The organism is Bradyrhizobium sp. ORS 86, assembly GCF_045571475.1.
GTDB lineage: Bacteria > Pseudomonadota > Alphaproteobacteria > Rhizobiales > Xanthobacteraceae > Bradyrhizobium.
Map to the genome: position 1 here is coordinate 1 of NZ_CP120700.1, position 57,671 is coordinate 57,671.

Sequence of the window (57,671 nt, forward strand, 5' to 3'; positions counted from 1 at the left end):
TTGGATTTTGGGCAATCAAATTTCGATCATTCGGGGCTTCGTCCACTAACGCAAGGCCAGCACAGCATTTGGCTTGCCCAAGCGCTCGATCCAAGCGATCCCGCATTCAATATTGGTGAATGCGTTGAGATCCATGGAGCAGTCGACAGCACCGTGTTCGAGCGTGCGTTGCGGCAGGCGGTAAAGGAAGCAGCCGGCCTTCATCTCCGAATAAGTGAGACGCTGGATGGTCCAAGACAGTACCTCGTCCAAGATGACAATTGGGAGTTGCCGTTCGTTGACTTTGGTCAAAGGAACGAGCCGCGCTCAGCAGCCGAGGCCTGGATGCGCGCGGATATGAACCGTGCGTTCGACCTTACTCGCGAGTCCCTGTTTCGGTTCGCGCTGCTCCGCATCGCTTCCGATCGCTACTGTTGGTATGCAGTTAACCACCACTTGGTTAACGACGGTTACGGATGGGTGCTGCTGCTTCGCCGGGTAGCGGAGCTTTACGGCGAGTTGGCTGCCGGTATTTCAAGCGAACCGCGATCCTTTGGCTCGCTGAATGATCTGATTGAAGCAGAGGAAGCTTATCGACAATCTCAGCAATACGTCCGGGATCAGAGCTACTGGTCCGACATTCTCAAGGATCGTCCGGAACCGGTAAGCCTGTCCACGTACACCGTTCCGCCAAATCCGGGCGTGCTGCAGATCCAGGGCTTCGTTCCAAGCCATGCTGATCTCGAGGCACTTGGCCGCACACACGGCGCGAGCGCGGCCGCCGTGGTTATGGCTGCGGTAGCTCTCTATTTCTATCGCATGACTGGGGCGCGCGACCTCGTAATGGGCATGCAGGTTGCTGCCCGGCTTGGGCACCATTCGAAACGCGCGGTCGGCATGGCCGCCAACGTGATCCCTCTGCGGCTGTCGGTCCACCCAGACGAAGACTTCAATGCTCATCTTCACCGGACGGCACGTGCGATACGAGAAGCCTTTCGTCATCAGCTTTACCGCATCGAAGATTTACGGCGGGATTTCGGGTTATCGCCGCGTGGCGCCGACATCTTCTCTGTCTTCGCAAACTATATGCCGCTCGACGAGAGCATCACGTTTGCCGGATTTGCCATTCGTCGATTGCCGCTGGGCAATTGGCGTGTCGACGATATCCAGTTCGTCTACTATGGCAGCTCGCCCAATACAGGACATCGAATAGATGTTGTCGGTAACTCTGCCAGATATACCCTCGGGCAACTGGACGAACACTTACAAAGGCTGTGTGCGCTGATTGATCAGTGTACAGTCAGACCTGATACGATTGGTAGCCAGGCTGACCTCATTTCTGACGCGGAACGTGCGCGAATATTGATTGGGTTTAATGACCCTGGACAGGCTCTTCCGCTCAACAAGTTCGTCCATGAGCTGTTCGAAGAGCGCGTCAGCGCTACGCCGGAGGCGCCCGCTGTCTTGGGTGAGAATGCCTCCCTGACCTATTCGGAGCTCAATATTCAGGCCAACAGGTTGGCTCATTACCTAAGAGCCGAAGGCGCAGGTCCCGAGGTCCTCGTTGCCATTTGCTCGGATCAGCCTGTTCAAATGGTCGTAGCGCTGCTCGGTACTTTGAAGGCGGGAGCGGCCTGCGTCCCAATAGATCCCGCGCTGGGAAAGGACCAATTGGAGCGTGTGCTCCAAGATATAAGCCCGTCGATTGTTTTAGCTGGCGAACGAGCGCTCCTTCCGAAGTCGACGACTAGAGCTATCGTAATCGAGGAGATCAGTCACGCTCTAGCTCAACTGCCAGAGACGAATATTGACGTGGAGGCCGTTGGTCTGTCGCAGGGATGTCTCGCCTACGTTACCGTTGCGCCGGACCAAACAGGAATAACGAAAGCACTGATGGAAGAGCACATCGGCGTGCTCGGTCGATTGCTAGGGATGCAAAGGGAATATCCCTTAATGAGCAGCGACTGTGTTGTGCGGGACGGCTCGCTGGGATCTCCTCGCTCGATCTGGCAGCTTTTGTGGCCGCTGACGACCGGCGCAAAATTGGTCGTCACTGGGCAGCAAGGGGACATTGAACCGGAATATCTGAAACGCGTGATTGACGGGTTCGAAGTCACCACGACACTTCTATGCCCATCAGCGCTGCCCTCGCTTCTGAACTGCGGGGGCATTGAGGCGTGTGGCTCCTTGCGCCGCATTTTTTGCAGCGGTGAGCCGATATCATCCCCGTTGGCCGCGCGGTGCCTTCAGCTCCTCCCGGAAGCGCAACTTCACAGTTTGTACGCTCCAACGGAGTCGGATCTCGAAGTTGCCCACTGGCCGTACGACGCTACGGCCCTCCCCGGCAAGGTTCCAATCGGGCGCCCACTTGCAAACGCACATATTTACGTGCTCGACCGATCCATGCGGCCGGTACCGGTTGGTGGCGCTGGTGAGATTTATATCGGCGGCCCTGGCGTTCCACGCGGATATCTCGGTCAACCCGAGCTCACGGCGCAACGGTTTGTCGAATGTCCGTTCGACCTACCCAATCAGGGGAAGCGTCTCTACAAGACCGGTGACTACGGGCGGTGGGGACCAGACGGCGTGGCTGAATTTCTCGGTCGCAGTGATCTGCAGATAAGGCATCAGGGCGTTCTCATAGACTTGCACCGTATTGAGACATGCCTGAGCCAGATCGCGGGGGTGAAGGAAGCAGCAGTGATAGTCTGCGAGAATTCGTCTTCCGAGCCCGGGCTTCTGGCCTACTTCACCGAGCGACAGCCATCCTCCAGCGCGTCTGCTCTGCGCGCGCAGATTCAAGCTATTCAATCAGAGTTGGAACGAGCATTGCCCCCTCAATGGTGGCCGTCGTCATACGTCGCGATCGCCGCTTTGCCCCTGAGCGCAGGCGGTAAGCCGGATCGAGGGGCCCTTGCCGCGCGAGGCTGGCCGAAAGATAGCGCCGACATCGCGCCACAAGGACCCACGGAAGTGGCACTGCATGCGATTTGGCAGGAAGTGCTCCGGATCGAGCACTTTGGCAGACGTGATAGTTTCTTCGACCTCGGCGGACACTCCCTACTCGCGACCCAAGTCGCGTCGCGGGTGTCCCGCGTGTTTAATGTAGAACTGCCGCTGCATACGATCTTCGAAACTCAAACACTTGAGAACTTGGCTCGCCGGATCGAGCAAGCTCGGGACGAGAACAGGCAGATCCCCATTTCGCCCATTGTCGCCGCCGGCCGAGCTTCGGAACATTTTTCGAGCAATATTGGCGAAGGGCCTACGAGGATCACGCCGGCAACAACCCAGTCCATCGAGGAACATCCGACCGCTCTCTCGTATTCGCAGCAACGGATGTGGCTGATCCAGTCGCTCGATCCGCAAAACTCCGCATACAATCTGAGTGGTGCCGTACGTCTTATCGGTCCTCTGCACCGAGAGGCTCTTTCGGGAGCGCTCAATGAGGTGTGTCGACGGCACGAGAATCTGCGCAGTACATTTCGTGAAGTGGACGGCGAGGTGCAGCAGCAGGTCGAGCCGTGGCGCCCCCAAGAGTTGCTTGTGACTGACTTGCGCTCGCTCGGTGATGCAGCTCCTGCAGAAGCTATTGCGAGGGCTCAACGTGATGCCCGCACGCCGATTGACTTGACGTGCGGGCCGGTTCTGCGAGCGTCTCTGTTTCGGATCGCGGACGACGAGCACCTGCTCCACCTGACGCTTCATCACATCTCAGGTGACCAGTGGTCGGTTGGTATTGTCGCTCGCGAACTGGCGTCTGCGTACAACGACCTGCGTGCTGGACGCCCGGTCAATCTGGAGCCCGTTAGGCTCCGGTACCAGGACTACGCAAAATGGCAACGTGCGCACGAAAACCATAGCGACGACCAGCTATCTTACTGGAAGCGGCAACTGGACCAATTGCCGTCGATCGAGTTGCCGACGGATTTCTCTCGGCCCCAGGTGCGCGGGTTGAATGGTGCCAGCCACCGGGCATCGGTTGATGCGGCATTGCTCTCTAAGCTCGATCGTATGAGTAAGCGTGAGGGATGCACCCTCTTCATGACGATGCTGGCTGCATTCGCAGTTCAGCTCTACCGTTTGACTGGACAGGAAGATTTCGCAATCGGCGTGCCGATTGCTAATCGGACCCAGAGCGATTTGGAGAATCTGGTCGGTACCTTCGTAAACACTTTGGCGCTGCGTGTGGATCTATCCGAACGACCAAGCTTTCTCGCTTTTCTAAAGCGGGTTCGCGGCGCCGCGCTGGATGCCTATGCGCGTCAGGATGTTCCGTTTGACAGGTTGGTGCAGGAGATCGCGCAATCGCGCGACAACAGCCGAGCGCCGCTCGTGCAAGTCATGTTCAACATGCTAAACACTCCGTTCTACGGCGTGTCGTTCGACGGGCTGAAATGGGAGCCTGCGGTTATCGACCGAGGGGGTGCGCAGTTTGAATTGAGTCTGTCGGTGGATGCCCAGCTCTCGAACACGGTAACATTCGAGTACAATACGGATCTGTTCGAACGTCGAACAGTTGAGCGCTTCTCTGCTCAATACCTCCAGCTTCTCGAAAGCATTGCGAACGATCCTGATCAGGGCATCGGATCGATGCCGATGCTGCCGGCCAGCGAGCGCCGATTGCTGCTTGATTGTTGGAATGCCACCCTTGTCCCGGCGGACAGGCCGCGTTTCATTGCAATGTTTGAGGAGCAGGTAGCTAGACGACCGAACGCATCGGCGGTCACCTTTGACGGGAAGACGATCAGCTATGCTGATCTCGACGCAAGCGCGAGCCTTGTTGCGAAAAATCTGCATACACTGGGTGTTCGCCCCAATGCGGGTGTCGCCCTTTGCCTGAAGCGGTCAATCGACTTGATCGTGATGCTGCTCGGTGTTCAGAAAGCAGGTGGCTACTACGTTCCTCTGGACCCGTCCTTTCCTGCCAAGCGGCTGGCTTACATGTTGGCCGATAGCGGTGTAACCGCGCTGGTTACTGATCCCGAATCCAAGGAACGGCTGACGGTGCCTGATGGTCTGCGGGTGTACGATAGCGCTACGCTTATGCGCGATGGAGGCGAAATGATCGCCGCCCACCCGGTGACCGGCTCGTCCGATGGGAAGATCGCCTACATCATCTACACGTCGGGATCGACAGGTCAGCCAAAAGGTGTCGTGATTTCGCATGACTCCCTTTCGAATTTCCTTCTGTCGATGTCGCGGGTGCCGGGATTGACTCGTGATGATGTGATGATCGCCGTAACGACGGTTTCGTTCGATATTGCCGGGCTTGAGCTCTATCTGCCGTTGAGTGTCGGCGCCTCCATAGAATTGGTTTCGAGGGAATCGGCTTCGAATGCAGCCACCCTGTCCAGTCTGCTACAAAAAAGCCGGGCAACGGTTATGCAGGCGACCCCAGCCACTTGGCGAATGCTGATTGATGGGGGCTGGAAGGGAGATGGTAACCTGCGCGCATTGTGCGGTGGAGAAGCGCTCTCTCGCGACCTTGCTGATGCGTTGCTCGCCCGGGTCGGAGAACTCTGGAATTTGTACGGCCCAACTGAAACGACGATTTGGTCGACGGTGGCGCGTATCGAGCGCGGCGATGCACCAATTTCGATCGGGCGTCCTATCGACAACACGCGGGTTTACATTGTCGATCATGACGGCGAGCTAGCGCCAATTGGTGTTTCGGGTGAGATCTTGATCGCTGGCGCGGGGGTTGCGGTCGGTTATCAAGATCGGCCGGAAGCGACAGCCGAACGGTTTCTCCCCGATCGTTTCAACGTTCAGCGGAATGAGAGGGTCTATCGGACTGGTGATCTCGGAAAATGGAACGCTGACGGTCTGCTCCATCACCTTGGTCGAATCGATAGCCAGATTAAAGTTCGTGGCTTTCGGATTGAAACCGGCGAGATTGAGACCGTTCTTCGGCAGCAGGCTTCTGTGACAGAAGCGGTCGTCGTTGCTCGCGAACTGACCCCGGGGGATAGTCGTCTGGTCGCCTACGTTATTCATAAGGCCGAGGTTGCCACTGTAAGCGAGCTGCGAGCTCAGCTACGGGATCATTTGCCGGATTATATGATCCCCTCGCTCATCGTGCCCGTCGATGCGATCCCTCTTACGCCGAACGGGAAAGTAGATCGGAAGGCTCTGCCCGATCCGTTCACCAGTCAGATGCACGCTTCGACGGACTACGTTGAGCCGGCTGCAGGAACGGAGCAGTTGATTGCGAACGTCTGGCGGGATTTGCTCAGGGTGGAACGCATCAGCGCTGACGACAATTTCTTCGAGCTCGGTGGCCATTCGCTCTTGGCCGTCAGAATGGTGGGCATCGTCCGGCAGAAGATGGGGCGAACACTTGACCCGCGTACGCTCTATTTTAAGAACCTGCGACAAATCGCCGAATTTGTCGCCGAAGGAACAGCATAGCAATCTAGAACATGTTGCCTCTCTTCTTCGGATCAAAGCAGCGCCGTCTCTTTGGAGCCTACGAGCCCGCCGCGGTGCGAAGCGCGGATGTGCGCGCGGCATTGCTCTGCGGCTCATGGGGTGTCGAGTATACCAATGCTCATCGAACGATGCGTCTGCTGTCGAAACGGCTAGCTGCCGCCGGTTTTGACACGCTGCGCTTTGATTATTTCGGCGCGGGAGATTCCGGAGGAGAAACCACCGAGGCAGACCTCGACGGCTGGAAGGACGACATCCAAACGGCTTTGCGTGAACTAAAGGATATGAGTGGCGCCACTCATGTTGCAGCGATCGGTTTGCGGCTTGGCGCCACTCTCCTGGCCGAGACAGTCCCTCGGCTGTCCGCCGAGATTCAGAGCGCTGTGCTCTGGGATCCCATCCTGTCCGGAGCAGACTACTTGCAGGCGCTATTGTGTCCTATTGACAACCATTACGGAAAGACATCCGATTCCGCAGCATATGCCGAATCAAAAGCTGGTCTCGCTTCCGAACTCGGAGGACTCCTCGTTTCATCTGCATTCGTCCGGGGATTGGCGGATATCGATTTAAGCACCTATCAGGCGCCAGCTTCCATGAGGATGCTGGCCGTCTTCACGGAGACGGGGCTTCCGGATGGCGCTTTCAGCGGCTTCTTCGATTCCGGAGGTGAAGTCGCCAGGCTCCAGGCCCCGCCACCTTGGAAGGATGCTGCTGAACGGGACGAGGGCTTGCCGGTGGAAGTCTGCGAACGGATTCTCAAGTGGCTGGGATAGAGCACGATTTCGTCGAGCGGGTCGCTCATTTTGGACCGGACAAGGCGCTGATAGGAATTGTTGCTCAGCCTGCCCGCCCCTTCCCCGCTGATCGGCTATCAGTCGTTATCCTAAATACGGGAACCATCCACCGCGTTGGCCATCATCGGATGTATGTGGCGATGTCGCGCAGGCTTGCCCGGGCGGGCTTTACGGTTCTGAGATTTGACTTTTCAGGCCTTGGCGACAGTGCGACGCATAGGTCAAAGCAGCCACTGCTCCAGTCCAATTTTGCTGACATCGGGTCAGCGTTAAGTTGGCTGGAGAAGACGCAGGGAATCTCCCGGTTCATCCTGGTCGGTCTGTGTTCAGGAGCTGATCACGCAATCCTTTACGGCTTCTCGGATTCCCGCGTGATCGGTTCGGTGCTGATTGACCCCTACATTCCGCCAACTGCGCGCTACTTCGTCGATTATGCGTCCCGTCGCTTGCGTGATGTCCGAAGTTGGAGAAACTTCAGACTTCACAAAAGCAAGCTTATGCGACGGCTGGTCGAGCGCTTTTCGTATGGTTTGTATCGGGAAAATGCACCACAGCACCTCGCCTACCAGGGCTTGGACGCCCGGGCGTCGCTGGAGGAAGTTTACGACGCGGCGGTGAAGGCGAGCATAAAGCTTTTGGTCATCTGCACCGGCCGGCATCATGCCCCGCGCCAGACGTATCGTGAACAATTCATCAACGCCTTTTCCAACGTGAGTTTCGGTGGCTCGTTGCGGTTGGAGTTCTTTCAGGATGCGGATCACACCTTTAGTTCCGCCCAGTCCAGGAAGGACCTCGAGGATCTGGTGGTCAAATGGTGCGAGACCACCAAGTTCGAACGCACTCGATCGGAATCGACTTCCACGGTCGATGTCACGGATCGTTGGATAGCCTGAGCGGTTGGCGTGATTGGCCAACAGCCACCGAAGCGGTGCCGAGCGGCGGCCTAGGCTAGGTCACGGCCCACGCTCGGAAGCGATCTCGGCCGGTTATTTCGCGGACCCCGAGTTGTGCAACAAGGCTTAGTGCCGCCCGTTGGCTGACTCGCAACTCTTTTGAGATCATTGCTGCAGAAACCAAAGGATTGTCGATCAGGAGGTCGATCAAGGCCGGCAAATGTGACGTGGAACGACGTCCCCTTGCCTTGCGGGCCAGCAACCGCTTGGCCGTGAGCCAGGTCTCATGACGGCGCATCCCCTCCTCCGCCGCCGCGACGAGAGAGCTCAGGCCAGCCGCATAGCGGAGATCAGTTTGTCGACCGCGGCGGTGCTCTAGCGGGACGGTTCGTTCGCCGACACTCCAAAGGGTCATATGGGAGACGGTCTTCCTTCGAAGACTAAGAAGCGAGGCCGCCAGCAGCCGGCCTTCTCCCCGATCGAAGCCGAGCGGAGCAATCTCGGTCCACGCGTCCTGGGCGATCACCGCAGCAATCGTCGGCGGAAGCGCGGCGGTTTGCCGGACGATCTGGAGCCATTCCTCGATCCGCTCTGCCCGCCGTGCCTTCTCGACGCCGACTTGCTCGACCGGGTAGTCCATTCGCTCAAGCAGGCTTTCGCTGCGCAGCATAGCTCGGTCGATGGCGGTAAGGGCGACTTCGAGTTCGTCGCTCGGATCGAACTGGTCACTCTCTTCATTAGGGTTGGAGACGGTTACAGCCGACGTGTTGCGACCCAGAATGTCCATGACAGAGGTTGCCGAAGTTCTCCAGTCAACGACGGAGGTGGCAATGCGGCGGCGCAAACGAAGAACGGAATGCGCCCTGGTCAGTTCGGCGGTTGGAGCGCCGTTGTCCATCATGGCGTCATGTAGAACCAGATCGTCCAGATGAACAGCTTCGCCGTCCAACCACACGCTCGAGATCACTTCGAGAAAATCTGTTCTGCGCCGCCAGCCCTCGCGTATTTCGCTCTTCAACAGCCGCTCATCCAAACGAGCCAGCTTATCTTCGGCTTCCGCGACTCGAACCGCCATCTTTGACCAGGACAGATCGGGAATCTGATAGGTCGCCCAAGGCATTGAAAACACGTGCGTGTTTGAATTGGACGGAAGCTAATTTGGTTCTAGCTTCTGGTACTGGTCGCGGACTTCGCGGATCTGGTCTGGCCGCGCTTGGTAGGGCAATCCGACCATACTGTATCAAACGGCAATAGCAAGCCTGCCCGCGTGGTGGTGTCCTTGCGCCTTGCCGTCGGGGAGACGTCCCTGGCTGCAGGTCATTGTCGATCGGGATACGGCCATTCCAATTTTGGCTTGCGTGGCCGTGTGGAGGTGAGATGCAAAGCGGGCCGAATTTGCCTGGTTGAGCGGCCGGACGTCCCTACCCTCCGGATCAATGCCATCAGATCTGCTGCTCACGGCAGCGGCGTTGCTTGTTTTCTCCTGCCGGCGGCGTCAAACGCTGAGAGGCTGTCCGCTGTTAGGGCTTTGGTCCTTTCAGTTGACCGCGGTCAACCCCTCAGCGGCTTAATTGTATGTTAACCATAATGACGCCCAGCAGATCGTTACCCTCTTATCTTCGCCGGCGGGCTTGATCGCTAGCTGTGGTCCACCAAACCAGAGAGCAAAGTTGACCGCGGTCAACTTTGCTCTGCGGCGATGTCGGCCGGCCTAAAGGCCCGGCGAAAGCGATGATTTCACCGGCATCCCAGCTCCGGCAAGCTCCGCTCCGATTAGGCTGTGCGTCCGCCGTTCATGTTGTGGCGATGCTGCTTCGACCGAATCTCCAACAGGCCCATCGCGGGCCGAGCCGGGCACGGGCGCGTCTCATCCGAAGTCTTCCGCACTTCAGAGCGCAATCGCCGACCGCGCGCGTTCTATAGATGACGCATCACGAAGGACTGAAGTTGACCGCGGTCAACTTCAGCGTCGGAGCCTTCCGGCCGCGAGACAATATCAGCGGTAGCCTTGCCGCCGCCATCTGAGCCGCTCACGATCCCCTTTCCATCGTCCATTTGCAGCAGACTTTCGGGGCAAGAGACCTCGAGCAAATTCTTTGACGGAGCCGGCGGTCGTTGGACGAAGCTAGCGGAAGTCGCGTCGACGGAAGATCACCGCCTGAGCGCATCCAAAGTTGTCGAACAGAGATCTGTTTACTCAGGCGGATAGGTCGGCTCTGGTGTTGACCGCGGTCAACTTTGCAAGTCCTTCGTTCGGCTGGTGGCGCGCCGACGGTAGTGACCGCGACAAGCCAGGCAAGGCGCCTCCTCCGCATCGAACCGAGCCGCGCCGTGCTTGTGCCATCCGACGCCGGAAAACAACGAATCCCATCGAAACTGTCCCGCAAATCCCGTCCATGGCGCGCCTGGACCAAGCCGGGGAGCCCGCTGGACTGGTAGGTTGTCCGCGGCCTTCTTTCGTCCGGCAAGCATTCGCCCAGCAAGCATCCGAACGCAATGACGGGGCGGATCGATCTTGAGGTGGTCAATATGCGAGCACGATGCATTTTGCATCGTGCCTTCACAAACTGGAGTTAGTGAAGCAGCAAGGTCTCTGGACGGCATGTGGGTCGAAGGCTCAGGTATGGCTCATCCAACAGGGCCTTCTCGGAGGCAAGCTCGACCGTTGAGGCTCGAGCGATCAGGAGTGGGCAGGACGTTGATCGTTAAACTCACCTCGGATTCCTTAATCCGTCGTTAACCCTTTCTTTATTGCCGGCCGCTAGAGAATCTGTCGTACTAACGCCAAGTCACCGTTTTTCGAACGATCAGCGTAAAAACGAGAGCGAGCCGTGTCTTTAGCAGACGAAAGACGAAGAATAGATACGGTGGCCGACCATCCGCCGACGGCCATTCATGAGCTCATCGCGGCTGACGCCCGTGAGCTGTCAGCCAAGCTCGTTGCGCATCGGCTGAAGCTCTTTCCGCCGAAAGCCGCCAAAACTCTGCGTCGTTTTTCCTCGGGCGAAGCCGCCAAGCTGATCGGGGTTAACGATTCCTATCTCCGACAACTTACCCTGGAAGGGAAGGGTCCGCAGCCAGAAATCGCGGCTGGAGGCCGTCGGCTGTATTCGCTCCAGGATATCCAGGCCCTGCGTACATATCTCGACGAGACCGGCAAAGCGTCACGGAGGTACCTGCCGAACCGAAGGGAAGGGGACCACCTCCAGGTCATCGGAGTCGTCAACTTTAAGGGAGGGTCGGGCAAGACGACGAGCGCGGCCCACCTTGCCCAGCATCTTGCGCTGCAGGGGTTCAGGGTTCTGGCGGTTGACCTTGACCCTCAGGCGTCGCTGTCCGCACTCCACGGCTATCAGCCGGAATTTGACGTCGAAGAGAACGGCACGCTGTACGGTGCGATCCGATATGGCGACGGACGTCGTGATCTGGCCGAGATCATTCGTCCAACCTACTTCCCGTATCTCGATATCGTCCCGGCGAACATTGAGCTGATGGAATTTGAGCACGAGACGCCAAAGGCGCTGGCTCAACGCCAATCCGGTGATCCGCTGTTCTTTGCTCGCGTTGCTCGCGTGTTGGCGACGGTCGAACACCGTTACGACGTCGTCGTCATTGATTGCCCGCCTCAGCTTGGGTTCCTGACCCTTTCAGCTCTTTGTGCAGCCACAGCCGTTCTGATTCCTGTCCACCCGCAAATGCTCGACGTCATGTCGATGTCGCAGTTCCTGCTGATGACGGCCGACTTGCTCGAGGTGGTGGCGAAGGCTGGCGGGAATATGAACTACGACTGGATGCGATACCTCGTGACGCGATACGAGCCCGGCGACGGTCCGCAGGCGCAAATGGTGGGTTTCATGAGAGCCCTCTTTGGCGATCGCATGATTACAAACATGATGCTGAAGAGCACAGCGATCAGCGATGCCGGCATCACTAAGCAAACCCTCTACGAAGTCCCTCGCGAGCAGTTCACGCGTTCAACCTACGATCGCGCGATGGAGTCGCTGGATGGTGTGAACGGGGAAATCCAGAATCTCATGCTCTCCGCCTGGGGGAGGACGTAATGGGGCGCAAGAATCTCCTAAGTGGCTTGATGGACGACCTTGGACCCCCCGGTCAAAGCGTCCAATCCACCGAGCCAGAACGCACGTCGCCGACTTTCGGGATCAGAGGTGCCGTCGGAGCGATGAGCCGATCGCTAGAGAAGCTTTCGGCGGAGAACCATGCGGCCAAGGCGCTTGCCGAACGTTTCGCAAGTGGCGAGACCGTGGTTGAAATCGATCCCTCGCTGATCGACGCTTCGATCGTTCCGGACCGGATGCCGGATACGGAAGCCGATCATACGGCGCTTGTGCGCTCAATCGAGGAGAGCGGGCAACTTGTCCCCGTTTTGTTGCGGCCACACCCACACGATCCGTCGCGGTTTCAAACGGCCTACGGGCATCGCCGGGTGCGAGCTCTTAGTGAGCTGAAGCGACCCGTGCGGGCCATCGTCAGGAAGCTGACGGACGACGAGTTGGTCGTCGCACAAGGGAAGGAGAATGGCGAGCGACGTGATCTGTCGTTCATCGAACGGGCAAGTTATGCCGTCGCACTTGAGGACAGCGGCTTCAAGCGGGACACGATCGGACTGGCCCTGAGTGTCGACAAGACGGAGCTTTCCCGTCTTATCGGTGTTGCGCGCGCCATTCCGAGGTCGCTTGTCAATGCCATAGGTCCGGCACCCAAGGTGGGACGCCGAAGGTGGATGGAGTTGGAAATGCTTCTGCAGGGCAGGGATGCAGCAGCAGGGCTCGCCGAGCTTCTCATGAGCCATCCATTCCTAGCATCCGATTCCGATGCACGCTTCGCCTCGGTCTGCGCAGCACTCTCTCCCCGCAGAGAAAAAGGGCGGGCAACCATCTGGACCGCGGAGGATGGGAGGAGAGTGGCTTCAATAGACCGGCGCCCAGAACGGACAATGCTCGCACTGGATGAAAAGGCGGCGCCTGGCTTTGGCGAATATGTTGTCGAACGTCTGGCGGAACTCTATTCGGATTATCAGAGGACGCGTGGATGACATGAGCTCGATTAGGCCGTCTAAACGGCATTGCGGCTATGGGAGCATCCACAAGCGGATTCAGTAAGGCGTAAGCACCCCAACAAAGGAGCAAAAAGCAAAGAAAAAGGCCCCCGAAACGTTTCCGCCCCGGAAGCCTTCTCTAACGTGTAAGCAGCCTTAGAGAATCACGGTCGCGAATCCTAGTCAAGCCTATTTGCAGCGGTAACGATTCGCCGAGCGCTTTTTCTTTGCCTAAAGAAGGCAAGGAAAATGAACAACAGCTACCCGACGGCTCCCTTTGGGAGCCGAGCGCTGACGCTTGCCATGGTTGCAAGCCAGGCGAACGCCTCTCTATGTCCAGATGACAGGGTAATTCATAAATGGAAAATCTTTCGCGCAATTACCGATGCGAAAGATCGCCTTGTCATTTCCGACCGAGCATTGACTGTTCTGAATGCTCTGCTCACTTGCCTGCCGGAGACAGTTCTTACGCCGGGTAAAGATCTCGTCGTCTTTCCATCGAATGCCTCGCTCAGCGAGCGGACACACGGCATGGCAGGGACGACCTTGCGGCGTCACCTGAGTGCCTTGGTAAGTCGGGGCATGATCATTCGCCGGGACAGTCCGAACGGAAAGCGCTACGTTCGCAGAGCCGGCGACGGCTCTATTGAGCAGGCGTTTGGATTCGACCTCACACCGATAATCGCCCGCGCCGAAGAATTTGAACGACTGGCCGACGAGGTTCGGCAACAACGGCGCCTGGCTGCGTTGGCGAGGGAGCGCGTCACCATCTTGCGTCGTGACATCGCAAAGATGATTGCGATCGCCATTGAGGACGGAGCTCCCGGTGATTGGTCCGCACTGCAGAAACAGTTTGCCGGACTGAGCCAGCGGTTGCCTCGAATGGCCTCCATAACGCTATTGGAGCCATTGGCAGCGAGGTTGAATGAGCTCGCCGTCGAGACGGGCAAGCTGCTGAATTCTCATATCTCTGCACAGAAAACGGACGGCAATGCCAGCCATTCCGGCGTGCAATATCAGAATACAAATACAGACCCCCTTACTGAACTTGAACCAGCTTCGCAACGAAGCGGGGCGGCGGTAGCCGGGACCGATCAAACCATCGAGAAACCTGACAGAGCCCAATCCGTCGGCTTCCCTCTCGGACTCATTCTGAAGGCGTGCCCGGATATCGCAATGTACGCCCGCCACGGGATTTCGAGCTGGAATGACCTGTTGGCGACCGCTCGCGTGGTGCGATCAACACTAGGCATTAGCCCGAGTGCTTGGGATGAGGCCGTTCAGGAGATGGGGGAGGCGGACGCTGCGGTTACAATCGCCGCAATTCTGCAGCGCTCATCGGAAATCAAGAGTCCAGGGGGCTATCTGCGCGGCCTCACGGCGAGAGCGAAAGCCGGTACTTACTCGATCGGCCCTCAGATCATGGCGCTCTGGCGCAAGCAAAAGACAGGCGGAGAGGGAGGGCTATACGCATGATGCCGCTCGACCGCGCGCTGCGCAGGCGTCCGTAGTCCAAGCGGCTCTCTTTGCGCGAGTCATGTGAACGTTGAACGACGAGGCGCTCAAGCGTCATTTTTACAGAGCCACAGGACAAGGCTGGAGAGCCAGCCGACCAAGATAAACGAGCTGCTGAGCATCTGGTGGGGAGGCGATCAGTACTTCGTGGAGATTGATACAAACCGCGTTACCGGATCTGCTCGAGCCCGATTTCTTTGGAGCGCCAGGTTCGGAACGGGCCGCGAGGGCTCGCTCTCAGCTTGTTCTTAAGCTGCAGGACCGGTTTCTCAATGCAATTCCAGGAAAGCATGGCAAATCCAAGTGTGAGCGGAAGTCCCAGCATCAACACGAGCCACCCAGTTCTGTAGTCTGAAGGCAGGAAATGGACCAGGGTCTGCTGGATCGGGAAACCAAATAGATAGATTCCGTAAGAGTAGTCTCCGTTCGTCAGAAATCTTGGAAGATGAACTTTCCGAGTACCGATGTAGACGACGATATAGGTGAGTGCGAGCACGCCGGGCACCGCCAACGGCGGGTAAACAACAGCGATGGAGGCGACAATTGAGGCAATCGCGGCGTAGCTGCCCGAGACGACGATGCGGTCATTCCACTGGAAGGACAAACACCCGACGATGAAGGCGACGACCAAGATCTTCCAATCCGCAACGCCCAAGAAATTGTACGCTTGGCCACCCCCGACGATGTAGGCCGTCGTTGAGAGCAACACCAACAGACCGATCAGTCCGAAGTATGTCCTGCTGAAGATCACCTTTGAAAGGATCATTGCCGACATGAATACGTAACAGAAGAACTCCGGCTTCAATGTCCATAGATTGAGATTGACGGCGCCAGGTACCGGATTCTGGGCAAACAGACCGGGCAGGAAGAATTGTACGTTGCCCACAATATTCAGGAAGTATCTGAAAAACAGAGGATCGGAGAAATACTCCAGCAGACCCTTGTCGGTGAGCCATGGTCCCAGGATCAACGCGCTTAGAGTAACCTCGACGATGAGTGCAGGTGCGATTCGAAATACCCGGAACAGCAGAAAGGTCGTTGTGCTCCTAATGCGAAGGGCGCTACCGGTGACAAGATATCCGCTGACCGCAAAAAACATGGGCAGCACCGGGCTGGCAATAATCCTGTGCAACGGATCGCTCGCAAACTGCTCCGCTGCGTACGCTCCCTTACAGATGAACATGGCGTGTATGGTGAAGACCCAAACCGCTAGCACAAGGCGCAGCGCATCAAAGCCGGGACCAACACCACCATGGGCGTCGAGGATGTCCGCCGCCGTCGAGCCGACCTTCGCTCTTTGGGAATTCATGCCGCTTCGTGACTTTCGATCAGACCTGACGGGTGCTTGCGGCCTTCGGGATCTCGACCCAGCTTCCACTAGCGGGGCCCTAACACAGATGCCGCTGCGAAGCGGTGCATACCGTTCTTCAGGAAGGACCGTTCGCTGTAAGGCTGGATCGGAAGAAACCTGCGGCCGCGCATCTCCCTTGCTTACCTTATAGCCGGCGATCTCTTACTCTTCTGGATCGTTCGGTGGCATGCTTGAACCAATCGACTCGGCAGCCTTGGCCTGATCTTCGCCGTTCGGGGGCGGTCGGCTCGCCAAAAGCCTATTCTCAAGGTCCGCCACTATCCTCCGCAATCTCTTCAATTCCAGATATTGGCGGCGCAATTCTCCAGACATGAAACACCGACGGTTCAAATATATAAAAAACTGTATCCAAATACCAAGGTCGGCGATACTTCTCGAGCTTCGCCGATCGAGGTCGCACTCTACGCAGGGGCAAATTCTTGGCAATAAACTTCAACAATTAAGCTTTATAATACGAGATTTTAAACGCAATTCAATTTGTCATTGCTCTGCGATGCTTTAAATGTCGCTTGTTGTGCGCGAGGGCCTGGAAAGGCGCGGTCGAGGTGCGTCGATCAGCCTGATAGGATCCGAAGGTGCGCCCTGCGCGCCATCTACCCGTGAGAAGGCTTGGCCCTGAAGCCGCCATTGGCGAGTTGCATCATCCTCTGCAGGACTGGCAGCTTTCGTCAGAAATATTCCGATACAAATCGCTGCAAGCTTCTTGTCAGGTTGGTCTGCTAGGATGGGTGCAGTCAGGCATTTATTGCATTGAAATTTATTGCATCCGAAATCGTTAATAGGCCCGCGGAAGAGGGCGATATTTCTCCCTGATTCTCCTCGGGTCGACGTTAATTTGATCACGATGAGGAGGCCATTTCGATGGTTGTTCCTGGGCGTCGCGTTGAGCGTATGGATAGACGCTCGCCTGTTCTCTCCGCCGAGACCGTAGAATTCCAGCAGCACTTTGGCATCTCGGCATTCTCGTTGAGGCACTATCTCGCGGACAGTGATCTCTTCTCGCTCGCCGCGCTGGAAGACGCTGCAGCGTTCTGGATAGCGCACGATCGACCCGATCGGTTCGTGGTGTCGGGTGGGCAGGGAAAGACCAACGCAAAATTCTCGGAAATGGCGGATAGAACTCGCATTGCAAGCGCTATTGGCGGGCTGACTCACTCTCATAGCTACGTCAAGATCAGCAATATCAATGCTGTCAGCTCCGACTATCAAAAGCTGCTGCAGCAGGCATTACTGGATGTGGAGGATCTCCTCGGTCAAAAGGTCCTGTCGAACGTCACTTGGGCGCAGATGACGGTGTTCATATCGTCACCCAACATCGTTACGCCCTATCATATTGACCATGAGGCCAATTTCCTGTGCCAGATTGCGGGCGAAAAGGACGTTTGGCTTTTCGATCCGAACGATCGCGAGCTCCTCCCCGATCCGGAGATTGAGAAATTCTATCTCGGTGATCTAAATGGCGCGCAGTATCGAGAACAGTTAGGCGATCGCGGCAAGCGTTTCCAATTGGCTCCGGGAGTGGCCGTCCACCATCCTCCTTTGGCCCCTCACTGGGTTAGAAATGGAAGCAGCGTCTCGATCAGTGTCAGCATAAACTTCTGCATGACGGAGCTCGACAGAAAAGCTCACATCTATCAGGTCAACTCGATCATGAGGAGACTAGGTCTCCGGCCACGGCCACCAGGCCAGTCGGTCATGAGTGATACTTTGAAAGCCGGCGGAATGAGGCTTCTCTGTGCTTCTGAACCCAGAAGTTATCGAGATGTTGTGTTCTCTGGTCTCGACAGGTTGCGGGCGCCGTACCGGCTGGCTAGCCGAGTTCTCAGGAAGCCTCGAAGTAATCAAATGGGGCCATCAAGCGGAACACGACCGACCAAAGGTGTGTGATCGGTCGGGATGAAGGGTGCCGGCTGAATGCGCGAGAAGCTGTGGCGAGGCGCGCCAGAGCGCCTGGCAACAGCGATGGCTAGCGAATTGCCTTGATGTCCCCCCGCGGACCGGATTCGTGCGGATGGACGCACAAGGCTGTAGGCGAGCCAGGCTTCGCTCTGCTTCCAGCATCATTCTCTGCAGCGATGAGCGATCTGGGTTGGTGACGCCACGGTGCTGAACAACCGACCTGAGAGATTAGTTCGAGATTGTGCAGAGGGACCCGTTCGCGGTCGGCGGTCACGACCTTTAGCAGTTGCCGCAGTCGTCCTGCTTCTCCTCTTTGGATGATCTCGAGGAGTCCCACTCCGGTCGCGAACTCGGAATGCTGCTGGCTTGCGCGCCAAGCTGTGAAGGGCATCGTTGCACCAATTATCGGTCGATAGGCTAAGGGTGGATGCGATTCGTTCTTTAGCGAACTGAGTGACGCACCAGCCGCGGTTTGCTCTGGGAGGACGGCCGCGAGCGCTCTACGGTCTTGCATACTCTCGAAGTGAACATTGGCCGTGGTTTTCAGCCGGGCAATCTCGGCCTCAGCCCGGCTCAATGCCGCCCTGGCGTCTTCGAGAGATTGACGAACTGCGGCCAGTTCAGTTTCGAGCGCGGCTGACCGCTTGCGGTCACGCGGGTCTGCGGAAAACTTGTCCGCAACGCCCATAAGTTCGGCATCATTGGCCCGAGCCGCGCTCGGCATCTTGATATCGGGTTGGCTGGATGGTTCCGGCGGCACCCGGTCTTGCCGCCCGGCAATGCCGGGAACTCCTGTTGCCGACCGTTTCGGGGCCGAATCTATTTGCGCTGAAAGCTGCTCCATGGCGATTTGGAAGATGTGCCGTACGTCGATGTAGCCTTGAGGAGCCAACGCCTCCCGATAGTAAGAGTCCGGCAAAAGCGATGCGAGCACCACCGCTATGACGATAGCAACGATCTTGTAAAATGATCGGGCCTGCTTGGCAGAGCTGAGAGCCGCGGACTGCGTTCCTCTTTTCGCGGTCTGTGCGATTAGGAATTCAAGATGTTCACGGTCTTGATCCGTGATCCCGTCCGATACGGTAGTATGGGGATCGGTCGGTATTGGGCTCCAATGCGTTGGAGTGATGCTGATAGGATCACCGTTTTCCTTGATCCAACGACCCGTCTGCGGCGACCATCGAACTCGATCAGAGGCCCCGCTCCGCGCATCTTCAACGATGATGATTTCTCGATCCTTGGGGGCCGTCCCAATTGAGTGGCGCATGCGCATTAAGTCCGCTGATGATGCTGGCCGTGGTCTCCGTCACGCGAAAATACACTTGGAATATTGGTTCTTCTGCCGACGCCTGGACGCGCCGGCCGTTGGCATTGGTCGCTCAAGAGTCTTGCCTAGTGGGGTGTTCTCCTCGTGTGCAAATGCCCAACCAAGAAACGCCATCGCGTACCAACGCAGGCGGACGTCCAAAAACTAAATCGATCGTATCACAGTGGTGAATTAAATAAATAGATTAAACGCGAGGCTGTAAATGCTCGGGTGGAGTAGCATGGATAGTGCGCGCCGTCTCAATCGCGGTCAGGGGGTGGAAGGCCGAATATTTGGACTGCCTCTAGCGTCCGCTGACGCTTCCGTTCGATGCCTCGGGATCATTAGCGAGCGCTGTGGAACCAGTGATCGAGTGTGTCCTATGTCGTTTACATTGAGCTGACAGTCTCAAAGTTTAACGTTAAAGTCTTGAGAACGACACCTGCTTCAGTTTCGAATATGATTGCTTGGTGAGTTAGCCGGTTTAGCTCAGGGGTAGAGCGTCGTCATCGTATGACGGAGGTCGGGAGTTCAAGTCTCTTCAACCGGCACCATTTTGCTGTGCAAAGGATACCCGCCATAGAAGGATAACGTTACCGAGATAATATGCTTGGCGAAGTCCGAGAAGTTCGAGGCTCCTGGAAGAAAATTTTCAGTAGTGTCTTCGTCCAAATACATCTCGATAACGATTTTACTTGGTCTGTCAAACACACCCTTCGACGATGCATCTGGGATCGTCTGATGCTGACAGGATTCGTGAGCACGCTACGTCTCCGTGAGCGCGCGGCGCGAAGCCATGGGGCAGTTTGCCGCAATTTCGATGTTCGTTAGAAGCGGTAATTATAAGTAAATCACCGGCGATGGAACTTGCGACATGTCTTGGTCATGGAATTGGTGGCTTTTCATCAGCGCCACGACTTTTTTCTCGGTGACCTTAGCGCTTATGAAGCGGGCTAACGGTTCTGTTTATACGGCAAGCCGAGGTCCGCGATACCGAAATGCCTATCAAGTCAAGCGTCGCACCCTCGCGACCGAGACCGTCGTCGCGGGCGCCGCAGCGGCGGCCGCCGCGACGACAATAGGCGGATTCATAATCGAGCTATGATGATGAACCGCGCCCTCGGGACGAGCTGAAGGGCCATGCTTTTCGGGACGACGTTGTCGCCGATTTGCGATCAGCAGGTGTCGGCCTCTAGCTGAACAACCACTGCGCAATGTATTGCACCCCCCAGAAGAGCGCGATCATCCAGCCGACCATGGAGATTCCACTCAAAATAATCCACGCCATCTTGATGATCGATCCGACCCGCTCTGAGGCTTGGATTATGCTTGGGTTCAGAGCGAGGGCTTGAGAGGAGACTGGCCCACAATCAAGTCGTTCGATTGACAGGGGCGATGATCCGACCACCCTGGTCATTGCCTTCGTCGCATTCAGTCCCTGCGGCTGCGTTCGAGAGGTGGTTGTCAGCGATCGCTGTAATTCCTCAGATTGGGGTGCGAATTCGGTGGTGCGCAGAGCGACCATCGCCCCATTAGCCTGGCTCATAGTAATCCTCTTTGTGCTATTCAAGGTATCAAGATCGGCTCGCCCGAGCGCTTCTGCCGGCAGATCAAAAATGCACCGCCAGGCTCGAAATACTTGTCCCGGCGGCGCCTGTCTCACGCTGGGCCCTGCAATCCCCAGCGCTTGAATTTTAGCAAAGTTAGTGCCACAGATTTGTGAAACTGTTCACATGAGGCTAACTGTTAATTTTACTTGCGGGGAGGCGTCTGCGAGCGCAAAGGCGGAATATATTCGTAACGCAGCTTAGGCGTAATCACTGAGCCTGGAATTACCCAGCGTTTTTATATATTAATACGGCGGGAAAAAGCGCGGTTACTTCGGGACCACAGCACAATCTGATGTGGGGCGAAGCTGACGGCCGCGCGGTGATGCGGGCATTTTCAGTTGGTTTTGTGGGCCGCAGATCAACGTAGTCGACCAGCGCAGAATAGCGGCACCGCGGGGGACGTGGCTCAGACCACAGCGTGCGCTGATCATATCTGACGGGCGCCTCTGTGAAGCCGAATGGCGTCGTAGGCATGTGCGGCAAAGACGGCGGCGCTGAGGGCGAATAGCAGCCCGACGGTTACTTCCATCATGACACTTCCCCTTATGAACTGGACGGGAGATAATTGTCGATTGTTTCAGCCGGATTTCGTGATGGGAGGGAAATGGTTTCATTGAACCGAAATCTGACAGGAAAGCGTGTTCCGGGGCGCTCGATCAGGGGCGTTCTGGTGTAGCCGTGCCAACAAAGGGCGCGGCCGCCGAGCTCGAAATGCGTTGTCCCCGGCGGAGTCCTGTCGCCAAATGGCGACCAGGGCATGCTGGGCATTGATGAGGCCGCTCCGTGTCCGTCGGGACGGCTCGCGGGCGGCGCCAATCTCATGCTGGAGCACACGTGGACAATCGCTTTCCGGTCGGGCTGGAGGCATATCCGAGTGGATGGGCATCAAACGCAGGGTCGGGCGGTGAAGGAGAGCCCTACGTGCGCTTCGGCGCCCGCCGTTTCCTCGATGACCTGGCAGTTTCCCCCCTGACACGAAGCTCCTTCCGGGATAATTCCTCAATGTCGGATGTCCCGAGCAGGACGGCACGCGGCTCCTCCACCGGGGAGAACAAATATTTGGTGCGAGCGATCTCTTCGATCTTTGATCTGTTCTTGAAGAATGCTTCCAGCCGCCCCTCTTGCCTGAGACCGTAGGCACCGAAATGGTCGTCTAGCGCTTCGCGGCTGACTGCGCAGTCGACTGCGCCGCCGAGTCCCTGTCCTTGGAACATCACGATATCGCGGCTGAAGTCATAGCGGGCAGGAGGATTATCGAAGGAAAGATCGATGCCCGGAATGATCGACCGAGGTGCGCCTATGGTCTTGAGCACCGCGTCCCGAACAGCGGCCGCGAGCAAAACGAGCCCCTCCAGCATTAATTGGCGCCATTTGGGGCCGCGGCCATAGGCTTCCTCCCATGCAGATTTCATCTCATGGGGTCGCCTCTCCGCAAGAGCTGCGAGCAAGGCCTCGGCCTGCCGCAGGTCTTTATCGCGCTTTGCAAACCCCTCTGGACGCCTGCGGGAGACGATGAGCTTGTGAACCGCGTAGCGTGCTGGAGCCGGCACGTGCACATAGGTACCCGCGCCGTGCAGGACGACTGCAGGCTCCGGCTCGCGGATCAAGAAATCCAGGAAGCGAAGCGGCTGGGCATCTGTGTTTAGGGCAGGCAGCTTTTGGGGGTGGCCGGTTTCCCTGCCCTGGTGAGGTGTAAGAAAGTCGACGCGCAAGCCGCCCTTGGCGGCATAGCTGGTCACGCGGCGGCCGTCAGTCATGTGAGGAACGGCCCGAAAGGATCTGTCCACTTCCTTCAGCACGTCCAGGACGGGCGGCGTGGAGTCCTCGACCGCCACCGAGACGTTCTTGAATTGGGCAATGTCTACGTCACCGGTCTGCAACGAGCCAGCGGAGAGGCGAACGCCAAGCATTGCAGCGTAGGTTTGATAGGCAACCGTTCCAACTAGCACGCCGCGAAGGCGAAAGACGCCAGCCCTGGCAAGCGCCGCGATCACGTCCCCGATCTCGGGAATGGGACGGGGAAAACCGAACGATCGGACCAGGGTGGAGACAAGTGCCCGACGCTCGCGTTCGTCTTCACGAACCTCCTTATGGCGGGTGATGCGCTCGAGGAGGTCCGGCGTCTCTGGCCCGACATAGCGCTGGGACCGTTCGGCGCCGGTGCCGGCCTGGAAATACCAGTACTTGCGGCCGTTGATACTCTTCGCGGTGAACGAGCCGTTGTCCGCGAAGGCGGACTGGAAGGCGGCGGTCGCCGTGCGCTCCAGGAGCTCGGCATAGGTCGTCTGGGCAGCCAGGGAAGGGGCCGGCATGGTTCGTATCCGGATTTATACTCAACGCACAAAAATGAGTATAACCGAGGAGAAGCCTAGCGTCCAGCGAGAATTTATACTCACTCTGCAAATTGAGTATAGAGCCGCCATTAGAGCCCAAATCGGCGTGCCGCGGCCAAGTGGTTCCGTCCTCACCTTGCCCAACTTGCACCCGGTACGGGACGCGCTCAACGTTATCGAGATTAGCCGTAGCCGGCTATTTGACGCGGAGGCGCACCCTCGTTGGACGCTTAAATAAATAGCGGCCGCAACCATGCAACATCCTCTTTAGACAATTAATGGTTGTCTGAAGGCGACCGAAATGATTAAATCCCCGACAGCGAGGTGACCAACCTTTCCCTGTGAGAAACATACGCTTATGTCCGTGGGTGTGGCGTCGCGGCTACTTGCAGGGCAAACAGCATGGCTGTGTTATCCGGCAGCGATGCCCGCATTCACGATGAGCCCTTGTGAAATGCGGGCGGAACGACAGCTCGGTCTATCACCGCCGGCATAGACATGATCAATACACGCCCCATAGCCATTGCCGTCGTAGCTTGCATTGGTCTGGCCTGGGCCGTGAACCAGGGCGTTTGCGCCGAACCGAAGGTCATCAGGATCGTTGCGCTCGGCGATTCCCTTACTGCTGGTGAAGGCGTCCCGAGTCGGGATGCCTTTCCGGTCAAACTTGAGTCTGCACTGAGGGCTAGAGGTCAACCTGTGCAAGTCGCCAATGCGGGTGTAAGTGGTGACACCGCCGCAAGGGGCCTAGCACGGCTGGACCAATCGGTCCCTGACGATACCGATGCCGTGATCGTCGAACTCGGTGCTAATGACATGCTGAAGGGATTCGACCCGGGTGTCACTCGTGCAGCGCTCACGACGATCTTGCGCAAGCTCGAGGTCCGACGGATTGCGGTGCTCCTTTGCGGGGTGCGAACTCAACCGAGCGGTGGGGACGAATACAAAGATGCCTTTGCCGCGATGTTCCGTGATCTCGCTGCCGAACACAATGTGCTTTTTTACCCGGCCTTCGACGATGCTTTTGTCGACGATGCCCGGCTCAAACTGTCGGATGGTCTGCATCCAACTGCCGCTGGAATAGAAGCGGTTGTCATGCGTATATTGCCGACAGTCGAGGCCTTGATCGACCGCGCGGATCGAAGAGAGCGATGACTTCAGTTGAGCAAATCTCTTGAGCACAGTTGATGCCGAGGGACGGTGGCAAAGCAGGTTCGACATGATCCCAGAGCAGGGGGCGCATCAAATCGTCGTTGTTGCAGAACGATCTTGGATCGCCTGCATGGCGCTCAATTCCAGAACGAAGCCGCCGCATCGAATATACTGACGCGACGACCTCGCCATGGTGGACCCGGACAGGTGGGCAATTGTCCGGTACGGCGAGGCTAATTGTTCACGCACAACACGCAACTGAAGTCGCTTGTTAAGCTTTATGCGTCGCTCCGAGGTTAAATCTGGAACCTCGCCTGCACGGAAGTGCATCGCCGCAAAAGCAATGCTACAAGCGTGATGCACGCGGACTGCGAGATCAGGTTCCTCGAGTCAACTAGTTCAAGCTGTTCGGACGACAACGGTCTCAAGGCGTCGATTCGGTGACGCTGGGCGAGAAGCCTTCGCCATCATTTGTCGCCTCCGCGCGGAGCAGCCGGCGCCGATGATACCGGTTGCCGTCCTCCATGGACAACACCGAGATCGAGAGCGCTCCCTCAAATCTTCTGGTTGGGGACTGGGCGGCAGGTCAGCTCGCGGTGTAGAGTGCCTCCCAATAGTTCTAAGTCCTTCTGTGAGCTTTAGTCATGACGATCCGCGATTTCATTATAGGCGTATTGCTGTCTGCGATCATCATAGTGCTCTACTTTCACTAGGGTGTTCTGCGGGTGCTTGTACGACCGTAGGCAATGCTGGTGCTTGTGCAAGTAAGCCGATCGCAGCGCGTACCGCCGGGCTGCCGCGAAGGAATAAGATAGTACGCGCTCGCTCGCTGCCGTCCGACGTGGCGAGTATGTGTTACCCGAGCTAGCTCGACGCTAGATGGCCCCCAAAAGCCTTTCCAGCGCATACGACTCTAAGCTGCACTTGGCTTAGCAGCACTCAATCCTCACTGGGACCCGGGCGATCGGCCTGTTGCGGTCTTTGGCGGCGTGAATTTGCGCGACTTTCTGCCCTCGAATGCCGGCGTGATAATTCAAAATCGCTTCGGTATTGCCACTGTACCGCCCCGGAGTTGCTCGAATCTGGCAGCATCGACATGGGTGGGCACTCTCCGCCGTTGGGTCGGTCATTGGCGCGGAGAGCCTCGGCAGTGATCGTGCTTTAGCATAGCAGCGTTGCCTTAGGGGAACCAGATGTGGATCGCATATGTCCTGCTGCTCGCGGTGGGTGTGCTGCTGGTAGCCGCATTTGTGCTTGCGCTATGCGCCAGCGCTATGATCGGCCGGCCATTATCGGAGCGCGAGCAGCGCGTCACTATCCTTTGTGCTGGCGATCAGATTGATCGTAAGTGCACGTCGTCGTCGCGAACGGTTCTTCACGTCTTCCGACGGGTCTGACCATACCGACCGCGTCCCGAGTTCTTACGGTGAATTTGCGCGATCGCGCAGATGTGCCAGATGCCGGACAAGACGTGCGACAGCCTTGGCTAAATGGGCAACGCGCCGTGAGCTTGCCGATTTTATTCCGCGGCCCGGTCGCTGGCGCGACTGCGACTAGCCAAATCCAAGCACTTCTACGGGCCTCAAGATGAGGTCACAGGAACTAGGCCTGCGTTGTGGCTCGGCCGCCACCGTTGGTAGCAGTCAACTCCTCAATGGAAGATCAGCTCGCGTGGCGCCAACTAGGCAGGCCCAAGCTAGCTGCTCGTGTTCGCAGCGACGAATGGTCAAGGCGCATCCGGAGGGCTCGAGCGCACCTCCTTTAATCCGTTAACGCTAGTAACCATCCGATAGCCATCCGGAAACTCGACAAGACATGTGTACATCGTTCCGCGCGCGAGCACGCGGCACCTTTGATGCCGTCGGCCCTGGTGTTGCCAAAGATAGATATAGCCGTAACGAGCGGCGGCCAAATCATCCGGGGAAATGTATTCGTCGTGCAAAAGGCCTCCTGAATTGATGCCAGTTGGATCGCGGCTGGATCCGCCATAACACGTCGTCCGGTGCGAATGATGGGCGTCCTTTCCGATCATCGTGTCCGGCGATTGCAAACCTATGTGTTAGTACGAGGCGTGCGAACATTGGTTCGCAGGTTAATATCATGAGGGCGTCTTGAGATTGCGACTTGTCGGGGCATTCGCGCTGCTGGTAGCGCCTAGGTCGGGGCCATCGGCAAGGCGCCTAATTTGTATTAACTGTTTATATTGTGGGTGCGCCGCAACATAGAGACGCGCGCCGCAATCCTGCCACTTTGGCGGGAACTCATGGTTCCTGGGTGGAATTTCGCAATTCGATTCGAGCGGCTAGGGGACGCAAATGCTAGCTGTAATTCAGGTGAACGTTGCGATCTGGGGAATGATAGCCTGCGCGATTGTAAAGATTGCTGAGCTCGCATTCTAAGCGAGGCGGCTTCATTATTGTCGTCCGAGTGCGGACGATTGGCGCAGGATGGCAAACGAGAGCCGGGCCTTTGGTTGCCATGGTGCGATTACTCATCCGATATCGGGATGGGCGCCGAGCGTCGTGCCGCTGTTTCGCGGCGGCGCGGTACTAAAGTAGTGGCGACCGCAGCGGCGAGAATAAATCGTAGGTATCTTGAACCGTTTTGGACGGATAGAGGTCAAAATCTAAACAGGCACCTGGATGCCGGCGTCTTCCCAAAGAACCGCCGGCCTCTTTTTGGCCGATGCAGGCTGCATCGGCTGCCATGAACATCGAAATAGGCGGGGGCGGTTAGAACGGCTAATCGTCAGTCAAGCGATGATCGCGCTGCATTCGGCCAACCGCTATGATCAGGCTAGGTTGTTCGAGTATCTCCACGAGGCGATCGAGGATGAGACGTTCGTTGGTGCGTGGCCGAGGTTCTAGATATTCCTCGAGGATTTCTTGCGCAGCCCCGACGGCCAAGAGCGCGAGGTTCTCGTCGGTCATTATCGAGCTCCAGGGAAGTGACCCTAAATTGCGCTCGAGTTAATCACTTATTGTTCTTATTGTTCCCGTCTGATTTGATCCCAGTGTTACGCCATCTCTGATGGCGAGAATGCGTTGTCGCATCGCCTGGTCGACGTGGGGTCGGCGCAACCTATATGCCTTTAACAAGCGGGGGCGGAGCAGAATTATCCAGGCGCGAGTGCAGTGCGGCAATTGCGACGGCTCACGGACCAATCCGGTCAACGTCAAATCCACGCAAACCTGGCGCAGCTCGTCGCGGGGTTGGAAATACTTCTTTCATTAGCCCACCGTAACGTCCCGGTCGGGCATCCCGGAACTTTCGCGCGCATTGTGCTTTTACTAACACGGCAGGGTGCAACCGCGGGTGACTCATGTTGATTGTAGATATCCTGCTGGCATCCGTGGGCGTGCTGTTGGCTATTGGCTTCGTCCTCGCGATCTATGTCAGCGCCCTGATTGCCAGGCCAATCGAGGCGCGGAACATGCGGGTCACCGTGCTGTCCGGGGAGAATGAAGGAGCGAGCCGCAAGCTTGATCATCAGGCGTCCCGTTCAATCCATAAACCTGCAATCGAATCTGACGTAAACTACTCGGCGGCTCCAAGCCCTAAGACAGGATGCTGATCGTCCATCTCGGCACCGGCGCGTCTCGATGCAATATCGAGAAACAAGCGTGATAGCTTGGGTCATCTGAGCCATTCAACCGTACAATTACGGATCGGGCTGCTGATCAAACCTTAACCTGATCGATGGCCTAATCTACCGATGTTCGTCGGCGCTGCATGCGATCCGACCTGAAGGCCTGGTTTTCGGGGACACGGGATGCCACTCGTACTTCAGATTAACATAGCGCTTTGGGGCATGATCATCTGTCTCGCGGTGAAATTGTCCGAACTGGTGTTCTAGACAGATTGGGCAAACAGCCACCGCGCGAGTTGCATGGCGATGCATAACAGCGCCACGGACCAGCCAATCATGGAAGTTGCACACAAGACGACCCAGGCGACCTTGAGGACCGACGCAAAGGGTCGCGATACTTTCTCGACTCCAAGTCGCGTTATCTCGGTCACGCCGGGTCCCTCTCAACCAACCTATTGGTCTGCAGGTTCGGGCAAGCGGTTCAAATGCTCGATCCCTTCGCTTCGGACATTGGTTGAGCGTTGACGTGCGCCGGCGCGTGTCGGGAGGATCCCGGTCTTCAGGAGGGATCGCCCTCGTGGACCTAATCCGAATGCGCAGAGCGAGCGGAGGAGATGGAATCTGAAGCTAAATGAGGAGGCGCTGCCGTCCGCTTGGGAGCCAGGCAGCCGCGGCAAATCACCATCATTCGAGATAACCGTTCGTCTTCCTCTTCATTCATCTTGTTATAGGCCGCCACCCATTCTTTCGAGTACGGCTTCAAACCGGCAAGCTTATCGGCTGCAGCGGGTGGCCGGTTCGCCGACGAGGTTTCTTTACGTTGTTTTGAAGCATGGGCCGGTCGGCGCTCACCGCGATCTTCCACTGCAACACGACGATCAGGAACCTGAGCGAGGCCATCCCAAGCAGGAGGGGCGATGCGAGCCGGTCCCGCTGTTTGAACTAGACACCCTGTCCCGGCACAGCAGCCGCCGAGGCAAAGGATGAGTGAGACCATGCCAGCCAATCGCGTGACCATACTGATTCTCGAGTTCGCGGATGAGATCCGACCATTCGCTTTGGAATGTGTCGGGGATATGGTTAACACGCATTAACAATGTTACCTCATTAAAATGGAGGTTCGATGGCGTCGATTATTCCAGCGCCTGCGGCCCATGAAATCGTAATATAACCGATTGAAATAGCTGGCAGAACTTGGGTCGATTCCAGCCTGGTCTGGATCAGGCACGGTTGGGTTGAGAGCCTGCCCCACCGCAGGGCTCGCTGGTCGGACGAGGCTGTCCTTAGATGCCGGTTGCAAGCATGCAGCGACATCTTCGCTTGAGCCACCGGAGCGGAAGTCCGATGGGGTTAGGCTGTCGCTCGGTCCGGGACAATCGGGACTTTCAATATATCTCTGTACTCAGACCTGCGTTGAAGAAGAACAGGTTGAGACCTGTCGGCTCACGAGTGACCTGATTGGTCGAATACGTTTGAGCTTGTCGACTGTCGCGGCCTGTTTGAAAATACGAGCTGGTGCATCGCTCAAGGGCGGCAGCCGACCAGACCGCTTTGGCAGTCTGCGACGTTGCCAACGCGAAACACATAACTCCGTTCGATTTGCCTATCTCAGCTTCTCAAGCGCGACAAAAGCAGTGAGCGCGCCGGACCGAAGTGCAAGAGTCCGAGGCTGCAGTCACCGGAGAGGCTCTCGATGGTGGAGAGCGTTGGCAATGGAGCAATCGCAACAAGCTGGCAGGAAACGAGGGGAGAGGTCGCAGTCAGCGCACGAAACGGAAGCGCAGCTCCCCAAAGTTCAGTTGCAGTGATATCGCGCCACCATGTACTATAAGGTCATACCGAAAGTTTTTTTCGGCTCCGAAATTTGGCCGTGCTTGGCAGCGGCACGATGTATTGATCGATGCTGGAGTATTGCAATGAAAGACAATCCGTTGGGTGGCGAGGCCGAAATGGCCATTGTCAGCGATCGTGATGATCTCGGCTTGCGATATCGCGAACTACAGCACTTGAGAAAACTGGTCGCCGACCTTGAAAGCGTCCTTTCGGACGGTACGGAGTCGCCGGCTGCCTCGTGCCCTTATGATCCAAGTCGCACAATTCATTGAGTTGTGATCTGTCGCCCGGGCTTCGATCCATATCCAAAGAGCGGCATGCTCCCTTGGATAGAGTTGGGACGACGACGGCCGCGGGAAAGTTTCGGGTTGGTGGATTGCCCGAAGGCGGTTAGCCCCGATGGCTGCAAAGCTCCGCTTCGAAGCCCCTCGATTGACGAAACCCCCAGCGGCTGTCGAGACAGCCAGCTAAAGTTCTGATCGTGAGGGGCTTTGCTGGGGGCCTTGGTCCGTGTTGATGGCAGGACACTCGCATCTGTGGGAGGAGGGGCATCTTCAGGACATCAGCCATCGCGCGAGATACGAAGCGGCCCAGAGCAGCCCGGTGAACCAGCCGATCATCGCAATCGCGCTCACGGTAATCCATGCAATGCTGATCGGTATTGGATGGAGTTGTTGCTCCCGCTGACGCAACGACCGAGACGTACTCGCGAGGGGGAGGTCCGCCGTAGTCTTGGAGTCCGCGTTGGCGGGTTTCGCCGGGTGGGTCAATGGAGAGACCGATGGTCCGAGGCATGAAGGGGCGCTGGCGGGACCGCACCGGCCGATGGGCTCTCGAGCTGGGATACCAGCTTTCTTAGATGCTGTACTTCGCGATAACGGAGTTCTAGCCCATCGAGATCGGAGACGTCTGAGCGTCTGTCTAAATTGTTCAAAGTATGCTTCATGTGAAGTGTGTTCCAAGCAGTAAGTGACCGAGGACCGCCTTGGCAATCGCACTACGCGGCGGCTTCGCTAATTCGAGAACTGCGTGCGGCCTGCTAGCCGTAAATTGACTCGGTCATGCCGTTTGCGCAAACGGTCTCGAGAATTAAGCTTGATGTCCGCGAAAAGGGTTAAACATCCCGTAGATTTACTGCTCCAGCCCGTGGGTCTCACGCGCGTTCATTCTCCCGTTAGGCAATCGCTGCCCGGCCCTCGGGGGTTAGCACAGGTGATCCGCTCGCCATTTCCACGAGGCTCAAGTCGACGAGGGTCTGCAGGGTGTCCGCGCCCACAGGGGACATCTTTAGCCGCATACCTCTGATGTCTCTTAGGGCCCAGCGCAGGACGATCGCACGCTCCCGGTCGGCCAAGGCCGTCCAAATGTCTGGTTGTATCACCGCCCTTAGAAGCGACTGATGGCTAGCCGCAGGAAGTGCCAAGGGTGGTTGAGTCTGCTGGCGCTCAAGGCTGCCGCGTTCCACGGCGAACTCTCGCGTTGCGGAGCCCGCTGCCGCCTGGCCGGAAGTCCCAGGAAGAGCGAGAACTGGACGATTTCCGTTCACTCCAACGGATTGCGATACCGAGATCGTCTGCAGGGCGTGATGGGCGGTCGCTGACGGGTCTTCTTTTGCGTTTGAGCTCGATTCCAGCCGAGCGTGCGCTTCGATAGCAGATCGTTCGGGGGTAGGAGCGGGCAGTAGGTACGAATCTTCTCGAATTCTCTCTCCGGGAATGAGATCCTGATCCGTTGGTTCCGTTGGTAGTTCTGTGTAAGCTGCAACGAGCTCCGTCACGTCGCTTGCTGCAAGTAGAGCGTTCTCTTCGATGGGCTCTTCGTGAGCGCAATCGACTTCGTCGATCCGTCCGATTGCGACCGTCGTCGACGGAGCACCATCTGGCAAACCGGGCCCAGGTTCACGATCCTCGTTGGATCCTAGCCCAAAGCCGGATTGATTGGGATCCGGCTGTATCACGTCTGCCTCGCTAAGCGCTCGTGAAAGCCCGTATGGCCTACCCAGCGGCGCAATCATCTGCTGCGCGTCGATGTCGCGCAGAGTGTCTTCAGTGGAATCTTGATTTGGCGGTGGCTGGCTCGCAGTCGAAGCAGTTGTCACGGAATGCGTGACGGCGGTCGATGCTTCAAATCCGCCAGAGTTCAGCGCCTCGGGTTCGCCGGCGTCCGTTGTCTCGGACGTCTGCGTTACTGCCATGAATTCTGCTTGGCTGACACCCAAAGGTGGCGGCTGCATTCCTCCATAGCCGGCCTCGCACCCGCTTCCGCCCAGTGTCACGAGCGCACTGTCATCAAAGATAGCAGCAGCGTCCCGATCGGCACCGGCTTGCGGTGCCGACGGCTCCGCTAGTGCGGAGGGCGGAGCCGCCTGCGCAGCATCCTCCGAAAATGAAGACGTCAACTGGACAGGGTTCTCAGTCTGGCCAAGGATAGACTCTGTCGCTCCTGAGGTGTTGGTGGGCTCGGTGCCGTTGTCTGGCTCAGACGAGGTTACTTGTACATTGAGGACCAGGATCGCCTTCCGGATGGACTGCTCCTGGTCACTAGCCCTGCCGGGCGGCGGCGGGGTTTCAGTGGTCGGGCTCGAAATAGTGGCAAGCTGTGTCGTATCTGACGGCGTTTGCCGCGGACTTTGCTGCTCCCTATTGGGACTAACGCGCGGCCGGTTGCTCTCTGCAATTGTATCCAAGCCGTCCGATCTCAACGCGCCGACCGCGCGTCGCGCGAATCTTCGAACCGCGTTCAGGGCGTAGAACTCCGGCGTAGCAGCACCGTCCGGCTCGGTGTCGATGTCAGGACGTGGAAGAAGCGTCTGCCATCCCGAAGAATCCGAACGCGGCATTGTCTGAGAACGCGCGTCGTTGGACGAAGCCGGCCTTGACTGAGAACCGGGCGCCAGATCGTTTACCAGCGTTTCTTGCGTAGATGCGGGGGTCTCTGCGTCGGTCGTTCCCCGGGTCACATCAGTAGACATCGCCGTCGCGGACAGCGATCGGTCACCCATAATCATTTGCAGTGCCGCCTGAGATGCGACAACATCGCTTGCGTCGAGCGGCTGGTCGAGTAGGCGTCGGAATTCTTCGACGCTCCAGTCGACCAAGTCTATGTCTGGCATATCCAGCCTTCTGTTGGCGTTTGTCAGACGATCGAGAGGTCTAGAACATTAAAGCCATTAGGGTAGTCCTTTACAAGCGCTCCGGCGCTCGCGTTTGAAACCTCGTTTTGCGGGAAACTCATAGGAAAACATTCCATAATCGATATTATGCGAAATTGAGTTTTCAGCGGCATTTATTCTCATATATTTGGTAGGCCTGTGACGCTACTTTGGGGGCGGCCATCCAAACAGACATGAGTGTGCTTGGACTGGTCGCCCGGCAGGCTCCCAAGTTCCAGCGCTTTTAGGGATAAGCATGATGCCTTGAGCGACGAACCCACAGACGTGCCCAGCGATCGGCTTACGTACTGGGCGCGCCTTGAGGGCTATCGCGAAACTCCAGCTTAATGCGAGTGAGGCTGAGGCTCTCTCCTCTTGGCTTTGCCCCTTGTCCATAATTCGGGTCGCATCTTGGAAAGATGGCTCGCAATCGTGGCGACCATGGGGGTGGCAGTTACACCCAGCCAGCCCCCGGCAATCTTTTCCGCGGCATCGAGCAACCGAGCATGGCGATCAGCCGTAAATACCTGCAAGCATTCGAGCATACACGCGATCGAGGCAACAAGCACAATAATCAGAACGGGTCGACTGCAAATGGCGAAACGCAGGAGCAGGCCGAGCAAGGCATATGCGCAAACGTGCTCAAGGAATACGACGAGTGCGGTGTCGCCCAGCAATCCTGGTCGGCTAGCGAGCGGAGACAATGTTGCGTAGCAAATAAAAGCCAGCCAAAGGGCTGCCGCCAGACTAAGGATAGCTCGTCTCATGATCTTGTGCTGGCTATCTGCAAAATGGCGGTCCTTCTGACGCCACGAAATAGTCGGACCATTTGGCTTGATGAGGTCTTTAAAGGTCTCTTGCACGAACGCGAAGCTCATGTGTCGGGTGTCGCTCGATCGCTCGCCTGAAATCGCCGAGTTCAAGAAAGTTGTCGGCCTGCCTTCGCAGTTCCGCGGCAACCAGCGGAGGTTTCGTGCGAGCGCTTGCCACGACCGTCACGCGGACGCCCGCCCGCTGAAGCGCCTGGGTCACACGGAGAAAGTCGCCATCGCCAGAAAAAAGATAGGCGTGGTCCATCCGATCTGCAATTTCCATGGCATCAATAGCGAGTTCGACGCCCATGCTCCGCTTGACCCGCCGACGCCCCTCTCCGTCGTCATATTCTTTCGCGGGCTTGGTCTTGACCATGAAGCCGTTGTAATCCAACCAGTCGATCAATGATCGTAAGCCAACAAAATCAGGGCTGTCGCTAATCGTCGTATAGAAAAAGGCTCGCACCAATTGCCCTCGTACCGAAAATTCCGCTAACAGCCGTTTGAAATCGATCTCGAAACCCAAGGCTTTCGCTGAGAAATGAAGGTTGGCGCCATCAATGAAGAGCGCGATCCGTTCCATCATTAATTATCCTGGCGCGGCGCGTTGGCCGGTTTCGGCAGAAATTAATTCAAGCAAGCTGGCCAACATTTAAATATTAAATATGCAATGTACCGCGCATTCAGCGCGGCCCGTCAAGGGAGTATTTGACGATCTGCCCAGCTTTGTCTGTTGACGAGTGCCTGTTATCAGTGTCGTTGGGCGCGCACCTGCCTCGCAGGTCACTCGGACCTAGGGACGTCGGCATCCTGCGTTGGCTTAGCGGGCCAACGAGCTTGCCGCCTTTGGCGGGGGCAACTCAGCGCGGTTCGGTGTTGTTGACGCGCTCAAATTGCGGCATATAGTAGCGCCGCTCGTAGGCCTCGGAAGCAACGACCTACAGTGTACTGGAAGTTCATACTTGCAAGGTCTTTTATTCGGGTACGGAAGATCGCCCTTAACTGTTGTATTTCTCCCGATCGCGTTGCCGATGAGGCGGCGAAGGATTCGTTGGAGCGTGCCGTCTAATCAGGCTTGAGCTGTTGTCGTGGCGTAAGCTGCGCAAGATCGCGCCTTGAGGACGCGAGAGTCCTGCTGAATGGTCCAGCTCTTGCTTGGTGAAACACAAGAGCACGAAAATTGCTAAATCGATATTTGTCAGGTGATTAGGGAGAGTTTATGAGCAGGTTGTCCCTTACAGATCGTCATGTTGTTTCTAATAGGACGGACAGTCAGGAACTTGCGAGTATGTATTCCGAATTGGTCCGGTTAAGGCGGCAGGTCAAAATGGCGGAGTGCGGGCGCGCGATTTGGCCACAGCACCAACCTCCATCGAATGATGATGGGATCAAGACGCTTCAGTAGATCTGCCCCTGAATGGCGCTTGTAGCGCAACAGTCCTCGCATGATGGTGGACACGCACTGCCATTAGACGGCATCCGGGGGCGCGGCTTGGAAAAGGCTCGGCACTTAAGCCCAGATGGTTGCAGCGGCATGCGCCAGGCCGCTTCCGGTTCGGTCAGCCTCCTAAACGGCCACGGTCTGAAGGCGTGACGACGTTTCGAGCTTGAAGGCGCGCAAATCTCCGTTCAGCGCTAAGCGCGGGATGCGTGCCCCCTCGCGTGGCGCTCGCTTCCCTTTCGCTTTGGTTCGGATTTGCCAATCGCGAATTCCTCGATGGTACGACCCGTCTTCAGCGCGGCAACTAGCCAGCGCGGTTGCTTCCCACGCCCTGACCACGTTTCAGATGGGGCCTTGGGATTGCGGTATTTAGGTAGTACCTGGGGATATTTGCGACGTTGACGTACTGCCGGCGCCGTTTGCGCACTAATGCCAATCGCCTGCCTCACATCATCCTCGCGGCGCAACTGGGCCAGGCGCTTTTCCAGCTCCCGCTTCTCGGTCGTTAGCCGCGCAGATAGAATCCGACCGATTTCTTCGTGTAGCTGCCACATTTCATCGACTGACATACTGTCGAAATTCAGCTTCTGGGTCATTTACGTGGGTCTCGATCTTTGATTCGCGGGATTATAGAGAAGGCGGCGTTGCCAGTCTAAGGGTCTTGGCAGAGATCTCGGAGTCCTTCTGGTCCCGGGGGATCGTGGCTCAGGTTGCGAACCCTACCGTATTCTACGGCAAGTCGAACGGGCAGGCAAAAACTGGCTGTGCCAAGAAACGTTCGATAGGCAGTTGCGATCCAGCCTACACAGTAATGCAATATTTCAAGCGTTCCTGCAAGGAACCATCCAGAGGTCCCCACAAGTTGTAGCAGCTACTACAGCACCTCTTGGATGTCGGCCTGCATTCGGTGAAGTGCTGCGTATCGACCCCCGCTGTTGATCAGTTCGTCGTGAGTGCCGTCTTCCACCAGGTGGCCACGGTCAATAGTGAATATCCTATTACTTCTGCGCACCGTGGAAAGACGGTGGGCGATGATGAAGACTGTTCGCCCCTGCGCAATGCGCCGCATATTGTCCTGAATGATACGTTCACTTTCGTAGTCGAGAGCGCTCGTCGCCTCGTCGAAGATCAGGATGCGCGGATTTGTCACGAGTGCCCGAGCAATGGCTATTCGCTGACGCTGCCCGCCAGATAGACTAGCTCCTCGCTCGCCGACGACGGTGTCGTAGCCTTCCGGAAGCTCCAGGATGAATTCATGCGCTCCAGCAAGCTTTGCAGCCTCCACCACGCGCTCGATCGGCATGCTCGGATCCGGCAGCGCGATATTGTCACGCACGGACTGGTTGAACAGGACGTTCTCCTGCAACACGGCACCGACTTGCCTGCGCAACCAGGATGTATCAACCATCGACAGATCGACACCATCAATGAGCACACGTCCACTCTCGGGAATGAACAGGCGTTGGATCAGCTTCGCGACGGTGCTCTTGCCCGAGCCGGAGGGGCCCACAATGCCGATGACCTGACCCGCCGAGACGTTGAAGCTGACATTGTGCAGAACCTCGGGTCCGTCCGCTCGGTATCGAAAAACCACGTGCTCGAACGTCACGTCGCCTCGAATGGTTGGCAGTGCCGTGCGAGCTGGATTGAATCTGGGCTCCGGAGGTGTGTTCAGGATGTCGCCAAGACGATCAACCGAAATTCGGGCTTGATGAAAATCCTGCCATATTTGGACGAGACGCAGCACTGGTTGGCTGACCCGGCTTGCCAGCATATTAAATGCGACAAGTTGGCCGACTGACATTCCTCCGGAAATGACCAGCTTGGCCCCAAAATATAGAATACCGGCCATCACGAGCTTGTTCACGAGCTGAACGCTGTTGCTGGCGTTGTTGCCCAGCCGGAGAACTCTAAAGCTCGCTGCGACGTATCCGGCAAGCTGCTCCTCCCAGCGCCTTTGCATCTGTGGCTCGACCGCCATTGCCTTCAACGTATCGACCCCGTTCACGCACTCAACAAGAAAGGCCTGGTTCTCGGCGCCGCGCTTGAACTTCTCGTCGAGAAGCTGGCGGAATCTCGGCGTGGCTCCGGCGGAGATCGCAATGTAGAAAGGAAATCCTGCAAGGGCTATCCCGGTCAGTAGAGGTGAATAGAAAATCATCACTCCGAGGAAGACAAAGGTGAAGAAAAGGTCGATGACCAGGGTCAATGCAGAGCTGGTGAGAAAGTTGCGGATGTTTTCGAGCTCGCGAACGCGCGCAACCGAATCCCCTACCCGCCGCACTTGGAAATATGCCGTCGGCAACGCGAGCAGGTGTTGGAAGAGCCTTGCGCCGAGTTCGACGTCGATACGGTTGGTTGCGTGGGAGAACAGATATGTTCGGAGAATGCTGAGGATAGTCTCGAATACGGCTATCCCGATCAATCCGATGGCGAGCACATCGAGTGTGCTGAGGCTCCGGTGCACCAGTACTTTGTCGATGATCGCCTGAAAGAACAACGGCGATACCAGTCCGAGAAGCTGCAGAAAAAATGATGCAGCCAACACTTCGAGCAATTGGTTCCGATATTTGCGGATAGCGCCAAGAAACCACGACAGGTCAAACTGGCGCGTCAACTCGGTGAGATTGACGCGCTTGGTCATCAGAACGAGCCGGCCATCCCAGATCGCCTCGAGATCTGCCCTGCTCATCAATTCCGGACGAGGGGTCTTCGCTGACTGAGCGACGGCTTTGTCGTCGCCGACCTTGCCAAGGAGAAGAAATCCGCCGTCCTTGAGCGCGGCGATCGCTGGCAGGGGTGTTTTGAGCAAACGGGCCCAATCGCTCTTGATTTCGCGCGCCTTCAGCCCAAATTCACGCGCGCAGCGCACCATTTCGGCAGTGCCAATTTGCGCCATGCCAGAGTGATGGCGGATTTGGGCAGGGTCCGCGCTGAGGCCGTGAAAACGCAGTAGCATCACGAGGGCTATGAGGCCCGGATCGTTTGGTCCGGGTGCATCCGAATGCGCAGTCATCATTTGCCCCATCGGTCAGTCGCGCCGACGCCGGGCGCGTTGCGTGATCATCGTATTTTGTGTTGGTAAACTTATAGCCCACATTAGGGCGATGATTTGGTGTGGGTCCTTCAAAAAATATCCGCAATCACAAAGGATAATTCAGTCTTGGCCATTAATTAGGTCCGAATGAAAATAATTAATAGCAGTATGCTGCGGACTGTGATCAGGAGATTGCCTAAAAAGTGGGCAATACTATGAGGGGCTCGGGAATGATTAAGTCGGCATCAAAAATCGTACCGTTTCCGCTCGCTTCCAAACAGCGGTCGGCGGACGAACTCGCATTTTTGCCGGCCGCCCTGGAAATCGTTGAGACCCCTCCCTCCCCGCTCGGGCGCGCTATCGGAGCGACCATTGTCGCACTGTTCGTCGTGGGCCTTGCCTGGGCGAGTTTCGGGCGTGTGGATATCGTTGCGACTGCCACCGGAAGGGTCATTCCGACCGGCCGCAGCAAGGTGGTTCAGCCGTTCGAGACGGGAGTGGTCCGTGCAATCAGGGTTTCTGAAGGTGAGTTCGTCAATGCCGGTCAGAGCTTGATCGAACTCGATCCCACCATCAACGAAGGCGAAGTCAATCATCTGCAGAGCGATTTGCAGTCGGCCCAGCTCGATATCGCGCGTCTGAAAGCTGCGCTCGCCGACACCGACGACCCAGTTGGCGCATTCCGTCCGCCGGAGGGCGCCAATCCGGATTTGGTGGCCATGCAACGGCAATTCTTGATCGCGCAGGTTTCCGAATATCGGGCCAAGATCGCATCACTGGACGGACAGAGAGCACAGAAGGAAGCCGCGTTGGCGACAATCTCGGCAACCGTCGACAAGCTCGACGCGGTCATCCCGACCATCGAGGAGCGCGTCAATATCCGCAAGACCCTCAATGAGTTTGGTTCGAGGTTGCAGTATTTCGAGGTATTGCAACAGCTCACCGAGAGCCAGCAGGAGCGCTTGGTTCAAAAGAGCCATGCCAAGGAGATGCAAGCGGCGATAGCAACGATTATCGAGACTCGTTCGCAGACCAAAGCCGAGTTTCGGAGAACGTTGTTAGGCGAGCTCGCTGAAGCCGAGAGAAAGGCCGCAGGCTTTGCGGCCGATCTTTCCAAGGCTGAACAGCGTGCCAAGTTTCAGCTCTTGACGGCCCCGGTGTCCGGTACGGTTCAGCAATTGGCGGTCCACACGATTGGCGGGGTGGTTACTCCCGCGCAGCCGCTCATGGTGATCGTGCCGCTTGATGATCAATTGGAGATCGAGGCCTCGGTCAACAATCGGGATATCGGCTTTATTCATGCAGGTGACCAAGTCGAGATCAAAGTCGATACATTTGATTTCACCAGATACGGCCTTCTGCACGGAAAGGTGTTGAGCGTCTCGTCCGACTCGGTTGCGCGCGAGGTTCCTGGCGAAAAGACCGCCGACAGGTCGGGCACAGGATCTATGACAGCTACGAGCGAGCCAAAGGGCGAGGAAATGAACTACGTGGCGCGGATCTCCGTCGCCCATCCACAGCTTCAGGTAGACGGTAAGGTGGTGAGCCTGTCGCCAGGCATGGCAGTTACAGCCGAGATCAAGACGGGATCGCGCCGCATGATCAGCTATTTGTTGTCGCCGCTGATGAAATACAAGCAAGAGACGATGCGCGAGCGTTGACACGTTCAGCGGATAGAGGCGGGCGCCTGGGTCCCCGGCGAGGGCGAGTGAAGACCAGGTGCGGGCCTGGATTGAATTTGCTGGGTGGGTGAAGACGGCGACCCAACCGCACGATGGGGCTTAGACCTGCCCCTCGAAGCGGATGCGGCCTTGGGAGGTGCGACGAGGAGACGTGGCCTCGCCGCAGCAGGTATCTTTGGTTCATCAGGATTTGGATCGATTACAGTAACGTTCGTATCCGTCCTCGGATATGCCGCTCCAGCTTCGCCGGACGCTCCCCGCGCCAGGGATCCCGTAAAGAGAGGATCTGTCGTCTTGGTCGCCGCCAGCGGTAAGGCGACAAACGCTGCCCAATGCGGAAATTGGCCTGACGATCCGATCGTTGATCGGGTGGAGGCCTGGACTGGATCCGAATACGCGGACGGCACTGCTACAATCGGGGGAACGACCGCGCGTTTCTTGGCGAGCTCGTCAGATATCAGGCTTGAGGGCGGGAATAGTAAAGGAGTGAAGGGTAAGCTCGACCAGGATGCGGCCTCAGCCGAAGCTATTGACGAAGTGGATGTGCGCTCGACAGGGCGCGCCGAGATGACTGTCATTGCCGGCCGCGCCGAAGAGGCTCCCGAATTATCATGAGATGTCGGCATCAACGCCTCAAACCCGAACGATGGATCATCAAAAGCGATGACGGGTCGGTCAACGTACGTTGCTTCGTCCGGAAGTGGTGAAGGAACTTCGTATTCCATCCTCTTGAACGCGGTCGGAGGCGAAATGAATGCGTTAAGCCTCGCAAGGCTGCTGCGAGCCTCCCTGGAATGCGGTCCTTCAGGAAAAAACTCGAGATACGACCAGAGCGCATCCGGCGTACTGGCGGAGCAAGTCAGTTGCCAGATAACGGCTTCGCGTCTCACGGCCAACAGCGCACGTATGCGCTTCGCCTCTGGCTCCTTCCAATGGTCTGCCAGATAGTCTGCATAGGAATCCAGAGTGTCGCGCCGAAGCGCTGCAAGGTAGGCATGTTGGGTGGGAAGGCCGGATATCGGTGCGGTGTGCCTCGCCTCCGCATTGCTTGCCGCAGCGACTGATCCAAGGAGCGCCGGTGATTTGAGGCCGGAATTGTGCCAGGGCACTAGCGTGCCGAGTGTCGCTTCATTTACACGCATGCGCACACGCGTAAAGAGGTCTACAACGTCGGAATTCCCATCTCGCACCATCTCCGTGACAGCCGAGGCATAAGACCCGTAGCGATCCTTGTCCTTGACATCCGGCGAGACGGTCCCCGGGGACGCATTGTATGCAATGAGAACATCCGGCAAGGTCGTGAACCAGGCGAGCCCGCTGGCTGGCGGCTGTCCCGCGATCAAAAACGGATTTCGGCGCGCCGCATCGAGGATGATGAAGGTGGCCTTGGCACGGAGATTCGAAAACGTACGGGCGATCTCAGAGAGCTGCACTCCCGATTGTGGCAAGTCCGTCCCCGTGGCAATCTCCGCATTCATGTCGACAGGTAACAGGTAATTGTCGCCGCCGAATTGCAGTGCAAAACCGGTAAAGTACACTCCAATCCAAGTGTCCGGTCCCGCCTCCGAGGTTCTCTCGATAAAGTCGAGAAATGTCTTCTTCAACTGGCCGGCGCCGAGATCTCGGGCAAGGGTTACTTCGAATCCGGCGGACTGCAAGGCGTGGGCGACAAGGTCAGCGTCACCCGTCGAAGTCGCAAGCCTTTGAGCCCTATAGTTTGCATTGCCAACTACAAGCGCCAAGCGCTTCTCGGTTGAAGAAGCGCTTGCACAGGAGATGTAGATCATAGTGGCGAGGAGGCAGCAGATTATCCTGGCCGTTTGCGCCTCCCCACTGTGTCAATCACGATCCGAGTGAGTGCTGGCTCATCGGACTCACGAGCGGCCTTGCCAACGGCTGCACGTTATGTCCGCCGACATCGCTCATGCCGATCGTCGACCTTCCGCCGCTGTCGATCCCGGAACTCGGGAAGGCCGACGCGATCTGTTGAGACCACAGCGCCAGACGCTGATCGATCGAAGCTATCCAGGTATCCGACGCCGCCGACGGAGATAGTCTGGAAGAGGATTGGCCGGCGACGGGTGGATCAACGATTATGGTTCCGCCCTTCCCGTCGCTCGATGCAGTGAAATTGGCGAGTGAGTAATTGCCAACCACCCCAAGCTTCGCCGTATGTGTTCCATCACTGACGGTCAGCGTTCCACCAGAACTGTTGCCTGCGTAGCTCAGGGACGCGCCGGCGCCGGCGGTGATGTCGGTCAGGTCGATACGATCGCCGGTAGTTAGCGAGCCAGAAAACGAGCCAGAGAACTGGGCCGAGTTGTCAATGACCAGGGTGCCGGCAGCGCCAGCGAAGCTAACCGATCCCGAATAGGCTCCTGGAATTTCCACTGAGGCGCCACTGCCGATGACCAAGGAGCCAGAGCGGACCGTGGTCCCGGTGCCGGACAGGGCAATGACCCCATCGCCATTCAGATCGGCGTGGAAGACGCCCTCATATGGCTGCAGCGTCGAGCTCGATCCCGAGACTATCGGAGTGAGATTTGCCGTCCAATTGCCGTTGGCGTCGGTAGTGCAGATCATATACAGGCTTTGGCCGTTTTCCTTAAGGGCCACTTCATAGCCTGTTGCGGTCCGCACGGCTGCAACGGGTGCAAACCAACTGAACTGATAGTCGGATCCGTCGAGCTTCAGAGATGGCCCGGAGCCGGCGCTATTATCGAGGTAATAACTATTGCCGACTTGTGTCAGATGCACTGTGGTGTCGATCTTCAGCGTGCCCGAGGGATTGGTCACCGCCCCACTAAGGTTTGCCGAATTGCCAGCGCCGTCTTTCACCGTTGCCGAGTTCAGGTTGACGCCGGTGATCGTCAAGTCGGAAGTATTCTGACCCGCTGCCACAGTGTAGGAGAAAGTCAGTGCCTTGCTGCCTGAGCCGCCGGTGTAGGTCGCGGTGCCGCCATCGTTCAGCGTCAGTGTCGGCGTGCCCCCGGCAACCGTCACCGCCTCGCTCAGGTTTACGGTCAGGGTGACCGTGCTACCAACCGGGAGCGTGCCCGAGCCGGCCGTGACGCCGTTTCCGGAGGCAACGACCGAAGCAACGGTCGGCGGCGTGGTGTCGCTCTGCGAGCCGGAAGACTGTGACGCCGGTGGCGGCACTCCGGGATTCGCAAGGAAATTGCCTGTCAAGCTTGCTGCATTTCCCGCGACGTCACGAATCGACGCGCCGTTCGGCAAGTTTACTTGGGTGATGACAAGCGTGCTGGGGGGGCTAGTCGTCACGTATTTGAACTTCAACGCAGTCGTGCCTGAACCGCCTGCGTACGTCGCGGTGGCGCCGTTGCTGAGGGTCAGCGTCGGGGTGCCGGTCACCGTCACGGATTCATCGAACGACAGAGTCAGAATGACGCTACTCCCGGACACTGCCGATGCCACCGACGTGATGAGTGGCGGGGTGGTCTCGATCTGCAGTGTGCCCGCGGGATTCGTTACGGCATTGACAAGGTTGGCAGCGTTGCCGGCGCTGTCCTTGATAGTTGCCGAATTCAGATTGAGTGCCGTCACCGCCAGATCGGAGGTGTTCTGACCAGCGCCTACCGTGTAGCTGAAGGTCAGCGCCTTCGTGCCCGACCCGCCGCTATAGGTAGCCGTACCGCCATCGTTGAGCGTTAGCGTGGGCGTGCCCCCGGCGACCGTCACTGCCTCGCTCAGATTGATTGTCAGCGTCACTATGCTGCCGACCCCGAGAAGGCCGCTTCCCGATGTGATCCCGTTGCCGGAGGTCACAACGGACGCGACCGCCGGCGCTGTGGTATCGATCTGCACCGTTCCGGTGGGGTTCGTTACCGCGCCCGCCAGGTTGGCAGTGTTGCCAGCGCCATCCTTGACGGACGCTGAATTCAGGTTGAGTGCCGTCACCGCCAGATCGGAGGTGTCCTGACCTGCTGCGACCGTGTAGCTGAATGTCAGCGCATTCGTGCCCGAGCCGCCGCTATAGGTAGCCGTGCCGCCATTGTTCAGCGTCAGCGTGGGCGTGCCGCCTGCGACCGTCACAGCCTCGCTCATCGCCATCGTCAGCGTCACGACGGTGCCGGCGCCAATGGTGCCACTTCCCGCCGTTATGCCGTTACCTGATATCACAAGCGAGCTGACCGTCGGGGCGGCCGTGTCGATCTGCAGGGTCCCGACGGGATTCGTTACCGCACCACTCAGGTCGACGGCGTTGCCATTACTGTCTTTTACCGACGCTGAATTGAGATTGACCGCCGTCACCGCCAGATCGGAGGTGTTTTGACCCGCTGCTACCGTGTAGCTGAAGGTCAACGCGTTGGTGCCCGAACCGCCTGTGTAAGTTGCGATGCCGCCATCGTTGAGCGCCAGGGTCGGTGCGCCCCCGCTCACGGTAGCTGCCGTGCTCAGGTTCACAGTCAAGGTGACGATGCTTCCCACGCCGAGGTCGCCCGCCCCTGCCGTGATGCCGCTACCTGAGGTCACTAGAGATACGACCGCGGTGGGTGTCGGGGTATTGCCAATTGACAGCGGGCCAACGGAAATCGGATCGGGAATCGAGATAGCGCTGGTACCTGACGAACTCGTAGCTTTGGCAGACAAGCTATGGACGCCGTTGGCAAGCGCCTTGGTCGTGAAAGACCATGTATTGTCGCTGTTGACAGTTGCGGTACCGAGCTGCGTGGTGCCGTCAAATATCGTCACGGTCGTAATCGAAAAGCCGGCCGCAACGGTGCCGTAGAGTGTGACGGCGTTGTTAACCAGGGCGTTTCCCGTGATGGTCGGAGATGGCGGCACGTTCGAGGAATTGCCGAAACCGACGCCGTTCTCATGGCCAATTGCGCTCATGTCGCCGAGGGCATTGACGTCGTAGGCCTGGATGCTGTTCCACGTGTTGGGAGCAAAGCTCGGCGTGGTAAATGTCCAGTGGCCGGATGCATCGACTGCCGCGCTACCCAAGGCGGTGCCATACGACGTCGAAAAATAAACGGTCGTGTTGGCACCGGCGGTCCCAGTAAATGTGAAGGTGCCGTTCCCATTGTCGACTGGGTCACCGAAGACAGGGGTACTGACCGGTTGCGCGTTGATAGTCACGCCCGGGAATTGAACGAGTGCGCCCGTCAGAATCGCGGCGTTTCCGCTAGCATCCTTGATCGCTGCGCCGCTGGGTAGATTTGCCTCAGTGATTGCGAGTCCTTTGACGCTGCTATCGCTCGCGCCGACCGTATAGGTGAAAGTCAGAGAATTACTGCCCGAGCCTCCACTATAGACGGCCGTGCCGCCATCATTGAGCGTCAGGGTCGGGGTGCCGGTCACCGATACGGCCGAGCTCATCTTCACCGTAAACGTGATCTTCGTTCCAACGACAGTCTCGCCGGCCGGAGCTGAAGTAGCGACACTCGTGATGATCGGACCGGTAAAGGAAGCGATCGTTGCACTGGCAGCCGACGAGGCCGCACTGGTATTCCCAGCACTGTCAGTCGCCGTTGCAGTGAGATTGTGGCTACCAATCGAAAGGGCGCTTGTCTCGTAGAACCACGAACCGTTGGACGAGGTCGCTACCGTGCCAAGCTTTGTAGAGCCGTCAAAGATCGTGACTGTGCTGTTGGCTTGCGCAGTGCCATTCAGCAGCACCTGGTTGCCATTTACGACGTCGCCGAGGATCAGCGGAGCGCCCGGGGCGGTCGTGATGACAGTGTTTGAATAATCGACGGTGATCGTTTGATTGCTAGACCAGCCCTCGTAGATGCCTTCCTTCCAATAGACGCCGCCGCCGTATCCGAGCGCGCCGTGATAGTCGACAACCTGCTGGCCATTGATCCAGACCTCCAGGAAGCCATTTGAATTGTTCTGGAAGTTGGCCTCAAGCTGCACGTCGATAGGCTGACCGCGAACGATCGGAGTAGGCGAAACCCACAAATAGCCGTTCAGTTGGTCGCCTGGCAGAGTGGCTGCGGTCCAAGACGTTTGCCCGGGAAGCGCATAGAAAGCCTGGATAGCAAGATAATCACCTTCGCCGACGCCGTTGGCGCCCGTCAGATGGAATGCGAAAGGCGGACTTCCTCCCTGTATCGATTGGTAGGTCGCGTTATTGTCGTCTCCGTGAAATTGTCCAAGGATCTGCCACGCCAGGTTATTGCTTGTGTCATTAAAGCCCGGCTGAACCGTAAACTGATATGACAGGTTGATGGTTGAAGTCGGAGAGAAGATGGTGCCGCCACTGATCTCGCTACGATGGCTGTCATTGTCCGCCCAGACGTCGTTGGGTTGCAGTTGGAATCGTAGCGTGTGGCTGTCGATTTGCTTGATGGCCCAGGGCGCGTTGCCGTTAACGTTCGCGTTTTCGACGTAGTAAGGCATGCCGCCGACCGTGATCGGGGCCGACCATTGATCGGTCAGTGGCGAAAAATTGGAGATTGCCCCCGTCACCGTCTGGACAAGCGCTGAGGACGCTGCGCTTGTGGTCCCGGCCAGCGTCGCCGTGGCGGTAAAGCTATGCGTGCCATCCGTCAGGGACGTCGTTTCGTATGACCAAACGCCGCTGCCGTTCGTCGTTGCCGTGCCAAGCTGAGTGCTGCCGTCGTAGACGGTGATCGTGCTGTTGGGAGTAGCGGTCCCGACGAGAGTCAGCGTGTCCGAATAGCTCGTGCCTGGATCTCTGTCGACGGCGATATCGTCAGGCGATGCCGTCAGAATGACGGGCGGATTAATCTGTACGGCCATTTAATTGCGTCCCTTCATGGTCCACAAGTGCGTTGATGCGGTGGTCGAACTAATTAAAACTGTGCATCAAACTAAGTGGCACTCATGAAGAACCTGCTCTTTAAAAGAGTATAGTTTTAGAAAAGCCGCGGATTGATCAGGCTTGCCCGATCGGACCGTTGCATTTGTTGCGTCGTTTGCCAGGCTACGATTGTGCGAGTTCTGCTTTTCCCGCCGTGCTAATTTCTGATTAGTTGATGTCAGTAGCATGGTCCCCCTGCCTTCTTAGATCTTCCAGTTAATTGCGACGAGGGCGCTCGCTGCTGTCCCTGCGAGATGATCCTGTCGCTCTTCTGATGGTGTCGCCCAACATGAACATGGTTAACGACCAATGCGGCAGCGCTAGGAACCGGGATTGTTCAAAGTGTGACAATGGTGGGCTCATCGCCGCTGAAATCAAATCAACGGTGCGATAATACCAAAATACTAGGGGTTTTGAACAAGGTGCGGCATTTGGTCTGGGATCACGCAGATCCGTGGAGCCGCCCGCGAATAATGCTGGGGGTGCGTGCCCCGATCGCTCGAAGGACCAGCTCTCGGAATTGCTGGCTGCCTCACCGTACTCTCGGCCCGCCGACATGTCGCGGATTCGGCGCGGTGTATCCGCCACCAACGCCGCGCGCGAGTTCCCGTTTACGAAATATCCGTGACGGACTCGTTTTTTGGACGCCGTCGGCTTAGAGTTGGGGGCATTATTCCTGAGCAGTTTTGACGATATTTTTTAATGAGGTTCATTTCGATGCTGACGATTGCCTCGCCAGTGCCAAGGGTCGCTTCCGAACTCAGGCCCTTGGTCGTTGACCTCGATGGCACTCTGGTCCGATCGGACCTCTTGCTGGAAACTGGTTTCTCGGAGCTCGGACGAGACCCCCGTTCGATCATCGATCTTTGCGCTGCACTGCTTCGAGGAAAAGCCGTGCTGAAGGAGCGGCTGGCGAAGTCGGCCGCGTTCGATCCGGCGGCCCTGCCTTACGACGACGCGGTGTTGGCTCGCATCCAACAAGCCAAGGAGCTGGGACGTCCAGTTTATCTTGCGTCCGCAAGTGACCAGCGCCTGGTCAAGGCGGTCGCCGATCACCTCGGCGTTTTCGCCGGTTGGTTTGCGTCGGACGGAGATGTCAATCTTGCCGCTCACGCGAAGGCAGAGCGCCTCGACCTAGAATTTCGGGAATGTGGATATGATTATATCGGCAACGACCGGGCCGATCTGCCGGTGTGGACGTCGGCCGTCAACGCGATTGCGATCCGAGCTCCCGCCGGCGTGAAGCGCACGCTCGCGCAACTTGGGTTGAACGCTGAACATTTGCCGGCGGAGCGCCCGACCTGGCGCACTTGGACCAAGCTGCTGCGCGTCCACCAGTATGCCAAGAACATACTGGTGTTTGTCCCTCTCCTTCTCGCGCATCAATTCTCCATCAGCACAATTGGCGAAGCCGTTCTGGCGTTTGCAGCCTTCTCTCTTTGCGCCTCCGGCGTATACGTCCTGAACGATCTGATCGATCTCCAAGCGGATCGTCTGCATCCAACTAAGCGCAATCGTCCGTTGGCGAGCGGCTTAATCCCGCTTCGAGATGCTGTTGTCGCCGTCCCGATGCTCCTTGCTGTAGCAGCGGCAATCGGCGCCCTCGTTTCGTTGCAGTTTATGGCCGTTCTGCTCGGTTACTTCATTTTGACGACGGCGTATTCCTTCGTACTCAAGCGAAAGATGCTTGTCGATGTCATTGCATTGGCGATGCTCTATGTGATTCGCCTTGTTGCCGGAGCCGTGGCTGTTCAGGTGACCTTCTCCGAGTGGCTGCTGGCCTTCTCGATGTTCTTCTTTATGGCATTGGCGCTGATCAAGCGTTATGTCGAACTAGCTGTACGCGTAGACTCCGGCTTGCCCGAGCCAGCGAACCGCAACTATAAGCTCGGCGATCTCGATGTCGTCGCGGGACTCGCTGCTGCGGCCGGCTTCAATGCCATCACTGTCTTCGCGCTCTACATCTCGTCCGACGCGGTACACTCGTTGTACCGACGTCCTCAATTCCTTTGGTTTATTTGCCCCGTTCTTCTATACTGGATTAGTCGAGCCTTGATGATGGCGCACCGCCGACACATGGAGGACGATCCGATCGCATTCGCCTTGCGCGACAAGAACAGTATTGTCGCAGGGTTTATCGTCGGCGCACTTATTCTTGCCGCCATCTGATGGAATCGCCCACGATGGCCGTCGCCGTGCGCTACATTCTTTTCGCGATTGTATCGATGCTGGGCAATCTGGGAGTCCAGGAGTCGGTCGTCTACGTCACGGCGCCGGGGACACCGCTTGCGGTATCGATGGTGTCGGGGACCGCGGCAGGCTTTGCGTTAAAATACATTCTCGACAAACGATGGATATTCAGGGACAGCTATACGTCGTCGGCCAGCGAGCTAAAAAAGATTGTCCTCTATGGTGCATTTGGGGTGGCGACCACCGCGTTGTTTTGGGCAACGGAGCTTACGTTCTGGCATGTATGGCATTCAGAGACCGCGAAGTGTGTCGGGGCCATCATCGGTTTGATCGTCGGCTACGCGGCGAAGTATTCGTTGGATAAGGTCTTCGTGTTCAGGAAGCAGGATAGCTATGAGACTCGCCGGCTGGGGACGCTTCCCCTTTCATGAGAGCCGGGCAACCAAGCTCATGTGTCCAAATGCGGTTGGGCAGATCCTCCGCGGGTCCAGTGGCTATGTTGCACGTGGCAACGGCCGGGCCTATGGCGACGCTGCAATTGGTCGAGACACCACGCTACAGGTTGCCGGACTAAACAGAATGATCGCTTTCTCTCCCGCTACAGGGGAGCTGACGGTCGAAGCCGGAGTACTGCTATCCGACATTATTGATGTTTTTCTGCCGCGAGGATTTTTCCCGCCCGTTGTTCCGGGGACGCAGTTTGTCACCGTTGGCGGAATGGTCGCGGCGGATGTGCACGGCAAGAATCATCATCGTGACGGTGGGTTTGGCCATCACGTGCACGCCTTGAAGCTGGTCCTCCCGAACGGGGAGCTCGTCACCTGCTCGCGGGCGGAAAACGTGGCCCTCTTCTGTGCGACGATCGGCGGGATGGGGCTTACCGGAACCATAATCGAAGTGACTCTCGGTCTGCGGCGGGTCGAAAGCGGATGGATCAGGACCCGAACGGTCGTCACTGAGAACCTTGATGGTGCTATAAAGGCGTTGCAAGAAACGGCCGATGCGACCTATTCAGTCGCCTGGATTGATTGTCTGGCTCGGGGAGCGGCCATGGGACGGTCGCTCATTTATGTCGGGGAGCATGCAAGGCAAGACGAGCTTCCGGCGGCGGCGAGGTTCAGAGAACTGTTCCCTAAGCGTGCACGAAGGCGAGTGAGCGTTCCATTCGACCTTCCATCGTGGACGCTCAATCGGACGACGGTCGGCCTATTCAACGAAGCTTACTTTAGACGCGGCTCCGCGAACGGGAATGTTTCAGGTTTCATGCACTGGGAGCCCTACTTCTTTCCTCTTGACGGCGTTGGCGCGTGGAATCGGATTTATGGTCGGCGCGGATTTGTACAACATCAAAGCGTGCTGCCGGCGGGTCGCGCCACAGCGGCGCTCGGCGAGGTGCTTGACCGGATCTCTCACCGAGCAAATGCCTCATTCTTGGCGGTACTCAAGCAGTTGGGCGACGGATTTGGCACGATGTCATTTCCAATCAATGGATTTACGCTTGCAATCGACTTTCCCGTCGACCCAAAGTTATTTTCACTTCTCGAGGAGATAGACCGGGTAGTTGTCGGGGCCGGAGGTCGAATTTACCTGGCCAAGGACGCTCGACAATCTCGAGAGACCTTCGAGGCAAGCTACCCCGGTCTGGCAACTTTCCGTGACATCAGGCGATCGGTGGGGGCCGACGCTCGGATCGTCTCTCGCTTGTCTGAAAGACTGGGCATTTGATGCAAACGCAGAAAACGATGCTACTTCTTGGTTGCACCTCTGACATTGGGTTGGCGACCGCTGTCGCTTACGGCGACGCCGGGTATCGGCTTATCGTGACCGCTCGAGTCCCGGAATCAGCCGAGCGGAACGTTCGCGATATCAAGACCAGAACCGGTGCAGAGGTGGACTTACGAGCGCTTGATATATTGCATATCGATCAGTTCGAAGGGTTTGTCGATCGACTGCCCGTTCTGCCCGATACGGTCATTTGCGTGATCGGTGAGCTGGGCGATCAGCAGCGTGCGCAACGCGACGTTGACCACGCGAGCACGGTGATGCGCACGAACTTCGAGGGGCCGGCGCTGCTTCTTGGACTGTTCGCTGAGAGGATGAGCGCGCGCGGGTGGGGAACGCTCGTCGGCGTCAGTTCAGTGGCAGGAGACCGGGGTCGCGCGTCCAACTATGTTTATGGCGCTGCAAAGGCAGGCTTTACGGCGTTCTTGTCTGGATTGAGAAATCGGTTGGCCGCGTCGCGTGTTCGCGTCGTGACAATTAAGCCTGGATACGTCCATACCCGAATGACGCAAGACATGAAGTTGCCGTCAGCGCTGACAGCCGAGCCCGACGAAGTCGGTCGGGTAATCTACAGAGCAGCAGAGAACGGGCGTGCCGACGTGTTGTACGTCAGACCAATTTGGCGAATCATCATGGCGGTGATCCGTGTTATTCCGGAGCGATTGTTCAAAAGGCTAAGACTCTAGTTGCTTCGCTCCGCAGGTGTCAGTCGGCCTGGATCGCGATAGAAGTTGCAGGCGTCTGGTTGCAAACTCACTGGCCGCGAGGGACCGCCTATGAGGCGACGCCCGAAGAGTCCATAGGCAGCCAAGATGGCAAGCAGAGGTTCGATCCCAGAACGAAGGTCCCACCGGACGAGACCTGCCGCAAAGCCGGAGAATGCGGTCGTCACGACGACAATCATCACAATCCAGATCCACCGGGGCATGCGGTGTCTGTCGCGAACGATCTCCATGCCGGCCATAGTGACCCCAAGCAGAACTGCCGCGTGAATCGCCGTCCAGATCCCGAAGAGCGCCACTAGTGTGGTGTTTCGGGTGAGCAATTCGGCGACGACGCCTCCCAGCCCCGACTGATCTCTGACTTTGAGCCAGGAAAATCCATTGAGAGTCTCCCCAAATTGAAGGTAGTAGCCGAACAGATGATTTGCCCCTGGATTCAGTATCAAATTGAAGGCGTCAGCATAGATCGTGTTGAGAAACGCTAAGGGATGAGCCGCCGCGAGGCGGATGAATGGGAGCAAATCCATTCGGCCGGTACTGTCGAGCGGTAGCGATAGGATACGGTCCGCGCGGAATGCCAGATTTGTGGCAAGGTCCGCATTGGATGACCCGAGACCGAAGTCTCCGACCAGCAAGAATCTAAGCGTCATCCAGGAAAGCGGAAACAAGGCGTACGCCAGAAGCGCGGCCTTCAGTGATCTTCCTCGCGCTTTGGGAAATGCGAAAAGAAGATACGGTGTTAGCACCAAAGGGATCAACAGCCCCTGCGGTCGAATGGCGGATGCCAATCCAAGGCTGGCGAAGCCAAGGTAAAGATAAAATGGTGAAGGCGCGGCGCGCGGCGTATCAACGGCCTCGCAAACGCTTACGGTACCGATCAGGAGAAGTGTGGTGAACCACGCTTCGGTGACCAGCAGATGCGGATTCAGCAAACTGCCCGGCATGATGACGATGAGTATTCCTGCCGCGGCGGCAACCTTCGCACTGCCGGAAGTACGTGCCACGAAGCTATACATAAGAAGAACCGTGAACAACTGCAGTGCAACCTGGGTGATAATTACAAGATAGCGTCCTCCGATGGCGTACAAGACCGCATGCTGCAGGAAGTCTCCCGGAACTCCGGAGTCAAGAGCCGCATGCACGATTGTCGACGAACCCGCCGCCAGAAGCCCATCAACATGCGCAAGCCGATCAATCGCGCGATCACCTCTGAGGAAAGCAGCAGGGTCGGTTAGGTCAAAATAAAACAAGCTCGCGTGAATGCCGACGAAAAGGGCACCAAGCAACAAGGCGATACGAACCAGGCGGACACGCTCGTCGGCCAGTTGTAATTGTGAGTGGTCTGAGCAGGGCATGGAATGCGTTTCCGACAAAGGGCCTGGCGCGATGCCTGATGGCACTCGGGCTTGAACGGTGCTGTACCGCTCCGAAGGCCTGCAATAGTTCATCAAAGTCGTTTCTGAATAAGTACGATGAGGTCCGTCTTTGGCCACGCCACGGATTGATACGCGGAGAGAAGCCGAAATATCGAGCGACTTTCGAAATGATAGCGGGGCGCGGAATTTACGCCGTAGGAGCAATTGAGCCATTTCGATTGGGAGAAGTACCTCCTTACCGCGCTGAAAGAGTTCAGCCGGTAAACAGTCGGAAACTTGTCCTGCGCTTCGAACTGAGGCTTGATCCACTTGAGTACAGCGCGCTGGAGCCCCTCGGGTAGCAAGCAAGTCGCAATGCCGACATAGCTCCAACGGTGCGGAGTGCGAGCGCAAATCCACCCGCCGGGCTTGAGGACCCTAAAGAACTCCGAGGCAAGGTGAGCGGGATTTTGAACGTGCTCGAAAACCCAATGGGCGACGATCAAATCAACTGATTGGTCTGCCAGCGGGAGCGGCGCGTCGACCTGAACGACGTGTTTCTCATCCAGGTACGGATGATCCAGAACTCCATCATCAACGTCAATCCCGATCACTCTCTGCACCTTGCCCTGCAGTTTGGCCAGCCGCTCCCTCAGCTCCCATTTTCCGCTCATGAACACCGCGCCCCGGCCGGCACCCAGATCCAGCACAGTCATGTCGGAGCGTAGCAGAGCATTCACGCGGAGAAAGAACTCAATCTCGCCGTCGTCTCTGATAATTCCACCAGCGAGGACTTCGGGACGGACGTCCCCCATGATCGATGCCCTGCGACCGCGAACAGGAGAGTCCTGATCGCATCCGTCCGGCCTTGACGCCATAGTCATGCTCATCACGTGATACCTCAAAATTCGCGCGGCGCATTTCACGATTCATAAGTAGGCGGACCGGACGGCTTACGGCACGCCCGACGCGTTTGAACACTTCACCGAAGAACAGGACGTCTTACGCATCGGATAACCTCTGCAGTCTGCACACGTGTAGGGCACGTCAGCCGCACGAGCTCAGCCGCGCAGACCAGATCGGCCTGACACATCGCGAAAACGCGGCGCACCTGTGCTGAGCTCCCGCTGCTGGAATATGAGGGCGACCGCCATCGACATCAGAACTGTGCTCAGACATTTCGTCATGAAGTTACTTTCCGTAATGTTTAGAATGAGGGTGACCGACCAGATCGCAAAAGGGAAAATATTCGTTCGTGCCCACTCCGGGCGACCAGTGACCACCAGTCTGATTCCACCCCGTAAGGTCGCAACAAAAATCCCATAAATAACTGGTGTGAAAAGATATCCGAACTCCAGAAACTTGTCGATGAAGCCATTATCGACACTCCATTCAGACATGTCCGCCGCAACCTTTGCGCCGAAGCCTCCACCCTGCAAACTAAATCCCGAACTATAGAAGTTCTTCAAGATGATCGGCCAGAAGTCGGCACGGCCGGTGAGGTCGGTCGATTTTCCGAGAATGCCTACGATGACATAGTCAAGAATGCCAATCTTAAACCCGATCCCAACCAATCCGAGGACGATCGCCCATTTAATAAACATCGGCTGGCGTAACGGAGCAGGCAGGCGCGCGATAAAATAGGCCATGTAAAGGAAACCGGGAGTGATCGCAGCGGCGACGATGCCGGTGGCAGACTGGGTGCCTGCCAGACAGGTAAGGCTGCAACCGAGAAAGAAGGCCCACACGGGCGCTGGAAAGATCGAGGTCCTGTAGAACAGTAGGAGCCCCGCGGTTAGCCCGGAGAAGTAGCCCAGGCCCTGTTTGTGGCTGAACACTCCTCGCCACAGCCCGGCGTGAACGGTTTGATAGGGGTCGGTCAACTGATGAATCGCGGTTTCGGGAAAGCACAGGACCCAGACGATGCTCAAAAGGCATCCCACCGCCATGGTCCTGATCACGAACTTGATGCCACGGAAGCCCGGAAGGAGGCCGACAACCACTAAGCCGAGCAGCGCGGTGGTCATGTAAGTATTGGCTGCCTGGAGGGTAGCGCCGCGGTTGTATGACCACGCGGCCGATGCAAACGCCGTGATGATCAGGACCCAGATCGGCCAGCATTGAAGAACGAGCCTGCCGGTTGGCCTGGAAAGCAGGATGGAAGCAAAGACAAAGAGCTCTGTCGTGATTGTCACCAGTTGGAGCACGGGTGAGCCAACCCACCGGCCCGTTGTCATGTCCAACGCCAACTGGATCGTAAATGCGGGGAAGGAGAAAATGATGATGGCGCCGAGCAGCAATCGAATTGGCAAAGCCGCCGTGGAGGCGCCATCGAGCCCGGCCTCGGCAGACTGTCTTGCAGTGCCCATTGCCAGAGACGTCGCGCGGTCAGGAACTATGTTCATCTAACGTCTCAGTGTTGATGCTGTGTTGCCCTGCCGGGGTGCACTCGACCGCGACGACGTCGCTCGCCTGCCGCTTGCGACCCTTGACCAGCGTCGGACGCTGGGCCAGCAGTTTAGGGTTCATCGGGGCCCGATCAAATGAAGAAACAAAAATAGGCCATCAATTCAATATGTTAACTTTAATTGGTAACGCTAGGAAGAGCAAAAAACCGGAGTGAGATACAGTTCCTAATGGAAGAAGCCGCCGGAGCATGCTAATTTAAATCATTCGGTCGACCTAGCAAATAGTTTGGAATCTTTGATGCTTCACGTAAGCAAAGATCATAAGCTTTCGTCGTTTGAACTTGAATCCTTTAGTCCGGCTGCGGGCTCACCCTCGCAATATATCCAAATGGCCGTTGGGTTTCTCCGCCGGCAGGCCTGGGTGCTCGTGGCGTCGGTCGCAGCAGCGATATGTATCGCCGGTCTGTACGTTTTGCTGGCGCCAGCTAACTATAAAGCGACGGCAACAGTGGGGATCGATACGGCCAAGTTTCAACTATTCCAACCAGCGGGCGAGTTGATCATTGACACGTCCTCGGCAGTCGAGAGCCAGCTTGAAATAATTAAATCGGAGAAACTGGCGCTGGAAGTAATTAAGAAGCTGCATCTAACCGACAACATCCCGCCTCCCAGCGATGGTCTCTTCGGTTCATCTAAGCCGCTGACCGAGTTCGAGTACACTCGGCAACTGGTCGCTGTGCTTCAGAAGCATTTGACGGTGAAACGGCTTGGCATCGCCTGGATCATCGAGATCAACTACGAAAATGGCAATCCCGCGCGGGCCGCAGAATTTGCTAATGCATTCGCTGATGCTTACATCGCCGATCAACTCGATTCGAAATATCAGGCCACTCGGCAGGCGAGTGCCTGGCTGGAAGGCCGGGTCAAGGAAACCAGAGAGCAGACACAGGCAGCGCAGCGTGCTGTAGTCGAGTTCAAGGCCAAGAATAACATCATCGATACGGGCGGGCGGCTCATGAGTGAGCAGCAGCTCTCGGAGCTCAATAGCCAGCTCCTCACTGCACGGGGACAAACGTCGGAAGCGAAGGCCCGGCTTGAGCGGGTCAACGCTGTTGTGCAGGCGGCGTTGTCGGCCGAAAACTCGAACACGCTCGTGACCGACGTTCCAATTAACGAGACAATCGCGAAGTTGCGAGGTCAACTTATCGAGCTTACCGGCAGAGAGCGGGAGTGGACAGCGAAGTTTGGTCGTGAGCACCTCGCAGTGATGAATTTGCACAATCAGGTCGTGCAGGTGCGCTCAGCAATGATCGACGAACTTCGTCGGGTTGGAGAGGCGTTCAAGAGCGACTACGATCTCGCAGTCCGGAAAGAGAAGAACCTTGAAGCTGAGGTGGCTCAATCTGTTTCCCAAGCGGAATCGTCGAATCGCAATCAGGTCAAGTTGCGAGAGCTCGAGAGCACGGCAACGTCAACCAAGGAATTGTATGATAATCTGAACAAGCGGTACCTCGAATCCGTTGAGCAGAAGTCATTTCCCGTTACCGAAGCGCGGGTGATCACGCGAGCCGCTCCGCCCCTGGATCGCGAATTTAAGTCAACCTTGAAGATCCTGGCGGCCATTCTCGGCGGTGGGATATCGATCGGAATTGGGCTGGCTCTCCTCCGCGAGTTTACCGACAACAGGTTTCGCAGTGTCGGGCAGATAGAGCGGAAGCTGCAGATGAATTGCATCACGCCCGTGCCCCTGTGGAAGGAAGACGCGGTGGAGCCAGATGCCGGTCGTACGGTAGCTCCGGCGGGCGAGCGTCAGCTCTTGCGTTCAAAGGGCGCGGCGTGGGCCAGCATCGAGGCGCCCCTTTCAAGCAGTGCCGAAGCAATGAGGTCGATAAAGCTGGCGATAGATCTGAATTGCCCGAGCAAGGGAGCCAAGGTGATCGGCTTAACGTCGTCGCTGCCTCGAGAGGGCAAGTCGACTATCGCAGCATCTCTTGCGCTGACGATTGCCGCGGCTGGCGCCAAAGTCATGCTGCTGGATTTCGATCTGCGAAATCCGGCGCTTACTCGGACGCTTGCTCCCAAGGCCAGCGTGGGCTTCCTGGACGTCATTTCGGGAAGGTCGTCGTTAGCTGATGCGCTTTGGTCCGATCAGTCAAAATATTTGTCGTTCCTGCCTACGATTACCAAGAGCTTGTTTGTTCAAAGCAACGAAATCATGGGCGCGCAGCTTACGAAGATGTTCATCGACAAGCTGCGGGGCGAATACAACTACGTGATTGTTGACTTGCCGCCTCTCGCGCCTGTTATCGACGCGAAGGCGACGACGCATTTGATTGATGCGTACCTGTTTGTCGTCGAATGGGGTGCGACAAAAGTGGATGTCGTCGAACATGCTCTCGGGAGAGCACCAAGCATCACTGAAAACACCCTGGGCGTGATCCTCAACAAAGTTGATATGGACAAGCTGTACAAGTATGACGCGGAGAACCGCAGCTACTACGTCAATAAGCACTATGCGCAATATGGTTATAC

Annotated in this window: 33 protein-coding genes, 1 tRNA gene and 1 pseudogene (1 of these 35 running past the window's edge); 18 read left to right on the plus strand and 17 right to left on the minus strand. The window is 57.3% G+C overall.

The features are described from left to right. Genes P6U25_RS35600 through P6U25_RS35610 form a run of 3 tightly spaced genes read left to right on the plus strand, consistent with a single transcriptional unit; the run spans window position 1 to window position 8,098 of the window. On the plus strand, window positions 1-6,393 hold the full coding sequence (locus tag P6U25_RS35600) for an amino acid adenylation domain-containing protein (protein WP_407152780.1): 6,393 nt from the start codon (window positions 1-3) through the stop codon (window positions 6,391-6,393). An 11-nt stretch (window positions 6,394-6,404) separates the two neighbouring features. Further along, entirely contained in the window at window positions 6,405-7,184 is a 780-nt protein-coding gene (locus tag P6U25_RS35605; RefSeq protein WP_407152781.1) for a serine aminopeptidase domain-containing protein, read from the plus strand. Next, window positions 7,172-8,098 (plus strand): alpha/beta fold hydrolase, encoded by a 927-nt coding sequence (locus P6U25_RS35610; RefSeq protein ID WP_407152782.1) that lies wholly within the window; start codon window positions 7,172-7,174, stop codon window positions 8,096-8,098. Before P6U25_RS35605 ends, P6U25_RS35610 begins: the two co-directional genes overlap by 13 nt. A 55-nt stretch (window positions 8,099-8,153) precedes the next feature. Here the strand turns inward: P6U25_RS35610 and P6U25_RS35615 are convergent, their stop codons facing one another. Then, window positions 8,154-9,218 (minus strand): RHE_PE00001 family protein, encoded by a 1,065-nt coding sequence (locus P6U25_RS35615; protein ID WP_407152783.1) that lies wholly within the window; start codon window positions 9,216-9,218, stop codon window positions 8,154-8,156. A 1,747-nt stretch (window positions 9,219-10,965) separates the two neighbouring features. On the opposite strand from P6U25_RS35615, the gene repA reads away from it, so the two are divergent. The 3 genes from repA (at window position 10,966) to repC (ending at window position 14,633) form a co-directional block, all read left to right on the plus strand. Then, window positions 10,966-12,159: a plasmid partitioning protein RepA gene (repA, locus tag P6U25_RS35620; RefSeq protein WP_407152784.1), complete on the plus strand. Its 1,194-nt coding sequence runs from the start codon at window positions 10,966-10,968 to the stop codon at window positions 12,157-12,159. Continuing rightward, window positions 12,159-13,154, plus strand: a complete 996-nt coding sequence (repB, locus tag P6U25_RS35625; protein ID WP_407152785.1) for a plasmid partitioning protein RepB — start codon at window positions 12,159-12,161, stop codon at window positions 13,152-13,154. The genes repA and repB overlap by 1 nt, the downstream gene beginning before the upstream one ends. A gap of 252 nt (window positions 13,155-13,406) precedes the next feature. Then, window positions 13,407-14,633 carry a plasmid replication protein RepC gene (repC, locus tag P6U25_RS35630; RefSeq protein WP_407152786.1) on the plus strand — a complete coding sequence of 409 codons (1,227 nt, stop codon included), beginning with the start codon at window positions 13,407-13,409 and terminating at the stop codon, window positions 14,631-14,633. Window positions 14,634-14,841: 208 nt separating this feature from the next. Here the strand turns inward: repC and P6U25_RS35635 are convergent, their stop codons facing one another. After that, window positions 14,842-15,981 (minus strand): acyltransferase family protein, encoded by a 1,140-nt coding sequence (locus P6U25_RS35635; RefSeq protein WP_407152787.1) that lies wholly within the window; start codon window positions 15,979-15,981, stop codon window positions 14,842-14,844. A gap of 924 nt (window positions 15,982-16,905) precedes the next feature. Between P6U25_RS35635 and P6U25_RS35640 the strand changes: the two genes are divergently transcribed. After that, a complete protein-coding gene (locus P6U25_RS35640) occupies window positions 16,906-17,931 on the plus strand; it encodes a cupin-like domain-containing protein (RefSeq protein WP_407152788.1) in 1,026 nt (341 codons plus the stop codon). Window positions 17,932-18,010: 79 nt separating this feature from the next. Here P6U25_RS35640 and P6U25_RS35645 read toward each other — a convergent pair whose 3' ends face one another. After that, window positions 18,011-19,210 (minus strand): hypothetical protein, encoded by a 1,200-nt coding sequence (locus tag P6U25_RS35645; RefSeq protein ID WP_407152789.1) that lies wholly within the window; start codon window positions 19,208-19,210, stop codon window positions 18,011-18,013. Between the two features lie 517 nt (window positions 19,211-19,727). Here P6U25_RS35645 and P6U25_RS35650 point away from each other — a divergent pair. After that, a tRNA-Thr gene (locus P6U25_RS35650) sits at window positions 19,728-19,803 on the plus strand. Window positions 19,804-20,441: 638 nt separating this feature from the next. Here P6U25_RS35650 and P6U25_RS35655 read toward each other — a convergent pair. Together P6U25_RS35655 and P6U25_RS35660 are read right to left on the minus strand one after the other, a co-directional pair. Beyond that, entirely contained in the window at window positions 20,442-20,795 is a 354-nt protein-coding gene (locus P6U25_RS35655) for a hypothetical protein (protein ID WP_407152790.1), read from the minus strand. A gap of 981 nt (window positions 20,796-21,776) precedes the next feature. Continuing rightward, complete coding sequence (locus tag P6U25_RS35660; RefSeq protein ID WP_407152791.1) at window positions 21,777-23,171, minus strand: GSU2403 family nucleotidyltransferase fold protein; 1,395 nt, start codon at window positions 23,169-23,171, stop codon at window positions 21,777-21,779. Between the two features lie 519 nt (window positions 23,172-23,690). Here P6U25_RS35660 and P6U25_RS35665 point away from each other — a divergent pair. Further along, window positions 23,691-24,347: an arylesterase gene (locus tag P6U25_RS35665; protein WP_407152792.1), complete on the plus strand. Its 657-nt coding sequence runs from the start codon at window positions 23,691-23,693 to the stop codon at window positions 24,345-24,347. 2,738 nt (window positions 24,348-27,085) lie between these two features. Here the strand turns inward: P6U25_RS35665 and P6U25_RS35670 are convergent. Continuing rightward, window positions 27,086-27,274, minus strand: coding sequence for a hypothetical protein (locus P6U25_RS35670; protein WP_407152793.1), 189 nt, complete (start codon window positions 27,272-27,274; stop codon window positions 27,086-27,088). A gap of 245 nt (window positions 27,275-27,519) precedes the next feature. Beyond that, entirely contained in the window at window positions 27,520-27,738 is a 219-nt protein-coding gene (locus P6U25_RS35675; protein WP_407152809.1) for a hypothetical protein, read from the minus strand. Between P6U25_RS35675 and P6U25_RS35680 the strand changes: the two genes are divergently transcribed. Next, the gene (locus P6U25_RS35680) at window positions 27,667-27,918 is read left to right on the plus strand and encodes a hypothetical protein (RefSeq protein ID WP_407152812.1); all 252 of its coding nucleotides are present in this window, start codon (window positions 27,667-27,669) and stop codon (window positions 27,916-27,918) included. The two genes, P6U25_RS35675 and P6U25_RS35680, sit on opposite strands and share 72 nt — an antisense overlap. A 1,931-nt stretch (window positions 27,919-29,849) precedes the next feature. Beyond that, a complete protein-coding gene (locus P6U25_RS35685; RefSeq protein ID WP_407152794.1) occupies window positions 29,850-30,038 on the plus strand; it encodes a hypothetical protein in 189 nt (62 codons plus the stop codon). A 902-nt stretch (window positions 30,039-30,940) separates the two neighbouring features. Here P6U25_RS35685 and P6U25_RS35690 read toward each other — a convergent pair. From P6U25_RS35690 to P6U25_RS35710, 5 genes are all read right to left on the minus strand, one after another. Further along, window positions 30,941-32,878 (minus strand): hypothetical protein, encoded by a 1,938-nt coding sequence (locus P6U25_RS35690; RefSeq protein ID WP_407152795.1) that lies wholly within the window; start codon window positions 32,876-32,878, stop codon window positions 30,941-30,943. A gap of 383 nt (window positions 32,879-33,261) precedes the next feature. Continuing rightward, window positions 33,262-33,795, minus strand: coding sequence for a hypothetical protein (locus P6U25_RS35695; RefSeq protein ID WP_407152796.1), 534 nt, complete (start codon window positions 33,793-33,795; stop codon window positions 33,262-33,264). Then, the gene (locus tag P6U25_RS35700; protein WP_407152797.1) at window positions 33,764-34,315 is read right to left on the minus strand and encodes an NYN domain-containing protein; all 552 of its coding nucleotides are present in this window, start codon (window positions 34,313-34,315) and stop codon (window positions 33,764-33,766) included. The genes P6U25_RS35695 and P6U25_RS35700 overlap by 32 nt, the downstream gene beginning before the upstream one ends. A gap of 1,049 nt (window positions 34,316-35,364) precedes the next feature. Continuing rightward, window positions 35,365-35,766, minus strand: a complete 402-nt coding sequence (locus P6U25_RS35705) for an H-NS family nucleoid-associated regulatory protein (protein ID WP_407152798.1) — start codon at window positions 35,764-35,766, stop codon at window positions 35,365-35,367. 278 nt (window positions 35,767-36,044) lie between these two features. Further along, window positions 36,045-38,186 (minus strand): type I secretion system permease/ATPase, encoded by a 2,142-nt coding sequence (locus P6U25_RS35710; protein ID WP_407152799.1) that lies wholly within the window; start codon window positions 38,184-38,186, stop codon window positions 36,045-36,047. A 251-nt stretch (window positions 38,187-38,437) separates the two neighbouring features. On the opposite strand from P6U25_RS35710, the gene P6U25_RS35715 reads away from it, so the two are divergent. Continuing rightward, complete coding sequence (locus P6U25_RS35715; RefSeq protein ID WP_407152800.1) at window positions 38,438-39,868, plus strand: HlyD family type I secretion periplasmic adaptor subunit; 1,431 nt, start codon at window positions 38,438-38,440, stop codon at window positions 39,866-39,868. Between the two features lie 5 nt (window positions 39,869-39,873). Here P6U25_RS35715 and P6U25_RS35720 read toward each other — a convergent pair whose 3' ends face one another. Together P6U25_RS35720 and P6U25_RS35725 are read right to left on the minus strand one after the other, a co-directional pair. Then, window positions 39,874-41,631, minus strand: a complete 1,758-nt coding sequence (locus P6U25_RS35720; RefSeq protein WP_407152801.1) for a caspase family protein — start codon at window positions 41,629-41,631, stop codon at window positions 39,874-39,876. A 100-nt stretch (window positions 41,632-41,731) separates the two neighbouring features. Next, the gene (locus P6U25_RS35725) at window positions 41,732-46,621 is read right to left on the minus strand and encodes a heparin lyase I family protein (RefSeq protein ID WP_407152802.1); all 4,890 of its coding nucleotides are present in this window, start codon (window positions 46,619-46,621) and stop codon (window positions 41,732-41,734) included. 778 nt (window positions 46,622-47,399) lie between these two features. Here P6U25_RS35725 and P6U25_RS35730 point away from each other — a divergent pair. The 4 genes from P6U25_RS35730 to P6U25_RS35745 are packed head-to-tail and all read left to right on the plus strand — an operon-like array spanning window position 47,400 to window position 51,340. Beyond that, entirely contained in the window at window positions 47,400-48,851 is a 1,452-nt protein-coding gene (locus tag P6U25_RS35730) for a UbiA family prenyltransferase (RefSeq protein ID WP_407152803.1), read from the plus strand. 14 nt (window positions 48,852-48,865) lie between these two features. Further along, window positions 48,866-49,303 (plus strand): GtrA family protein, encoded by a 438-nt coding sequence (locus P6U25_RS35735; protein WP_407152804.1) that lies wholly within the window; start codon window positions 48,866-48,868, stop codon window positions 49,301-49,303. Then, window positions 49,266-50,597: an FAD-binding protein gene (locus P6U25_RS35740; protein WP_407152805.1), complete on the plus strand. Its 1,332-nt coding sequence runs from the start codon at window positions 49,266-49,268 to the stop codon at window positions 50,595-50,597. The genes P6U25_RS35735 and P6U25_RS35740 overlap by 38 nt, the downstream gene beginning before the upstream one ends. Then, complete coding sequence (locus tag P6U25_RS35745; RefSeq protein ID WP_407152806.1) at window positions 50,597-51,340, plus strand: SDR family oxidoreductase; 744 nt, start codon at window positions 50,597-50,599, stop codon at window positions 51,338-51,340. Before P6U25_RS35740 ends, P6U25_RS35745 begins: the two co-directional genes overlap by 1 nt. On the opposite strand, the gene P6U25_RS35750 is transcribed toward P6U25_RS35745, so the two are convergent. The 3 genes from P6U25_RS35750 to P6U25_RS35760 all read right to left on the minus strand — a co-directional run bounded on the left by P6U25_RS35750 (window position 51,337) and on the right by P6U25_RS35760 (window position 55,136). Next, entirely contained in the window at window positions 51,337-52,731 is a 1,395-nt protein-coding gene (locus P6U25_RS35750) for a hypothetical protein (protein ID WP_407152807.1), read from the minus strand. The genes P6U25_RS35745 and P6U25_RS35750 overlap by 4 nt on opposite strands. A gap of 92 nt (window positions 52,732-52,823) precedes the next feature. Beyond that, the gene (locus P6U25_RS35755) at window positions 52,824-53,546 is read right to left on the minus strand and encodes a class I SAM-dependent methyltransferase (RefSeq protein WP_407152808.1); all 723 of its coding nucleotides are present in this window, start codon (window positions 53,544-53,546) and stop codon (window positions 52,824-52,826) included. Window positions 53,547-53,792: 246 nt separating this feature from the next. Next, window positions 53,793-55,136 (minus strand): O-antigen ligase family protein, encoded by a 1,344-nt coding sequence (locus P6U25_RS35760; protein ID WP_407152750.1) that lies wholly within the window; start codon window positions 55,134-55,136, stop codon window positions 53,793-53,795. Between the two features lie 391 nt (window positions 55,137-55,527). On the opposite strand from P6U25_RS35760, the pseudogene P6U25_RS35765 reads away from it, so the two are divergent. Together P6U25_RS35765 and P6U25_RS35770 are read left to right on the plus strand one after the other, a co-directional pair. Then, window positions 55,528-55,770 (plus strand): annotated as a pseudogene (locus P6U25_RS35765) (Wzz/FepE/Etk N-terminal domain-containing protein); the annotation flags it as partial. 384 nt (window positions 55,771-56,154) lie between these two features. After that, window positions 56,155-57,671 carry the 5' portion of a polysaccharide biosynthesis tyrosine autokinase gene (locus P6U25_RS35770; protein WP_407152810.1) on the plus strand. 7 nt of this gene lie beyond the right edge of the window, so only the first 1,517 of its 1,524 coding nucleotides appear in the window; it begins with the start codon at window positions 56,155-56,157; its stop codon lies off the right edge, out of view.

Bases quoted from the DNA above. Each gene is read 5' to 3' on its own strand.
- P6U25_RS35605 (WP_407152781.1), top strand. From the start codon at position 6,405: ATGTTGCCTCTCTTCTTCGGATCAAAGCAGCGCCGTCTCTTTGGAGCC.
- P6U25_RS35615 (WP_407152783.1), bottom strand. From the start codon at position 9,218: ATGCCTTGGGCGACCTATCAGATTCCCGATCTGTCCTGGTCAAAGATG.
- repB (WP_407152785.1), top strand. From the start codon at position 12,159: ATGGGGCGCAAGAATCTCCTAAGTGGCTTGATGGACGACCTTGGACCC.
- repC (WP_407152786.1), top strand. From the start codon at position 13,407: ATGAACAACAGCTACCCGACGGCTCCCTTTGGGAGCCGAGCGCTGACG.
- P6U25_RS35635 (WP_407152787.1), bottom strand. From the start codon at position 15,981: ATGAATTCCCAAAGAGCGAAGGTCGGCTCGACGGCGGCGGACATCCTC.
- P6U25_RS35640 (WP_407152788.1), top strand. From the start codon at position 16,906: ATGGTTGTTCCTGGGCGTCGCGTTGAGCGTATGGATAGACGCTCGCCT.
- P6U25_RS35645 (WP_407152789.1), bottom strand. From the start codon at position 19,210: ATGCGCCACTCAATTGGGACGGCCCCCAAGGATCGAGAAATCATCATC.
- P6U25_RS35655 (WP_407152790.1), bottom strand. From the start codon at position 20,795: ATGAGCCAGGCTAATGGGGCGATGGTCGCTCTGCGCACCACCGAATTC.
- P6U25_RS35660 (WP_407152791.1), bottom strand. From the start codon at position 23,171: ATGCCGGCCCCTTCCCTGGCTGCCCAGACGACCTATGCCGAGCTCCTG.
- P6U25_RS35665 (WP_407152792.1), top strand. From the start codon at position 23,691: ATGATCAATACACGCCCCATAGCCATTGCCGTCGTAGCTTGCATTGGT.
- P6U25_RS35670 (WP_407152793.1), bottom strand. From the start codon at position 27,274: ATGACCGACGAGAACCTCGCGCTCTTGGCCGTCGGGGCTGCGCAAGAA.
- P6U25_RS35680 (WP_407152812.1), top strand. From the start codon at position 27,667: ATGTTGATTGTAGATATCCTGCTGGCATCCGTGGGCGTGCTGTTGGCT.
- P6U25_RS35685 (WP_407152794.1), top strand. From the start codon at position 29,850: ATGAAAGACAATCCGTTGGGTGGCGAGGCCGAAATGGCCATTGTCAGC.
- P6U25_RS35690 (WP_407152795.1), bottom strand. From the start codon at position 32,878: ATGCCAGACATAGACTTGGTCGACTGGAGCGTCGAAGAATTCCGACGC.
- P6U25_RS35695 (WP_407152796.1), bottom strand. From the start codon at position 33,795: ATGAGCTTCGCGTTCGTGCAAGAGACCTTTAAAGACCTCATCAAGCCA.
- P6U25_RS35700 (WP_407152797.1), bottom strand. From the start codon at position 34,315: ATGATGGAACGGATCGCGCTCTTCATTGATGGCGCCAACCTTCATTTC.
- P6U25_RS35705 (WP_407152798.1), bottom strand. From the start codon at position 35,766: ATGACCCAGAAGCTGAATTTCGACAGTATGTCAGTCGATGAAATGTGG.
- P6U25_RS35710 (WP_407152799.1), bottom strand. From the start codon at position 38,186: ATGACTGCGCATTCGGATGCACCCGGACCAAACGATCCGGGCCTCATA.
- P6U25_RS35715 (WP_407152800.1), top strand. From the start codon at position 38,438: ATGATTAAGTCGGCATCAAAAATCGTACCGTTTCCGCTCGCTTCCAAA.
- P6U25_RS35725 (WP_407152802.1), bottom strand. From the start codon at position 46,621: ATGGCCGTACAGATTAATCCGCCCGTCATTCTGACGGCATCGCCTGAC.
- P6U25_RS35730 (WP_407152803.1), top strand. From the start codon at position 47,400: ATGCTGACGATTGCCTCGCCAGTGCCAAGGGTCGCTTCCGAACTCAGG.
- P6U25_RS35735 (WP_407152804.1), top strand. From the start codon at position 48,866: ATGGCCGTCGCCGTGCGCTACATTCTTTTCGCGATTGTATCGATGCTG.
- P6U25_RS35740 (WP_407152805.1), top strand. From the start codon at position 49,266: ATGAGACTCGCCGGCTGGGGACGCTTCCCCTTTCATGAGAGCCGGGCA.
- P6U25_RS35745 (WP_407152806.1), top strand. From the start codon at position 50,597: ATGCAAACGCAGAAAACGATGCTACTTCTTGGTTGCACCTCTGACATT.
- P6U25_RS35750 (WP_407152807.1), bottom strand. From the start codon at position 52,731: ATGCCCTGCTCAGACCACTCACAATTACAACTGGCCGACGAGCGTGTC.
- P6U25_RS35755 (WP_407152808.1), bottom strand. From the start codon at position 53,546: ATGGGGGACGTCCGTCCCGAAGTCCTCGCTGGTGGAATTATCAGAGAC.
- P6U25_RS35760 (WP_407152750.1), bottom strand. From the start codon at position 55,136: ATGAACATAGTTCCTGACCGCGCGACGTCTCTGGCAATGGGCACTGCA.